The following is a 43,028-nucleotide window of genomic DNA, read 5'->3' as shown; positions in this document are numbered from 1 at the left end:
GAGTTCGCTCTACAGTGGACCACGACCCACCAACCCCAAGTCGCATAGCGACTGGACCACCAAACGGGTCCCCCTCATGGTCTTCAACTGCCGGTTCACTCCCCTGCCGCTGAAACAGCCCCTGGCCGATGACCAGGACGCGTGGCTCGGCCTGATCGACCCGGGATTCACAACGCTCGCCCGTCGTTGACTCAACGCCCCTCGATGAGGCCGATAACCGGACAGTTCCACCGATTCGCCCGCATCGACGTAGCCGATCACCTACGGCAGCAGACCAACTCCATATGCCCAGCGGATAAAGCTATCAACCTGCGGCAACCGCATCCCGGTGGCAACGAGGTCAGCGTAGATCTGTTCCGCCGCCTCGGAGTCGACATCATCGAGTCGCTTACGCGCCTGCGCAATGATCCACATCGAGTTCACGTGCCGCACACCGCGACTGACAGCCTGGCCGCGGCCGCCACCGTCATCGATCACCGCGACCATCTGTCGATGAATCGCGCAGGCCAGCACAGCGCACTCGCCAAGGTGTTTGCGCGCAGACTCGCCCACCTGCGACGGCATGTACACCTTGATGTCGAGCTGAGTGTCCTGCTCCTGCTCGGTCAACACACCGACCTCTACCCATTCGAGGTCACCAACAGCTGGGATGTCGTAATCGCGATCCCGACCGTCCAAGACCTCCGAGTACACCGTGTCCGGGATCAGGATCAGTCCTTGCGGGGCGAGCCTGCGCAAGATGTCCTGATGCCCGGCGCGACAGAAGTGAGTGAAGGTCGACGTGTCCATCACCCACCGCGGCGGGGCGCTCAACCCATTCGGGCGTAGTCGGCGGCAATCTCAGCGCGAGGCTGCGGCAAATCAGCGATGTCCAACTGGCCGCGCAACAACTCCACCGCCCGTGGCGCCGAGATCCGCAGATCGACGTACGCGTCGAGCACGGCAGCGGCCAGCCCCGGAGACACCGACGGCGGTCGAAGCTCGTCTGTATCCAGAATGATCTGCAGCTTCGTGAACTCACCGATCGCGGGTCGTGTCGGCTCCAACACTCGCCGCTGCTCGTCCGTGATCAGATGGAGCGTGTGCAGGTGCAGCACCGCCGCCGACCACGACAAACGATAGATGCCCGCCACGCGAACCACCGTGTCACGCAGCCGCTCGGAGCGGTACTGGTTCCACAACGCGGTCACGCCAGCGCGCGGCGCCAGGAAGAATGCGGCAAACGAGGTGATCAGCTGCTCGGTATCGGTCCCGGTATTGGAATCAAAAGCATCGCCGAACAGCCAATGACCGAGTTCATGGGCCAACGACATGCGTCTCCGGCCGACCCGGGCATCCCCGTCGATGACCGCCACTGCCGCACCGTCTGCCACCGCGACCAGCGCGCCGTCGGCACCCTGCTCGCCGAACCTGAGCGCGCAGGAATACAGGCCGAACCGTTCCGCGACGGCCGCGACATCGCCAAGCGGCTCATGGCCCAATCCGAGGTGTTCTCGCACCTGGCGCGCAACCATCTCTGCCGACGCGACTGACTGAGGAGTCCGCCAGGCCGGCCGGTCGGGCAAGGGCCGGATCACTCCGTCGGCCAGCAATTCGGCCACGTCGCCGGCGAACAGTTCCAGCGCCTGATCGAGCCTGGCGGTCACCTCGTGACTTGGACCCGCCTCGGCGCGGCGACTGATCACCGCGGCCAGGGGGTCGCGCACGAACCATGCCAGCGGGGTCGACAGGGCAGCTGCCAGGTCGACCAGTTCGATGGCCGACACTTTGCGCTTACCCTTCTCGATCAGGCCGAGCGCGCTGCGGTCGATTCCAATGGTGGCAGCAAGATGTTCCTGCGTCAGATCGCGGGCCTTTCTGGCCTCGACAATCCGCTCACCAAGGATCTTGCCGTCCATATGCGCGATTTTCACACATTCCGGCTTCTGGTGTCGACTAACAATTGCGCGACCAGATACGGGACGAGCCTCCGCGCCGCTGAGCGACGGAACTCACTTGGACTTCCGAACACGTTCCGAATAGCATGGCGGCATGGCCACAACCGCGCTCCGCACCACCACGCGCCGCTCCTCGGACCTGAGCAAGCGCTCAGCCGAGGTGTTCGCCGAGGCTGAGGATCACCCGGTGACGGTGACCCGCCGTGACGGCGAAGATCTTGTGCTCATGTCGCAGCGTGAGGCCGACAGCCGCAACCGTATGCTGCAGTTCGCCGCGCAGCTCATCGGCGCCGCGGTGAGTGACGACGGCCCTCTCGCCGACCGCATGTCCCGGGCTTTCCCGTGGATGCTCGCCTTGTCGCCGCAGGACCGTGCTACCTGCGCCCAGGATCTCGTCGACGCCGCGCGGGCCTCTTTCTCCACCGACCAGCCGCACCGGGTGCTCTCGGAGCTGACCTCGTGGCGGGAGACGGCGACCGCGATCGCCGCCGGACTCGGCCAGGCCGATCTCGAGTGGTTGGACGACGGCGATGACGACACCGTTGTGGAGCGTCCGTAGCGGTGGCAGGCAAGGGGGAGCTTGTCCCGCGGCCGCCGAAGAAGATCGAGTACGAGATCCGCTTTGCCACGACCAACGCCAAGAGGGGGTGGCAGGATCTCGCCGCGACGATCCGCAACCCTCTCGCCGACGCGTGGGACTTCCTGACGCGGACCCCGCTGGCGAACCTGCCGACGAACTACCCGCTGAAGGGCGAGTACGGGACGATCGACCGCGACGGCAAGGCGCACACGCGCTGGCAGCACAAGCCGACGCTCAAAGGCACCGCCCGCATCTGGTTCTACGTTGAGGGGCGGACGGTCTACTTGGAGCAGGTGCACACCAGTCACCCGAACGAGACGAAGTAGGCCACGCAAGATGCGCGACGTGTGCAACAACGTCCGCAACTTGCGGAAGAAGGTCTCCCCGGCTGCACCTGGCGCTTCTTACCCGAAGTTACCGGTCACGATGTGTCCCGGCTGCACCCACGGTCGCGTGGGCGGACCGCGGCACCCGCGCTTTCGATAACTGCTAATCGACCCCGCTGAGGTCTTCGGCGCTCCAGCGCACGGCGGTCACCGGTGCGGCGGTAATCACGGCGGCCAGTGCCGATTCCACCGCGCGGTCATTGCGCTCGGCTGCGACGACCATGGCCACGATCCTCACCTCGTTGTCGGCCACCAGGTCTTCGGCGGCTACGGAACGAATGGTGAAGTCGGGGCGGGCGATTGCGTCTGTCCGTTCTCGTTGAACTTGGCGGTTATCGCAATCGAGTTGGCGGTTGACGAATTGCGGCCGGCGTCCCGATTAAGCTCTGCGGCGCTGCCTACTTATTGCGGGTCAGCCCATCACGCTCATGCGAGCAGAACACACACGGCTGGCCGTCTTCACTGCCGTACTCGACGAACCTGGCCACCTCACCGACGAGCGCACGCGCCGTCTCCGTGTCCAATTCCGCTCCCTGCGAGCTCACCGGACTCAACGACCCGATACTCGCAATAAGCGGCACAACAGATTTCGGATCACCGGTCACATCAGCTGCGGCCCGATTGCCGACGAACACCGTGAACAGATCGTGCTCCGGGAAACCGACGTTGAACCTCAACACCCACCACACATCACCGACCTCGGCGGCGAACGGAAAGAAGCGATACCCCGTTCGCACCCACAGTGGGGCCATAGTCCAATCAATACCGACACCGCCACCTCTCATACCGTGAACCCTAGAACAGCACCTCTTCCTGCGACGCGGCGTGCTGGGCATGGCGATGCTCTGACAGCTCCCCTGACCAGCCACCACGGAATCGGTATGCGGAATTCCCGGGCGGTGTGCTGCCACGATCTGGATGAGTCAGCATTGCATTCCGGCCCTTCTGGGGTCGGACTACTCTTTCCACCGCAGTCGAGTGAAGCCGCCCTCGTCACCGAACCGCCAGATCTACTGAACGGCGGTATAGGCGAAGCGTCTCCGTCGAACTGGCGAACGCCAGGTATTCGCCGTCAGTTCGACTGAGACCGCACAGCGTCCATCACCAACGCGCGCACCTCGCTTTCGGCCTCTGCCCGGCAACGCACCTCGAAGCGATACTCCGTCTCGCCTGACTCGGTACCCAGCGGCACGGTTGCGGTCCAGGGCGCGGCTGAGCGGACGCAGCTGGGACATCGGCTGCGATCATCGCGAGCGTGCCGGCCAGCCGCGACCTTGTGGGCATCGGCGGCAGGTCTGGTCACTGGAAAACGCAGGAGCGCGTCTCATACCGCGGGGCACCAGTTAACAGATTCGGCCCCACCCGCACACGCTCCCCGGTTTGCGCTGCGCTGCCCGGCCATCACGTGCCGTGACACGGCTCACAGGATTTCGTAGACAGTTGTCGGACGCCAAACCGATGGCGCAGAACGCACGAATATTTTCGGTTGACGCACTTTTGACCAGCGGAAACTGTCAGCACGGCGTGCAATCACGGCGCTACCTGCAGTGCAGCATCCATGTCGCCAGAAGGGGGAGGGGGTCGTCAATCATGAAGAAATTCACTGAAACACTTTTCGCTACAAAAACGGTCTTATTGTCGGATGCGTAAAAGTAGAATTGCCTGATAGATACATATAACTAGATACACTAACTAAAAACATGAACGAGTAAAAGAAACTGTCACCATTCATCGCCCCGATAAACCGCTGTGAGCCACGTCACATGCGACCGTGTAAAGACGGTTACCGTCAGACCCCCTCCCCCCTCTGGCGACATCAATGCAACTGTCCAGCTCACGGCGAGATCACCGAAAACTCTGACACTTTCCGCAGGTCAACGGTGCGCCAACGGGAAAAGTTAGTGCGATCTACACCAGCGGAATGCGCAGGGGCACGAGACTGCGGAGCGCAGAGACGGCGAACGGACTCGGGTATGCACCGTTGGGCGCTAAGAGGCTGGTCAGACGTTATTTTCACAGGAACCACCGGCGCCCTAACCGCAGTTCACGGTGAACTCGCCGCCGATCGCGCCGCCACCGCGGCTAGCAAACTCACGCCGTGGCACCACTCGAATCCCGCCACAGACGGTGCGCATCGCGAATGTGGGTGCCGCGGTAGGCCCCGCGTGTCGGGCGCCTGCCTGTTGTCTCCTCATCGCACACGCCGAAGGCGGTCTCTCCGCGTGATCTTCGAATGCGTCGGAGACTGCCGCTAGTCTCCGTTTTAGAGATCTGTCGCCTCGAAGAGAAGAGAGCCCGCGTGAGCGTCACCATGTCGCCGTCGACCGAACAGCAGGCGATCATCGCCGCGTTCCTGGCCGGCGCCGACCTGGCTGTGCAGGCTGGCGCCGGTACCGGCAAGAGCACGACTCTGGCGTTCATCGCCGCGGCTGCGCAGATGTACCGGCCCACAACCACCGCCTGGTACATCACGTTCAACAAGCGCAACGCCGAAGAAGTCGGTGCCACCTTCGCCGATTTCGGCTTGACCAACGCGCGAGCCTCAACCGCACATGCACTGGCGTATCGCGGATGTCGGACGAATCCGGCGCTGACGCACATGGTCGATCACCTCAACCGTGACAGCATGCCGATCCGCGCCGAGATGAAGCACCTCGGTATCGCGAAAGCGTCACGATGTCTGCGGGCGACCGTGGAGTTCAACCCGAACACCAACGCCTACACCCGCATCGAGATCCCCAACTACAGCCTGCCGTTCGGGGCCCAGCGACGGTTCCTGACCCTTACCCGCGACACGGTAAAGCTGTTCTGCCAGTCCGCCTCCCCCACTATGACCGAGGATCATGTGCCTTATCTGGGTGAGCTGGAGCCGGCGCTACGACCACTGGTGCGCGCGGCCCTGCTGGAGAGTGCGCAGGCGTTGTGGGCGGAGCTGACCAGTCCGCACGGGCAGTTGAAGACGAGCCACGACCACTACCTCAAAGCTTGGGCACTCACGTCGCCACAGATTGGCTCCGACGGCGATGTAGTTCTCTACGACGAGGCGCAGGACGCAAACGGGGTCATGGCCGGTCTGGTGCTGGCCCAGCGCGGTCGTGTGCAGCTGGTCCTGTGCGGCGACCCGTTCCAGGAGCTGTACTCGTTCACCGGCAGCATCGATGCCATGCAGGGCTTCTCAGCACAGCAGGGTGTGGTCACACTTCCACTGCGCGAGTCGCGCCGGTTCGGCCCCGAGATCGCCGCACACGCCAACGGGATCCTCGAGCTGCTCGACCCGGGTCACGAAGTGCCGATGCGCCTGCTCGGGGTCGGCCCGGCAGACGGCCATCTGCGCGACGTGTTCGACGAGCACGAAGCGTTCGGTTGCGACGCGGTGGTGTGTGCCACCAACCGCCAGGTGGTCGATGCGATCGTGAGCCACACCCGTGCCGGCCGCCGCGTCTACTCGACGCTGGATCTGCAAGACCTGGTTTCGCTGGCACGTGACGTGGCGCTGGTCGAAAGCGGTAGGGCCGACGAGTGTGCCGAGCCGGTGCTGCGCCGGTTCACCGATCTGGTGAGCTGGCGTGAATGGCTGCGCTCGGTTCCGGGCGTCGAGGAGGAGTCACTGCACGCCACCGTGACGTTGGTGCGCACGCATGGCGCCGAGGCGCTGGAGCAGTTGGCGCGCACCGTGGTTGCGTCTCGGGATATGGCCGACGTGACCGTCTCGACGATCCACAAGGCCAAAGGGGGTACGTGGGAGCGCGTGCACGTGCTGATGGGCGAGGTCGACATCGAGGACACCGCCAAGTTGCGGATGCTCTACGTGGCGATGACCCGTGCAAGGACGCTGGTGCTGCGCGAGGTCAGCTTCGTGTCTTCTGAGGACGCCGGCCAGACAAAACCCGCGGCATAGGCCTGCGAACCTCGACGGCCATTGCGCCGTGGGCGTTGTCCTGACGCACAGTGGTGAGCGGGTGCGCGGCGGTGTCACGTCCACTCACCACAGTGTCGGCTGGTTTCCGAGTAGCGCGGCTTCCACCGCGCAGGCGTCCCACCCGCAGCGCACCGCTTCACGCAGCGCCACCGAGCGTTGCCGGCGCAGATCACGAAGAGCGCCGCGGATGACGCGACCGCTGCCGCCTCGGCGCATCGCCACCATGCGCGCCATGTTGTGGCGTTGATCGCCGCCGACGATGTGATGCGGGCCGACGCGGGTGCAGATCGGGTTGTCGCACTCATGCAGTGCAAGTATTCGGGGAGCCACGGCTCCCCCGCCGAACAGTGCCAGGGCATAGCGATTGGGGCGCACACAGAAACGGGCTCCACCGCGGTTGATGTGGAACCGTCCGTATCCGTCCGCACCGATGCCGCCGATCCAGATGTCGCAGTCGTGGTCCGCGGGTCCTTCTACGATGTAGCCCGTGAACCGGGCGATCTCCTCGGCGTGTACTCGTGGGTCGACCACCAGGCCAGCAGCGGTCCTCATGGCGCGACCTTATTGCGAAGGTCCGACGAATTCAGGCTGCTCGCGCCGCATGTGGTGCAGTTCCCGATGCCGATGCACCGTTGCGCTCGCACACGAAACGATTCACATATCGCGCACTCGCGGTGTGTCGCAGTAAAGCGCTAGGCACTGTCGGTCGCCGGTGTTAGCGTGCGGGGATGTCCACGTTGGCTCGCGACTATCGCATGACAGTCGGGATGCGCACTGCGTCCCCGGCTGCGTTGTCGTGCGTGGAAACGGTCGAGACCAATGTCATCGGAGCCTGGGCGCTCGCTGAGTCGCGCGACTTCGGTCAGCCCAGTTGCTTCCGGCTATTCCGTAGCCCTTCCACCCCGTTCGCGGGTGTGTGCCCCAGCCGGAAGCAAGGGCCAGAAGACAAATCTCATAAATCCCTCACCTTTTCGGTTGCCGCTGGCAGAAACGTCGCCTGACGTTTCTGCGTTTTGCCGCATCTAAAACGATTGCACAGCAACACTTTTCGAGAACAAACACGCTGGACACGGCGCCGCTTTCGGTGCACCATTCTCCTCGTCGGATACGAACCCGCTCAGCGGTTACGGCTCCGGCTCGCGGACTCGGTGACACCGGGCCCCCGCCCAGGAACTTGAGAACTCCATAGTGTGTGATGCGCTGTCCCTCACCGGGACAGGTGTATTCGCCGCCTCGGCGACCGCCGCTCCCCCGGGAGCCACTGCGCGGTCAGCCAGACGTGTGGGTGCACCCCGGACCGGTGATCGGGACAGCGGCTGGGCGCCGCCATGCGCCCAGCACCCCGCACAGGCGTGCCAGCTGGTGCGCTTGTGCGGGTTCGAGCAGGGCAGGCCGGACACAAACATGCCGGTCTGTCCTGCCGTTTGCGCCGCTAGCTCAGTCGGTAGAGCAGCTGACTCTTAATCAGCGGGCCGGGGGTTCGATCCCCTCGCGGCGCACCCCGTTTTGACACCCAGCCGACCAAGCCGGCTTGTTCCGGGTATGAGCGAATATGCACTGCCCTGCTTCGTCTGCGCCACATCTCTGCACAACGCCTTCGCCGATGTCGACAACCAGCCGTACGGCGGCACCGAGTTCCGCACCAGCGGGCACTACGGGTCGACGTTCTGGGACAGTTTCGACGGTGAGGAGTTGGTGCTCAACATCTGCGACGACTGCCTTCAGGCCGCAACGTCGAGACTTGGCCAGCACAAGCGGTTCCTGCCGGTCATCGCGGCGGGCGTGGGCACGGTTGGATCAGTGCCTGTGGATCGCCCGCTGGTCGGCTTCACCGGGCATCTCGATGACACCGCCGTGCGCGTCGAGCTTGGTGAGATCGGATCTGCTCTGCCGGGCGTGATCTGGTTTCAGAATGCCGATGAACTGCGGCGGCATGCGCTGCGCATACAGGACGCGTCGCCACACTGACACGGCTTTCTCGACTACGCCGATCGCGGGGCGCCCGCACGGCGGTAGCGCCCTAATGCCGTGCCACATCACACCGAGTGGCCCCGTCGGACACGGATCCGGGGCTTTGCGGATGTAGCTCAGCTGGTAGAGCGCGACCCTTCCAAGGTCGATGTCGCGGGTTCGATGCCCGTCATCCGCTCCACTGCGCGCGGCGCGCACTGCAGATCGTTTCCGTCGATCGCGCTCGACGAACAACGGCCCTCTGGCGTAACTGGCAGCCGCGCCGCGCTCAAACCGCGGTTCTCACACCGAGAGTGCGGGTTCGATTCCCGCGGGGGCCACGCATTGCCTCGTGGTGTAACTGGCAGCACCGGCGGTTTTGGTTCGCCCGGTTCAGGTTCGAACCCTGGCGAGGCAGCAAGTCCGCGGACTGTACACGCGCCCATTGCCCGGTGGTCTAACTGGCAGGACACCTGATTCTGGATCAGGCCGGTAGAGGTTCGAATCCTCTCTGGGCAGCCCGTTCACCGGACCCCGTCCGGCGTGTCGAACCTGCTCGGACTACTTGTCGGCAACGGCGTCTATTCTCTGTTTTAGGGAATTGATCGCCTCCAGGGAGTAAGGACACTCACCATGTCGATGAACTTGAAGCTGTGCGTCACGTTGCGCTACGGCACCTACCGCGGCGCAGACAGCCGCCCGACAGCCGAAGATCGCTCCCACCTCGAGTCCCTGTGCCGCGAGGTGGCCGCCGATATGGGTGATGACGTGCTGTTCGCGCGCACCGAGCCCACCGAGACGGTGTCCTGGCCGTCGAAGACGCTGGTCCTGTCGTACTCGCTGTTCCACCCTGAATCAGCGGCGCTCAGTTCACTGGCTCAGGTGTGGAAGTCCAAGCTGGAGACGGCCTATGACTGCACCGTCCACGTCAGCGCCAGTACCGATTAAGCTGCTGGCGATGGCGCGTGAAAAGTGGGTCTACCAGGGAGCCCGTATCGCCCTTGGGTATGGGGCTCAGATGGAAGGCCAGCGCCGTTACTGGTTCCGGCGCGAGGACATCGGCGCCGGCGGCACGACGTTGATCATCCCCGTCGACAAGTTCTGGCCGGCCGGCCAGCGGGTCGCACATGCCTGATGCCGCACCCACGACGGCACCGCCGCCGCCGAACGGCTGCCGTTGGTGCGGCCGCGAACAGCGCACCCATGCCCTCGAATGGGACGACTCAGCGGGGTACCACGGCTGGGTAGCGCCCACCGACGATCAGCGCGTCGAACGTATCCGCACCCGCCGCGAGGCGGGATAGCACGCCCCGGTAGCTCAGCCCGGCCAGAGCGGCCGCCTTGTAAGCGGTGTCCGCCGCCGGTTCGAATCCGGCTCGGGGCTCCCCCGCACCCATCGGTGCGTCGCCGCCGTAGCTCAGTGGCAGAGCGCCGCCTTGGTAAGGCGGAGGCCTCGGGTTCAACCCCCGACGGTGGCTCCACGGTTGTCGGTGACCATCCGCTGCGCGAGCGGGGCGTGGAACCGTCAGACCCGGCGTCGCCCTGCCCGCGCGGGGACCGTTGGCGGATGAGTGAATCTGTGCCGGGCAAGTCAGACTGCAGCTGGCCGAAAGTCGCGGGTCTACGTGGATGTGGCGCAGCCGGTAGCGCGTCTCGTTGCCAACGCGAAGGCCGCGGGCTCGATCCCCGCCGTCCGCACCATGCCCCTCTGGCCCAACTGGTAGAGGCGTCGGGTTTAGGTTCCGAAGGTTCCCGGTTCGAATCCGGGGAGGGGTACGCAGATCAAAACACATTGGCCCGTAGCTTAATTGGCAGAGCACGCGACTGTTAATCGCGCCGTTGAAGGTTCGAGTCCTTCCGGGCCAGCGCACCATCTCGGGGGCTTAGCTCAGTCGGTAGAGCGCCTGCTTTGCAAGCAGGATGTCGGGAGTTCGAATCTCCCAGTCTCCACTTCCGGCGCACCCGCGCCACCTTGGCCCGACCACGACACCGAAAGGAGGTGCGGCGCCATGACCACATTGCTGCCCGCACCTGCCGTGCAGGTGTTCAACGCCGACTACTCCGATCACGGCACCATCTCCTGGCAGGACGCCGTGAGCATGATCCTGCGTGAGGCGGCGTTCGTGCTGGAGACCCACGTTCCGCCGCGGCTGGTGCGGTCCCCCTCGGTCGCGATCGAGGTTCCGCGGTCGCTGATGCTGGCGCGATACGTGCACGTGCCGTACCGGCGCGACACCGAGCACGCCGCTCGCGCTGACATCCTGGCCCGCGACAAGCACACCTGCGCCTACTGCGGCAGTCGGGCTGACACCTACGATCACGTGCTGCCACGTTCCCGCGGTGGTGGTGACACCTGGTTCAACCTGGTGGCCGCCTGCGGGCCATGCAACTGGAGCAAGGCCGACCGGACGCCGGAGGAGGCGGGGATGCGGCTGCTTTGGCAGCCGTACCGACCCAAGGGTGTGTGACCTGGGGTTTGAGTGTTACCCGCAGTGGAGACTTGGCCCGCTGCGGGTCACACTCAAACCCCATCTTGGTCCGTTCGGTTAGTGGCAGGCCGCGGGTTTCTCAGACCCGTTGCGCGGGTTCGATTCCCGCACGGACTACGTTGAAGCCCGCCGAGGCGACAGCACTGAGAGGGTTGGCATAGACGGTCTGCCGGCTGGGACGCCAGCTGCACGCGGGTTCAACTCCCGCCCCTTTCACTCGACACCGCCCTGCTATTCTCTACTTTAGAGATTCGCACATGTGCTGCTTGAGGGAGGTTCGGTGGGACGGTGGAAAGTAGGCGCGCGAGTCACGATCGCCGACGCCGCCCACGTACCTGTCTCGCTGCGGCGGTACTTCGTCCCCGGCGAGACGGCCGGCACGGTGTCGCATCAGGTGCGCCACAACGGGATCAGCGGCTATGGATATTCCTGCGATGTGCGTTGGGACATCGCAGGACGGTGGGGCGACACAATCTCGAAGCGGCACGCTGAATCGGAACTCACCGCACTGGAATAGGGGCTGACACCGTGACAACGCCGATGTGGTTGCTCGACTTCGACGGCGTGATCAACGCGCTGTCCAAGCGCGGCGGGCGAAGCTTCTGGCCGGACTGGCGATCCGCGACCATCGACCACCCCGAAGGGGACCGTGACCGTCACGGCAAGCCGGTGAAGCTCCCACTGCTGTGGTCGGCGACGGTCGTCGAGACCGTTGCCGCGGCTGTCGACGCCGGTGTGGCGGTGCAGTGGTTATCGACGTGGCGTGAACACACCCGGCAGCTGCCGCCGATCCTGGACGGGCTGCCGGAGATCCCGTGGTTCGACGAGAACGTCCTCGCCGCCGATGCTGCAGACGGGCTGGATGCGCGTGAGCGGATGGTATCGGGCCCCTGGAAGGTTGCCGTCGCCAAGGCGGCGGTCCCCGGCGATGCAGCACTTCTGTGGACCGAGGACGCGCTGTCAGTCGACATGCTCTCGGAGAGCTGGCGCAAGTCGCGTACCGCGCCCACTACGTTCGTGCGTCCGCACCCGGCACAGGGGCTGATTCCCCGCGATGTGCGCGTGATCCGCGAATGGATCGCCCAGTACGCGCCACATCCGTAGCATCGATCCGACCCAGTTACAGTCCCACGGCATGGACGCCGTGTTTCTCGACATCGACGGCACGCTGAATGTCACCGACTCCGCACCGGGTTGGACACTGAGCACCCGCACAGTCGGGTATCCGATCCACGCGGTGACCGAGGTCGTCGACTGGCTGTGCACGCTGCATGATCGCGGCGTCGCGCTGGTGTGGAACACCACCTGGAACGACCAGGCCGACGACTACGCCGAGTGGTTCGGCCTCCCGCACGGGCTGCCATGGGTTCGCCACGACGAGAACCGGGTCAGCTTCGGGCACAGCCTGAAAGTGCGCGGCGCGCTGCGCTACCTGCAGGCGCATCCTCGGATCAAACGTGCCGTGGTACTCGACGATGTGGTCGGCGAGCATGACGCGTGCCTGCCAGCAGTTACGTCCGGCCGGGTACTGGTACCGGAACTGCACGAGCGCCACGGCGTGACCCGTGAGGTGATGGTCGCTGTCGATGCTCACCTGCGCCTGCACCCGCGTGTAAGGGTGTGAGATGGTCCCGAAGCTGACATGGTTCAAGCGCCCGGTTGAAGCCCAGGAGAAGTCGGTTCGATTCCGGCCGGGACCACACAACAGGGAGGTGAGGAGGTGATGCGGCGCCACAGCACCCGCGCGGTTGATGCGGAGTGGTTCCGCGCCCACGTCCGTCCTGCTCACGAGGAACGGTGGTCTGACACCGAGGCGATTCTGCTGGCGGACCCGCATGAGCGTCGCCGCATCGCCGAGCTGGCATCCGAGCTGGTTGATGGCTTCGAGCGCCCGATCATCGTCCGCCGCGATCGCTGGTGGAGCCGACGGCTGCGAGTCGCAGACGGAGTGCACCGCTCGATTGCCGCGATGCGTCACGGGATTCCGCTGCTCATCCGCAACGGGTACCCGCCCGAGAGCGATGACAGCGGCGGCGACATCTACACCGCGACTGTCAGTGGGTCTGATCCTGCGGAATTCCTTGATGCAGCGCTGAGTCTGTCGTCGTTCCGGTGCTCAGCTGGGCCATGGGTGCAGTGTGATGTCGCATCCGGTGCTCCGGACGGTGTTGTGCGGCTGCATCTGTCACGCCACGACGACCTGCAGGAGCTGATCTCCGCGGAGCTGCAGGAGCGGCTGCGCGAGTCCGGATGGTGGGCGCAGGTGAAGTTCATCGGCCCCGCCGAGGACTGAGTATCCGTACGCGCCGCGTGCCGACCGGGGACCGTTGCCCGCGCAGGGTGGCCGGCTATGAGCGGATCCGACTACAAGAAACGGCTCAAGGCGCTGATCTCGACAGCCGAGGAGCAACAATGGGACGTCTGTAAGACCAGCGGCGGGCATTGGCGGTTCGTTCCGCCGGACAAACAGCAGAACATCGTGATCGCGCCGGCCACTACTCGCGATCACCGTGCCGTGGCCAACTTGGAAGCCGACCTGCGCCGTTCCGGGTTGTCTGCGTGAAGTGCGTCGGTCCCGTTGCGGGGATCGTCACGCCGCGGTAGCTCAGTGGAGAGAGCGCCTGATTACGGATCAGGGGGTCGGGGGTTCGAATCCCTCTCGCGGTACGTCATCACGCGAATCGCTCAGCGGTGCGCGCGGATTCCTAGCTCAGTTGGTTAGAGCACCGTCCTGATAAGACGGAGGTGCCGGGTTCGATTCCCGGGGGATCCACAACGGTGGTGTGTCCAGGCGGGCACGCGGTTCGAGTCCGCAGCGTGTCGAATCGGGCGCGTCATGGGCCGTGTGTGGGTTTCGAGTCCCGCGCACACCACCTCATGGCTGTGTGGAGGAGCTGGAGTCCTCGCCGCCCTGTCACGGCGGAGATCGCGGGTTCAAGTCCCGTCACGGTCGCAACTCGCTGGCATCGCCGCTTTCCCTGTGCACGGGGGCCGGCGGTGTCCGGCGGCAACGGTCCTCTAGCTCAGCGGGAGAGCGCCGCGCCTACAACGCGGATGTCGGGGGTTCGAATCCCTCGGGGACTACAAGCGCGGTGTTGAGCAGGTGGTGGGCTCAGCGGCCTGTAAAGCCGTCTCTTCGGACGTGTCGGTTCAATTCCGGCCACCGCGACCAGGACCGCGCCGGCCTCAACGGCGCACACCGGGGTGTAGCTCAGCTTGGTTTAGAGCACCCGCTTTGGGAGCGGGAAGTCGCACGTTCGAATCGTGTCACCCCGACCGATCGCATGCCCGCGTAGCTCAGCGGATAGAGCACCTGCCTCCGGCGCAGGTTGTCCCGAGTTCGATTCTCGGCGTGGGCTCTTGGCCTCCATAGCTCAGTTGGCAGAGCTTCCGACTTTTAATCGGAATGTCGCAGGTTCGATCCCTGCTGGGGGCACGCACAGCGGAGGAAGTCAGGTCTGTCGGCAGTCGGCCGCCATCACCGCCCTGGCAGCCCGGATCGATTTTCCCCAGCGGTGGGTGACTTTGTCGAGATTCAGCGGTGGCTTCAGCACTGTGAGTACCGCGGTTTCGACCGCGTCGAGCGGCACCTCAGTTGCGGGGTGGACCCAATACGTTGCGCGCAGGTTGGCGCGCATCCACGTGCTGAGAAGTTCGTCGTGCTCGGCGGATAACCCGTAATTCGACGCATATTTCGGAATCGACGGATTACGGTAGCGGCCTCGCAAACCCAGCGTCGACCGCAGTTGTGCCGCCAAAGATCGGCGCAGTGTCGAGCTGCCGGTGATGCTGGTTGACCCGCCGGCGAAACCGAAGTGGGTGCCGACATCTCGGCTGGACAACGATCGCTCGGCTTTCCCGGCGTAGAGCGGACGCGCGTCTGGAGCTTCGCCGAGTCCCAGCGTGTGCCAGACGGTATCCGCACCGAACACCGCATACAGACCGGGACTTGCCGGCCACGAAAGCAGCGACGCCTCTGTGATGGCCTCCGGTGGGGCGTACAGCGCTGCCATGGCGGCACAAGACAGCTCGTCGACAGTGACCATGCGGCCCCACGTTAGCGGGCTACCGACGGTCCCCGGCGCACAGTCGTCCCTCACCTTTCCGACACCCACCCCGCTCGCGGGGCAAGCGTCCGTAGCTCAGCGGCAGAGCAACCGTCTCCAAAGCGGTTACGCGCAGGTTCGAGTCCTGCCGGGCGCGCAACACCTCGCTGGGTTGGCGGGGTTCCAGAGGTCGCGGCGACGGTCGTGGTCTCGTCCATGGCGCCGTGCTGTGATGGCTAGGCACCCGAGTTTTCACCTCGGGAGGCGCGGGTTCGATTCCCGTCGGCGCTACAAATTTCGATACCGCGCCGCGCACGGCTGAGGTGCCGACCACCGGCCTACGGTCACCGACATGTCCAGCGCCGTCGTCACTGCCACTCACCCGACGCACTGGGAGGTCACCTCGCACAGTGTGGCCGTCACGGTGCGCGATGTCCGCAAGATCGAATCGACCTACGACTGGCTGGTTTTCAACAGCCACGGCCAGTCTCTGCTGACCAGCAACCCGGTCGCTGCAGCCGCGATCGAGGCCGTGAAAGCCACCCCATAGCGGCGCATCCTCCGCGTGTCGCGCGCCGTCGGCGGGATCTTCGGTTCCATCGGTGAAGCTGTGCGCAGCGAGACCTCGTGTCAACACCGGCTTCGATGACCTTCACCGGTGAAGGCGTCTCCATGACGCTGGCCCCAGACGAGAGGCGACCTGCACGGGGTTTCGCTACTGCCCCTGCAGCTCAGCGGATCAGAGCACCGGGCGATCCGTTCGGGGCCAGCGGGTGTGGCCCCAACTGAAACGAGTGGCAACCGCACCAACCGTGTCGAGCAACGCGTCAGCCGCGAGGTGGCTACTCCATGCATGGTGGGTACTCGGCCGAAACGCCCAGCCGGATCGCCCGCCAGTGATATTCTCCGAAAGCGAGAATGCCACTATCAGTAATGGGAGCGGAGCAATGTCATCCGGTAGGGTGTTGGCGGTGGTCGCGTCCGCGATGCTCGTTGTGCTCGGCGGTGCCCCGCCCGCGCGCGCCGAACAGCTGTGGGGGATCAACGGAACGTTCCTCACATCGTCAAACGGTGACTGGGCCAAGATCAACCAGCGCTACGAGGATCAGCCACCCACCCGCAGCACCTGGACCATCTCAACGCAATGCGTCTCCCCGTCAGACTGCACCGGCACAGTGAACAGCGACGCCGGCTGGAGTGCGCCGATCTACACGACCAACGGTCTCTGGTACGTCAAACGCAAGGTGCCCAACTGGCGATACTGTGCCGACGGCGTCCCGGTCGAGGGCCTGCAGACCTACATGATCTACCCGGTCGGCGCTAACGGGCACTACGACGCGGATGCCCGGGAGTACACCGGGTTCGACAAGACGATCGGACCGAGCGGATCCTGCGGGCGCAACCAGTGGCCTGTCATCGAGATGCCGTTCTACATGAAGGTGGCATAGCGCGCCCACTTCGGCGCCCGCAGCGTCGCGTTTTGGAGAAGAAAACCACCCTAGTCGTCAGGGCCACCGACACGGTCAAGAGCCAGTAAGCCGCCGGGGATCAGAATGAGCAAATCGCCTGCACAACGTGTTCGGCGAACTATGCGTGCATCGCGACGGTAACTGCCCCACGCGGATCGATGAGTAGAAAAGCCGCGGATAAGGTCGAGCGCCTGGTCCCCGGCGCGTGTACGTCGCTTCCTCCGATCACCGCCGGTGCCGACACACACGATGTACGGCGGTTCCAGCAGCGCCATATTCTGCTCGCGCAGATTGTCGAAGTGCGGGTATGGCGGGCAGCGACCGTCCGGTGGGGGACGTGCAAGCGTAGACAAACCGCCGTGAAAATGCGGTGCACACCCGTCACCCGACCGGCGACGTTCGCAGCGCTACAACTGTTCTCACGTTCAATAGATCGCCCACTGGCACTGGCGACCGCGCGTGACGGAGGTCGCGCCGCACACATCGATGTTCTTTCACTGCGTGGTACAGACTGCCCACCCGCCCAGGCAAGGAAGTCACCCATGCAACGTTCGATCGGTTCGTACCTGCCCGCTGCGACTGCACTCACGGCAGCCGCGATCACCGCTGCTCCGCTGTTGGTCAGCCCAGCCGTGCTGCACTCGACCGCCGCCCCGACGTTGCCGTCGTTGTCGGCACCACGGATTCAGCTCGCGGCGCTGGTCAGCCCCCGAGACATTGATGACCTTGTCGAGCGGTTGAATTCGGCACTCGCGTCCGTGTCCTCTACGGTCACCTCCGTTGTCGCGATGCCGGGGAACAGCCTCAGCTCCGTGCTCGACTCCGCCGTGGCGGTGAACAACGACCTGTGGAACAACATGATCAGGTCCACCGATAACCGCGCGCTCGTCGATCTTCTGCGCGCACTGCGCGCGACCTCCTCGGGTGGCCTGACGCGCCTATCGGACACGGTGGCTGATGTCAGCGGCACCATCGTGCTCACCACCGGTGAGGTCACCACCCTCTTGGCATCGACATTGACAGGATCTTTGAGCACGGCGTTGCATGCCGTCGCGAGCATCATCAACAACCCGCTCTCGTTGTCCAGCTACACAGGTCTTCTCAACGTTCCGCTCGATGTCGCCGGCCTGGTCCTTCACGATGGGGCGGGTCTGGTCAACAGCGTCGGCCGCGGTGCACTTTCCACGGTGGGGACACTCGCCACGGGAGTCACCTCCCAGATCGACAACCTGCTGCGGGGCGTCAACGAGGCGCTCAGCGCCGCGAAGGGCCTCGTGCCGGGTGTGGCGCTGCTTGATGGTGTCCTGACAGCGATACAGGGAATCGTGACGGCCCCGGTCAGCGCTGCGCTCGCCGGCGTCAACGGGTTGACCGGAACGCTGGTCGACGCCGCGGGGCGGACGCTGGGCAACATCACCCATGGTGTGGGTGAGATCGCAGACGCGTGGCTCGGAGACGGTACCGGCGATGGCGCGTTGCAGCGCAGCATTCGCGCCATCGGCTCCGAACCGCTCAGCGTTGCGAGCTACACCCAGGCACTGGGAGCTGTTGTGGCCGCCGGCGTGCGCACCGTGGGGGCCATCACCGACATCGGTACCGGGCTCCTGTCGGTTCCGTTCACCGCTGGTGCCGACCTGTCTGTGACCGCCGCGGAGATGGTCGCGAAATTCAACGGTGGCGCGGCAACGTTGGCTTCTGGGCTGATGCGCGCCGCAGGGTTGCCGTCGCTGGTGGCGAACCTGCCGCACACGGTGGCCGGGGCAGTCAATATGGCGGTCCGCGCCGTGGGCGCAGCCGTTGCCGCCGGCTTCAATACGGTTGCCGCCGTGCTGGACCCGGGCTCGTTGACGCACCGATCGGCCGTCTCCGCTGCCGCACCGCAGCTGCGCCAGGCAGCTGCGTCCACGTTCGTCACCGCCGACGTTCAGCTGTCAGCTCCCATGTCTGTTAACCAGGCACGGGACGGTGTCGATGTGGCCGATGCGGGACCGCTCACTGCCAGCAATTCAGCCGCGTCCGCTGTCTCCGCACCGGCGGTGGTCGGATCCGCGGGCGACGTAACCGAAGCCGATCCGGTCGAGGACACCGCGGTTGTCGCGGAACCCCACGAAGACGACGTGCCAGTCACAGATGATGAAACCGGCGACGACGTGACCAAAGCTGAGCCCGAATCCGCGAACAGCACCGCAGCAGATCCCGAGACTTCGACCGGCGGCCTTGAGTCAACCGACGAAGCCGCCGATCCCGGTGACGAATCCACCGTCGCCGTCCCCGGACGCAAACGCTCGGCCACTGAATCTTCGCGCAGCAACGACACCCGGACGAGGCTCGACGTCACTGATTCCACCTCGTCCTCGACCGATACCGGCGAGGACGAATCTCGGCCGAAACCGCAGGGCCGGCACGCGTCCGGAAAGACCGCTGCGGATTCACCGGCAGTTGCGGGTGGGCGCCATCGCGGTGACTCTGCTGGTGCGAAAGGCACCGCCGGGTCGCCGGCCGGAGGTGGCGGAAGCGAATCACCGCGTGCCGGTGGATCAACTGGATCGGAGTAGCCACCGAGCGCGTACAACGCGCGCAAGCAACAGCTTCGCGGAGTAGAGCAGTTTGGTAGCTCGCTGGGCCCATAACCCAGAGGTCGCAGGTTCGAATCCTGTCTCCGCAACCACTTTCGGCCACTCTGCAGAGGGTGTCCGCAACGCTCCGTAGCTCAGTTGGCAGAGCCCCGCGCTCATAACGCGGAAGTCGCGGGTTCGAGTCCCGCCGGAGCAACGAGGATCGGTCCGCGGGGGCCGGTCACATTGGAGGGCCCACCCGACGGCTGGCGACGGGCGCTGTCTTGAAAACAGTTGGTGCATAGACATGTAGGGGTTCGATCCCCCTGCCCTCCGCGCATATCGCCACGGCTCACGGCCGCTGGCGGAACTGCTCAGCTGAGATGCTGGGTGCGGGTGGCTCCGCTCGCGCAGTCGCGGACAGGCGGCGCGCGTTCAGCGGACGGTCCCCCTGTTCGGGGACCGTCATGGCGGCGATAGCTCAGACGGCAGAGCACCCGGTTGTGGTCCGGGAGGTCGGTGGGTTCGATTCCCCCTCGTCGCCCCAACCCAGCTGCCGCGCCGCGCAACGGAAATCGGACCGGTCGTGGCCACTATCGGTGCCATGCCGACAACCGTCATTTCGCTCAACGCGCTGCGCGACCACCAAGCGATCGAGCAGATCATCACGACTCTGGACCCGCGTTCCCCGCTGTGCGGGCAGCTCGAGACGATGGTGTCTAGGGGACGTGACCCCCTGCGGGAGGCACAGTTGGTAGGCGTCGCCGAAGCCTGGGTGCTGCGTGTTCAGCCTGTGGGCGGGCATCCGGTGTATCACCGGTTCGACACCACCGGCAATGCGCACCGGATCATCGCCGAGAATGCCGCTTCCACTTTGGCCGGCGGTGCCCTGTGAACGAGTGGAAGCTGCAGCACACATCGGGCACTCAGACCACCTATGCCCGTGAGTTGTCCGGTCTCGACCGCATCTACGCCTACGTCGACTACGACCAGTGGGACGACGAGGAGCAGCCGACGCACTACCGCTGGTCGGTGCAGGACGGCTCGTGCGGCAAGGTGCTCGACAGCGGTTTCACCGATGAGGGTGGATTGACCGCTGCGCAGGCCGATGCCGATGCCGCCGCCGCGAAACTGTTCCCGGGACGCTGAGGCACGATGCACCAGAACTACCAAGCCCTATTCGCGGAGGCGGGAGCCGAGGTATTGCTCGGTGGGGTCGACGGGCTGCGGTCCGAGCTTGCGACCGCCTCTCGTCTCGGCGGAGAAGCCCGGGCTCGCGGGGCCAAAGTCGATCTCGACGAGGGCCAACCGTTCGACATCTACACCCTGTACGTGCAGGTAACCAACCGGGCATACGACCGCGCCAGGCATCTCGATGAGCTGTACATCCTGTTGCTCGCCCACGCCTACGAATTCGGCGCGGGAGTTCGCGAGGACCCCCTTCCGGATCTCTAGCACCGCGGGTTACGCTGTCCGGCTCGCCACCGCCGCCGCGCGGCTTCGCGCACACGCATGGAAGGACACGGTCATGGGTCTCCCGTTGTAGGTGCGGCTGCCTCCCCTGCGGCCGGACGGAGGTCGCCGGTAGCCCGCCGAAAGGCGGACAGATCCGTTGTCCAAGACCGACAAGACCCGTCCCTGGCGGGTCCAGATCAACGATGCCCCGGGCATGCGAGCGGCGCACATGTGTACCGGCATCCGGCGGCTGCACGTCACCGCTGCGTGTGACCTTCCTACTGACCCGTGGACATACGCGGACACCGTGTGCCGCTGGGAACCTGCGCGTGAGCCTGTTCCGCACTGGAAAATGTTCTCTGACACCGGCTATCGGCAGACTGCTCGCCGCGCCTGGTTCTCTGCCGAGCGGGCGGCGCAGCGGACCATCCTGCGCGACCTCACGCGCCAGGCCAACAGCCGCGGCGAGATCAACGAGGACCGCGTCGACAACCGCCAGACCCACCGCTACTGCGAGTACACCGGCGGGTGGTGGGACTGATGGCGCGCACCGACAAGACGCCCAGCGGGGGCCTCAAAACGGTCGCTCCCGAGCACCGTGCAGGGCCCGCTGGCGGACCGTCGGCGACCCCGGGGAACCCCCGACCTGCGTGCTCGACGCGATGTCGACTGGTGGTGGACGTGAGGCCGCTGCGGGTCGGCGCCGGCTTTCGTTCCGGGCACCGACCCACCGCGGGCGGTGTCACTCGACGGCCACTCCTGCCGATCCCACGATGCGTTCAGCCGCGCACACAATGTCGTCGCGTGTGAGTGTGAACAGTTCGCTGTCGGTCAGCTCAGACAGATCCGCTACTTGTCCGAACCGCTGTGCCGCGATTCCGGCGGCCGCATCGACCACACCGCGAGCGAAACGGATATTGCCGAGCCGGTCGATGTGGCGCACGCCGTAACCGTTGTCCTTGCCCAGCTCCTCGACAATGTGCTGGAACGCACCCTCGGTGGAGTTACTGAGAACGTGGCCGCCATCCTCGGCGAACTTCACCAGGTGCTTCCACAGCTCAGCCGGCGAAGGCGAGGTGAACGTGACATGGCGGCTGAACAGGCCGGCCAGGCTCTGTTCGCGTGCCAGGAAACGCCGCATCTCCTCGGGGTATCCGCACAGGACCACCACCGGGTCGTTCCCGCCGTCTCGCATCCGCTGACTGAGCGTGTCCACCGCCTCGCGCCCGAACGGGTCGCCGCTGCCGCCGCGGTCCTGGACCAGTTCGTAAGCGCTGTCGACGAAGAGAACACCCCCGCGCGCACTGTCGAACACCGCGGATGTTCTCGACGAAGTCTCACCCTCGAATCTGCCAACGAGCGTGTTGCGGTACGCGAACACCACCTTCGAGGTTTCTGTGACCCCGGCGGCGTGCAAGGTGTCTGCCAGGATTTCGGCAGCATGGGTCTTCCCCGTGCCGGGAGCGCCAGTGAAGACGAAGTTGGGGCGCACCGGTGAGACACGCAACCCGCGGCGGACGCGTTCCGCGGTTGCCGACGCATCGGTCAGGATGCCGTGCAGCTGCTCTTTGACCTCGTCCTGGCCGATCAGGGAGTCAATCTCGGCGCGGACGAAACCGATGCGTCCGCGTTGCGCGGCCTCGTCAGACAACGGGTACTGGTCCATCGCGCGGAAGTCACTGAGCGCGGACAGCCGTGAGGAAATCTGCGTGAGCATGCTGTTCGGCTGTCCGGTCCCGCCGGTCTCTGCATGTATGCGGTGTAGTGGTTCATCAAGCGGCAGCGTGATCCGAGTGCGCAGCTGTTCGGACAGTTCATCGCCCAGCCTCCTGTCAGACGGCTGGTCGCCGACCACCAGGTGCATCCCCAACGCCCGCCCGGTGCGCGCCAGGTGGCCAAGTGCTGACACCAAGCGCGGGTGGCTGCGCGCAGCTGCGTGCAACTCGTCGACCACGATGAACAAGTGCGGCAACCGCGGATACTCCGACCCCGCGCGCTGCATGGACCGTTCGGTGTAGCTGACAAAGTCCTCGCATTTTGAATGCGTGTAGATCAGCTGCGCCCGCCGATCCATCTCGCTCGCGATAAAGTCGATGAGGCGCTGGACACGCGGCGGGAAGTGCTCCAGGTGAGAAACCGCCGCAACCACGTGTGGCAGCTTGTCGAGCCCCTCGAATGTGCTGCCGCCCTTACCGTCGGCCAGGACGAAGCTCACGGTGTCGGGCGCATAGGTGGCGGCAAGGCCCAAAACGAGAGAGCTCAGAAAATGTGACTTCCCGCTTCCGGTGCGCCCCTCAATCGCGACGTGCGGACCGTTTCCGCCCAGACTCTCGTCGGTGAGATCGAGGTATTCCAGCTCGGCGTGCGTTGCGCCACTCTCGATGCGTCCTTGGAGCACGGGGTGCGGACCACTTCCGCCCAGACTCTCGTCGGTGAGATCGAGGTGTTCCAGCGCGGCGTTCATTGCGCCGCTTTCGAGCCGATAGCAGTAGGGCACCCGCAGCGAAGCGGTTGCCGTGTTGCGTGCCCACACCTCGGTGAAATCGTGGGTGGCGATGTCTTCGATGCCCAGAGCTTCGAAGAGGTCTACTGCGCACACGCCGACGAGGGACGGTTCCTGTGCTGGCCTGCCGCCGGAACCGTCCCCCGTCGGCGTGTGTGCAGTGACAGCACGCAACGCTGCCTGGTAGCTGACCCCGGGGTGCTGTTCCATGTACGCGCGAGCGTCGGCCTTGAGTCGGTGAGAAACCATGGTTGAAGAAACCTCTCCTGTGCAGTCCGCGGAGTGGATCCGGCGCCGCGACCACCAGCCACACCGCGGTGAACAGGGCGGGTTCGCCATGTGCCCCTGCGGGGGCTGACCTCCACGTTGCGGTGCGGGGTCGCGGCCCGTCTCGCTTCGAGGATCCCGCCCCACGGCCGGGGCGATTGCCGGGAAAGCTACACGGAACTCGGCACCGTGCAATGCGCGACACGAACGCACGGCATCGGGGTGTGCATCACTGGTCAGCGCACTGTCCGGCCTGGCGGCACATTCCGACCGCCTGATCCAGATACACACTCGCTGTGCGCCTCTGGTCAACATCAGCGTCCGCCGACAGTGTCACGTCCGCAGCGAGAGTTGCGGCATGGTGTGCGTGCTGGCGGCGGTAGTGGCGATCATCGGCGGCGGCTACTGCGGTGTGTAGCGAAGACCGTGCCTCGGCCAGTTTCTCGGTGGTGCTCTGCATCTTCGGTGTGACTCCTGCGCTGGGACCGGCCACCTGTTCGACCGCTGGTTACGCGCAGTGTGCAAGTTTCCGGCGCGTCACCAGCCCTACGACACGGGAACCCGAATCCGGCCCTTCCGCGTGTTGCGTGTCCGGCACGGTGAATTCAGGTCATGGGACGCATGCTCACCGATGCATGGACGACTGAGCGCGGTTGTCCCCGGCCAGAGCGGAGCTTTCCCCAGTGTCAGCAGAGAGCATCACCATCAGCCGCGGCGGCCAAACCGAAGATCTGCACGAGTCGTGTGGATCGCCGCGGTGCAGCGTAGCCATTCTGGAAGCCCTCGGCGTCAATGTCTCTGGCCGGCGTCCGGCTGACATTGACAGTGAGGATGTCGGTGGCGCTACGCGGATCTCGGTACTGCCGGCCGGTGAGACCGACTACGACGTGTGGTGTGCCGCCTGCGGTGAATTCCTGCATCACGGGCTGTCTTGCGACTGCTCCAGCTCCGCGGACCGCGCGCCGGCCAGCGGCCCATCCATCTCCCTGCGCGACGCCCCCAGCATCCGCGCACTCTGGAGCTAGCCAATGCAGCTCCTCCACGTCACCACCGCATCGGCAGCTGCGTCGATCCGGAGCCATGGTCTGCGCCCCTCGATCGGGCCCCGTTCCGCGCAACTGGGTGAAACAGTTCCCGCGATCTACTTCTTCACCAGCGAATCCGCGCTCAAAGCGGCCAGTGACAACTGGCTGTCCGAAGCGTTCGAAGACGTCGAGGAGTCCCTGGTGGTGCTCGTCGTCGATGTGTCCGCGCAGGTGGTACGCATCGACCCCACCGCCGCGTTCGAAGCTGTGGTCACGGTGCCAGTGGCGGCCGCTGCTGTCCTGCGGGCCTACGACATCGACACCGGTGCGGCCTTCCCCGCGTCGGCACCTTGAGACCGAGAGGACCACAGCCCGTGGCCGGTGAATCGCAGTGCCCACTATGCGGGTGCTTCTACTTCTGTAACGGCAACCCGAAAGACGAAAACTGCCGCGACCGCATTGCCAATGCAGCCGCGATGAACCGGGGAGGTTGACAGGTGGACGCTGTGTTCAAGAAGAACGACCTGGTGCGAATCGGCAAGAACCGCAAGGTGTATCGCGTGCAAGTGGCTCCGCGTCCCGGCGGCGACGGCATGCATTACCTGGAAGCTGACGCCGATCACCCTGACGCGGCCAAGCGCCAGCCCGATGCGTTCCGCTGGTACCGCGCAGATGAACTGACACCGGTGGAGAGATAGGGCGATGCCGGTCTACGTCGACGACATGCAACGTCCTGCTCAGGTGGGGCGGCTCAACGCGGTGTGGTCGCACCTGCTTGCCGACACCGATGAGGAGCTGCACGCCTTCGCTGCGCAGCTGGGTCTCCGACGCGCCTGGTTCCAAAAGCCCGGCACACCGATCGCGCACTACGACGTGACAGAGTCGAAACGGCAACTCGCGCTTCGGCTGGGAGCGATACCGATCGGGTACCTGAGCCGCGAGTCGATGGATCTGATTCGACGCCGCCGCACGGCACTGGGAACCCGCTAGGGATGTGCACATGGTCAGCCAAGACGACGGGCGATGATTGCGATGAGCGAAACGCCGTGAGTTGATGTCTCACGTGACGGAAGCGCAGGCCCGCGCTGCGAGCGAGATCGTGTACCGCTCGAGCAATGGGTTGCAGGCGTGGTGTCTGTGTCCGGATTGCACCGCACAACATGCGAGCAAGAACAAGTTCCGCACCGCCCACGATCGCTGGGCGATTGATGGGCAGGACTGGCGCATTCTCGAAGACGTGGCCCGGCGCGCGAACTGATCGCTCAGCCGCGCCGGCTCGGCGACGTCTGCCGCTAGGCGTCGACAGTAGCCCAGCGATCGTGAGCGGTACGGCGAACGTGTCTCCGTGGCCGAATGGCGAGGCAGCGGTCTGCAAAGCCGCGCACACCGGTTCGATTCCGGTCGGAGACTCCAACAACGCGTATCGGTACCGCGGTGACTCCGCGGGACGTGCGTTCAAACCTCGACGGTGTCACCGACTTTCGCGTCGTCCGGAAAATCGCTCGATGGCACCACGCTCACGGTCCCGGCACTAAGCTGGTCCGACAGCGCTTTAGCCGCTGTGTATTCGAGATGGTGACCGACCAGCACGTGGGTGTCGTACGGAGCGTGTGACTGGACCACGGAGTACAACCTGTTTTGTGCCATGCACGTAGACAAGCACCGGATCGTCGGCTGCTGCGTGCAAGGCGCGCATGCCCCCATAGCTCAGTCGGCCAGAGCGGCGCACTCGTAATGCGCAGGCGTCGGTTCAATTCCGGCTGGGGGCTCGCAATGGCGGCGGTGCAGCCAAATTGGAGACGTGGCAGAGTGGCGAATGCAGCGCCTTGCTAAGGCGTAGTCGGTGTAACCGGCCGCGGGTTCGAGTCCCGCCGTCTCCGCTGCGCATCACACACGATGGGTTCTCTACCTGGAGGATTCGCGGCGGTTCCGCGCCTGCGGGTGCCGCGACAGGTCGACCGGCGTGCCGGGGAACGCGCCGAGTGACACGTAGCTGCCGGCGCCGTATAGGCGGGTCTCAGACTCGTGCTGGTTCTGTCTATCCTGCGCGTCATCGTCAGTGCGTGGTGTGTAGACCGTGACCTGGATCTTGTCCCCCACGCGCATCACGTCGAGGATGCGCTGGGCATCGTCAGTGGACAGTCCCTCCACTAGTTCGGTGGCCGGCAACTCGTAGAAGACAGACATCGGCGAATCCTCCTGCGTGTGCTGGGAACACGGTGCACCCGGCTGTCTGGAGGGGATCACAGCGCCGTGGCCGAACTGCCACCGGGCGCGTCACCGCTGTGCGCCCGGGTCTGGGTCGTCGAGCAGCCGCAGCAGGTCATCGAGTAGGCGGCTGGCGCGGTCCTCAACATCGTCGAGCACATCGGTGACTCCGGCCAGATCCGTGGCCGCGCGGCGACGTGCGGCCAGGCCGCGGCCGAAGGTTTCCGGGTCCAGTGTCATGACGGTCTCCGGTACCGGCGCAGGCTCTGCTCGGGGCGCGGGACGTCTCGCGCGGTGCGCTTCGGGTGCCGGAAGCGGCGCATGTGGAAGAGCCGTGCCTTCCAGGTGCGGGGCGAGGATTGCCGAGACCGCGGCGGGTGTGAGCGCGGTCGGCGCTAGGCCGCAGTCGCCCCAGCGGTCGATCGGCGTGAACAGCGGTAGATGCACAGGCGCCGCAGCGGCGTTGCGCACCTGCTGCCCCCGAAGATGAGCCGCGACAATGCGTGGGCTCGGGAACTGGTGCTGGAGACCGCGGATCTCCCGCCATTCCTCCCACACACTGACCGGGGACGCGTCGATTGCGGGCGTTGTGGCGGTGTACGCCGTCCCGTCGGGGCAGGTCACCGACACGGTGTCACCGCGCTGGTCGCTGTCGATGTCGCCCAGGCGCAGCGACGCGATCCGGGTGTAGGGCACCGCGGCTGCGGCCAGCGTCAGCAGCATTGCGTCTCGGCGGGCGAACAGCGCTGTTGGCCAGCCGCGTCTGGGGAGCCTGGCCAGCGCAGCTGCTGCGGCATCAGCCCGGGCAGCGACGGTGCCGCGCCGGCGACTGTCGATGAGTTCGCGCACCGTCTCGACGTGCCCGGGCGGTCGGTGTCCGCGACGCCGGTGCACCGCGTTGACGACACCTACACGGCGGCGCTGGCTGGCCACCGTGGCGGGATTCTCGGCCAGGAACCGCGCCAGCGTCAGCGGCGCGGCCGGCAACGGCGGCTGCTCATGCGCCGCGCACCAGTCGGCGAACAAGCCCCACACCGCCTGCTCCCGACGGTTGACAGCCACGGTCAGAGCCCGAGTTGGGTGACCGCGTTGCCGACCAGGGGTGCTTTCTCTCGGGCGTAGCGCGCCACCATCGCCGGGGTCTGGTGGGCTGTCTGGCGCATGATCGCCACGGTGTCGGCGCCGTTGCGTATGGCCTGGGTGACGAATCCGGCTCTCAGGCTGTGCGCGCCGAGTCTGGCGACCTCGTCCTCGGAGAACCCGGCTCGCTCGGCACGCCGGCGCACCGCGGAGTGCACTGCGGCCCCGGACAGTGCATCAGTCGAGAGATTGCCGTTCTGTGCGATGGAGCGAAACACCGCCCGTCCCCCAGTGATCGCTGGGCGCATCCGCCGGCACAGGTGATCCTCGAAGTCATCGTCGACACCGCAAACCGCAGCGATGAGTGCGGCGCGACCGCCGCGGTCGAACGCGGAGACTGCGAGGGCCCAGCGGGTGTAGGCGCACGGCGGGCAACGGCGGGGGTCCTCAGTGCGCGGAAGTGCATGTACGCGGCCCTCGCCACCCTGGTCTGTCTTGGATCGGCGCACGTGAATATGCATCCCGTCGAGCGGGTGCAGTGCCAGATCAGCACCGGTGAGTGCGACCAGCTCGCTGCGGCGGAACGCTCCGGCGAATCCCATCAGCAACAGCGCCGTGTCACGCCTTTCACGGACCCCACTGGCCCACCCGGTCACCTGGGCGCGGGCCGTCTCGACCAGAGCCATGATGTCCTCGGTCAGCAGCGGGTCGCGCGGCGTTCGGGGACGGTCACCGGCGATCGCGTATTCGCGGCGCAGACCAGCGGCGGTTGCGCGCACCAGTGCATGCTGCGTGGGGTCGCTGTCGCAGCTCGCGCGGCGATGTCGGTCGCTGATCGCCGCGACCCACTTGGCCAGCGTCGCGGCGGCATAGGAACGGCGGCCGTCGCTGTCGACGGTCTCGGCGGCTTCGACGAGGTAGGCCGCGACGACATCTGGACGTGCCGGTAGCGGACGGTGCTGGTGGGTGGCACACCAGCGTTCGAATCGGGCCCAGGCGCTGTCGTAAGCGCGCCGGGTGCCCGGCGATTGGGCAGCCGCGGCAGCACGCAGGATCGCCTCCTGTGTGCGCCGGTCCAAGGCGGTGTCCGGACCGTCCGCTGGTACGGCGAGTGACGGCATGGTGGCAGCCTATCGCCGTCCAGGTACTTTCGATGCCGCTGATGTTTGCACGTGCATAAATGCGTGCATCGGCTGAGCTGGGACTGTCACGTCTTTTGGCTGCCGGAGCCGTGCGTGCTCACTGGTGTCATGTGCCTTGCGGGGGCTATGCCATCTGCCCAGTTCAGCGATCCGTCCGGTGGCTTTTCAATGCGGTTCCGGTCAACGATTCGGGTGTCGGCTACAGGTGTTTTGCCTGGTGGGCTCGACTAGTTCCGACCGGTGACAGGGCGATGAAAATTCCTAGTGCGCGGCAGCCTGAATGGCCCGTTTGCAGCCTTAATGTCGGCACATGGAGAACACGAGAGTCGATGAAGCCGCGGCCTATTTCGCAGACCGCCTACGGACACTGATGGGCGGCCACCTCGCGGTGCAGCCCCGTACCGGCCGGCAGCGGCGTGTGACGCCGCTGAGCGTCCACAGGATGCTGCAAGTCGAGCACCCTGACCTCAAGCTTTCACAGACGCAGTGGTACCGATACTGCAACGGGGTCGCGTCGCCGCGCCTCAACGAAGTGTGTGCAGTGGCCGACATCTTCGGTGTCACCCCGAGTTACTTCGTCAGGGATACACATCCGCACTGAGAAAACGCGCTCACCAGGCACTTCACTGGACCTGCTGCGGGAATGAGAATTCTCAGGGGTTAGCGCCGATAAATCGAGGGTGACCGTGCACTGCGCGGGAGGATGGCCAGAATCGGGGCCGAGAAAGACAGCTACCGGGACTGAACGGCGGCCTGTCACGTCCCCATTCTAGGCGGTCCAACAGCAACGATATACACAACTATCGCGATCCCGCTATAGTTGTGTATATGTCCGGCGTCCTTACCACCGCGCAGGTTGCGCACCGCCTCGGTGTGCACACCTCCCGGGTGCGCGCGCTGATCGCCGCAGGGCGTCTGACCGCCACACGCGCAGGCGACCAGTGGCTCATCGACGCCGACAGCGTCGACCGGCACGCCGACCTGATGACCGCGGGGGCCACAGGGCGGCCGTTCGCGGCCCGCACCGCCTGGGCCGCAGCTGCGATGTGCGACGGGCTTGCCAGCGGACTCAACGCCACCGAGCGCTATCGCCTGCGCAACCGACTCGCCCATGCCCGGGAGGCCTCCGCGCCCTGTGAGACGGTGCAACGCTGGCTGTCCCTGCGCATGCAGACGGTGCGCCGCTACCGGATCGGCGCGCGCGACGTACAAGACCTCCTGGGCACCGGCGACGTTCTCCCCACCGGGATCAGCGCGGCTGACGTCTACGGTCTCGGGCTGGCATCCGGCGGCGCGGCCGACGCGTACGTCAGCGCCGGGACCGCGCGCCGACTAGTCGCGGATTTCTTTCTGATCGACAGCCCACAGGGGAACCTCACACTGCGGGTGCTCGACCTCGACATGGTGGCGGCGACCGAGATCGTCGACAGCGGCGCACACGGTGACACCTTCGCAGTGCGCGCATCGCCGCGGTTGATTGTCGGTGCCGACCTGGCCGACGACACCGACGCACGGACGCGTTCCGCGGGCTGCACATTGATCAACGACGCGCTGCGCGCGACCAGGCGGACCTGAACGGTGGGCGCTCTTGAATGTCCCCATTCGGTGGCGCTGGAAGCGATCGCGGCGATCACGGGCCAGACCATCGACAGCGCCACCGAAATGTTTCTGGCAGGACGGCAGCCTGGTGCCTCGGCGATTGCCGACACCGCGGACCTCGCTGCGGCCGTGGACCGTCTCTGCACCCGGGTCGGGCTGGCACCGGCACTGACGCAGAACGAACGCGAGCGGCTGAACACCGATCTGCGCGCACTGGGACAGACGGCGCAGCAGGTCTCGCGCGCCGACCTGGATCGGTGGAATCAGATTCTGCGCACCACACCGGATTTCGTCCGGACCTTGGAACAGGATGCCGTCGTTCTGCCCGACATGCCCGAGCATCAGATGCGCATGTGGCACACACTGCTGGACTTCGAAGAGACTGATCCGCCGCCGTGGGTTCTGGTCGGCGGGCAGATGACCATGCTGCACCTGCTTGAGCATGGAGTCACCATTCACCGGCCCACCGACGACGGCGACATGGTCGTGGGTGTGTGGACCCGCCGCGACGCGCTGCGCGACACGACGCTCTACCTGACCGGCAACGGATTCACCGAGGTGAAAACCAGTGACGGGTTGGGGTATCGCTTCGCTCGCGGGAAGACGGTCATCGACGTGATGGTCCCCGAGGGGATGGAACGCCAGAGGCGACCCGCCAGGACCGGGTCGGGTAGGCCCGGACTCGGCGCTGAAGGTGGAAACCAGGCGCTGACGCGTGCGCAGCGCGTGCCGATTGAGTCCGACGGTCGGCGAGGATACGTTCGGCGACCCACGCTGCTGGGTGGCCTGGTCGCCAAGGCCCACGCATGGACCGTGGATAGCCGCGATCCGGAGCGCCATCTGCAAGACCTCATCTCGCTGGCCGGCCTGGCGCTAGGTGACCCACGCGCTGTGCTGAGCCAGCTTCGGCCCGACGACAGCCGCGCCATGCGGGTCGCACTGCGTCGCGTCGGCGCTGATCACCGAAGGATTCGCGCCGCTGACGACCCCGCCGGTGTGTACGCCTTCCTCACACGGATGGCGAATCCGGCTGGATGACGGGACTGGCATCGAGGCAGATCGAGTCGCGCCGCAGATCAGCGAGCCTGTCACGTCATTGACGGTGCGCCTGACACCGAGACCTCTGACACCAGCCGGGCGTAGCTGTCCCTGGCCGCCGGCGAACGCTCCCCGCGAATCGCCTCACCGACAGCCCTGATGTCGATGTCCCCGCGCCGCGCCGCTGCTGCGACCGCCTTCACCGACCCCAGACTGTGCGCGGCGATCGTTGATCGACTCACATTCGGCGGCAACATCATTGAGACCGGGACCGATTCTTACCGCCTGGCCCACGCCCGCGCTGCACGGGCCGCTACCTAATCAGCCACAACGCCTGTAAAGATGCCCATGCACCTTGCCGGACTCACCTCGCGGTCGCGAGGCGGCTTGCGGTAAGGGCGCTGCTAATGGATACCTCGGCGAGTAGGCCCGGTGCGGCGACCATGTCACCGACGAGGTAGCGGTCGTCGCCTCGGGTGATCGCGGGCCGATCTCGCCAGGTCTGGCCAGGTAGGTCCAGAGCCCCGGTGCGGTAGTTCGCCGACTGCTCGCGTCGCTACGTGACACGATCGCGCCAACCGGGGTAACTCACTCGGTCCAGAAGACCTCGAACATGTTGCTGCGGAGGCTCAGCATGCTGACCCAGTCGAGCAGCGTCCGCGAATAAACGACATTCGCGTCGATCAAGGACGCGCGACACAGGCATGCCGGCCACCGCAACGTCCTCGGAGTTCTTGAAGCCCTCGGCCCCTCACGTGGTACCGCGGCAATCAGATCGGTGACCATCCTCACCGGCCGCCGGATCTACTCCAGCAGTGCGGCCACTTCTGCATCCCTGCGGGCGTGCAGCCGCTCCATCACCTCCTCGGGTGGGCAGCGCAGCGCGCGGGCCATGCCGGCGAGCGGGTCCCGAACGCGGCGGCCCAGCAGGCCCGCGAGCCGTCGTGCTGGTGGCGCATCGGCGGGGATGCACGTCGACTGCACAGTCGAGTCCGTCTTGTCGAAAGCCAATACGAGGGTGTCGCCGTCGGCGCCGCCGACGGCGGCCGCGACCGCGCGCAGGAATCCGATGGTGGGTCCGCGGTTCGAGGACAGCCGCCACCGGATGGGCACCTGCCCGACGGTGGACGTGAACAGTCTGGTGATCCCTGGTGTTATGTCGAGCGCCGCTGCTGCCTGCGCCGGCAACGGCATCTCGGAACCGCGTAGCAGGTTCGCGTCGACGGAGATGGCGACACGGATCTGGCGGCCGTTGCGGTACACGCCACGGGCGGTTGCCGCAGATTCGGGTTTGGGCCAGGGATCGTCGCCGGTGCGCCGCCGGATGATCCCCTTTTCGATGATGTAGCCCGGTGTGCCCATGAACTTGCGCACCGAACTTTCGGTGATATCGGGTGCAGCTGCGGTCACCTCGGCCACCACCTGTGCGGTGCTGACTGCTCCGCCGGCGGCGTCGATGCGCGCGCCGATCTCGCCATAGATGCCGGCGTATTCGCGAAGACCCCACCGAGCCAGCCCCCAGGTTGTTCGCGTGGTCCGGATGAAGCGCGCGTCGCCGTTGAGAACTGCGCGCAGGTACACGCGCCGCTGGCCGGCAACAGGCAATCCGGCCGTCGCGGCGATCTGCTCCAGGTCGCAGGGACTACCGGCAAGGTGCAACGCCGCCTCGGCACGGTCTCCCACACCCGCGCCCCACCGCACCCACCGGTCGCCGACCCGGCGCAGGTCCGGCTGCTGCTCGATGAACGCCATCGCCGCCGACGCAGTGATGCCCACGCTCGCGAAGTAGTTCGTCAGCTGGGATCGGGTCGGGGCACGGCGCAATACGAGGGCACGATCCAGCGCGGCATCGGCTGCGGTCAGTGCGCCGGCGACCTCCAGCCACGGCCCGGTGCACTGGTAGGGGCCGGCCAGATACAACACGATCTGCCCGGCGTCGGAGCCCAGATCCAGTCCGAACTCCTGCAGCGCAGCCGCGGCGGTGGCCTCTCGGGTGAGCGCACCCAGACATGTGCGCAGCTGCTCTGCTGCGTGTGCGATGGGGCTGTGCCACGGCTCGGTGAGCAGATCCTGGAAGCGCAGGCGGCTACGCGGTTCGTTGCGATGCACGTTGACATTGGCGACTCCCAGATGGGTCGCGATCTCATCGATCGACCGCGGGCGCAGCGCCCATCCGCGCGCGGAGAGCACCGTGCGGTCATAGTCGTCGAAGCGCCCGATGAACCGGCGAAGCACCGCGGCCAGTGACGACGTGCTCATCTGCGCCTTGGTCGTCTTCGGCGCGGATAGGTGGCGCGCGACGGCATCGCACGCGGTGAGCAGAACCGCGCGCACGGTGGCCTCGCCCGCATAGGGGCGTCCCAGCAGAGTGGCGATCGTTTCGGCGCCCAGATCCGACCAGACCGTGAACTCAGCGGCGTAGGCGCTGTGGGCACGCACGGGGAGCCAGCCGTAGGGAATGCGTTGGTTGCTGATCTCGGCGAACCCGTCGACCAGCTCGTCGATCGGTGTTTCGGTCTGGTCTTTCGTCGCGGCCCACCACTGCCCGCCCCCGTCGGCCCCTGCGGTGGAGGCCGTCCGACGCTTCGGCCGCGGCGCGGTGCGCACGTCACCGGTCGCCGTATCTGTATCGACGCCACGCATTTCTCTAGGCTATCGGCCCGGGTGCGATCACCTATTTTGCGGCGGCTGCCGGTCGTCGGCGTGGCGGAAATAGCCCTCGCGGATCAGTGACGTGGCCGCGGCGTGCCAGCGCGCCAGCTGCGCCGGGGCGTCCAGCGGTTGTGGCAGATGACGCTCGATGTGGTGGCGGAACATGATCGTCCCCAGGCCCAGGATCAACGGGTTGAGCGCCGCCCACAGCGGGTCCGGGCCCGTAGCTGATGCGCTGGCCGCCGGCGCCTGGGCGGCGCTGACCTGCAGGATCCGGTCGAAGAGGGCCGCCCCGATCGGGTCGCCGTCGCACAAGGCGCGCGCCATGTAGGCCGTGGCCTCGGGGTTGCCGACCAACAGTTGCGCGAACCGGCGGTGCAGCTCTGCCGGCGTGGGTTGTGAACCCCCGTGGGCGGGGCGCGCGGTGAGGGTGTGGGAGACGATACCGAGAACGTGCTCGTCGACCGCAGCGATCAGCGCCGCCTTGGTGCCGAAGTAATGCTGCACCAAGCCCAGACTGACGCCGCACCCGGCAGCAACTGCTCTCAGTGTCATGCGCGAGGCGCCCCCGGCAGCGGCCAGTGTCAGCGCGGATCTGACGATCAGATCCCGCTTATCCGGTTCGACCATTGCGACGCCGCGCACTTCATCCCCGTTCTGACCCGTCCCCGTCACGGATTGAAGCAGATCCCGCGCCGCCGATCTAGGCCGCGTCGATGCGCTCCAGCGACACCTGGGCGACCTTCTCGGCAAGATCGTCTGGCACGGCGGGCCCGTCATCGCGGTAGTAGGTCACGCTGATATCGACGATGCAGTTGGCGGCCACCACTACTGCGCGCTTGATGGTGGCCTCACCGGCGAACGTACTGAACACCACCTCGGCGCTCAGCTGTGCCGGTTCGGTGTGCACGGCGCTCACCCGGTAGGCCAGATCGTGACCGGATCCCGCGGCGTCGGCGACACGCACGTCCGCATCCTGGCACTGCCGCCATTGGTCGCCGAACGCGGTCACCGCATCACGTGCTGCGGCCTCCGAGCGCAGCGCGATCGCCGCGACATCGACGAAAACGTGGGGCGGCATGAAACCTTCGCTGTCCCAGCTGTCCTCCGCCGCCGCCCAGATCGGCAGCGCCTTGTAGACACTGAATGTGGCCTCTTCGGCTACCCCGGCACAGGCAATGTCGCCGCTGTAGTCGGCCCCGACGCCCAGCACTCGTGCACCGCCGACTCTCGGAGGAAAGTCCTCGGCCTCGAAAGCGATATCGAGTGCGGCGGACAGTTCGTGGTGGGTGGGCAGCACGTCGGCGACGTTGCGTCCGATCCGCACATCCGGTGTGCCCTCGATCGCCGCCGATCCGCTCACCGCTACGGTGCATCCGCTGAGGATCCCAGCGGCCAGCGCGAATGCTGCTGCAGCGCAGCGTGTTTCCCGGCTCATCTTTCTCCGATTCCCGGGTAGGACAGGCAGTAGGTGCGCGGCACCGACCGGTAGACCATCGTGCGTGAAGGGGGCGCGTCTGTGCAAGCGTGCGCGTCGCTGACTTCGAACCGTTCCTCGATGCGGATGGTCGCGGCACCTGCGCTCGCGCAGGGCGTCTGTGCGTATATGCCGGTGGGGATTCCGAACGCATAGCACTGGCCTGTCATCAAGTTGGGGACCATGCACAGCCGCGCGGTGAGTCGGTCGGCGAACGGTTCGACGAACACGGTCGCGTCGGCGGGTGACGGGCAGTTACCTGCTACGTCGGTGTGCGCGGCCACAGTGTAGGTCATGCCGTCGCCGCAGCGCGCCACAGCGGCACTCAACGCGTCGTCGTGACCGTCGCCGTGCAACGCGGCGCACTCGCCCACCGGCACTGGTGTGCTGACCGTGGCGGGCCCGGTGTCGTGCTGCGCGGCCGGATCCGCCGTCGTGCACCCGGCGATCACCGCGGAGGCCATGATGGCTGCGGCGGTCGCGCGGCTGCGTTGACGTCGCAGCGTCGCCAGCCGCCGGGGCTCGGGTGTCATGTCCTCTATTCTCGCCGCTGTCCATGCAGTACCGCGCACCAGTTTCTGGGCGACCCGGAAGCGGGATTCTGGTGTGCGGTGGGGGTGCTGGCCCCACTTAGGCTCGGGGATATGCGATTGCGCGTGAAAGCCGGCATCCTGCTCGTTGCCGCCGCTGCGGTGGCGGGTTGCACCGGTGTACCGGACCGCGGGAGTGAAGCCCTCGACATCGAGCAACGGATCTCGGCGATGCCGGGGGTCAGCGATGTCGATCTCGTCTATGACAACGGGATTCTGGAGGGCACACGCTTTGAGCTGCGCATCGACATGGCGCAGGCCACCGATGAGCAGATCGGCGCCGTCGCAGCCGAGATCAACACCGCACGTGGCGACAGGTTCGAGGAGTTCGATCAGCGCATCGAGATCGATATCGCCGATTTCGTCACTCTGGGCGCCAGCGCATCGCTACCCGACGATTCCGCAGACGTGGCGACCCGGCTGCGGGACTTGGATGGGCGTGTCGCCGCGCAGACGATCGATATGCTCCGCACCTCCGCCGGCGCCACCAGGATCACGATCAACGGCGCCGAGGAAACGGCAACTGTGGTTGACACCGTCCTGCAGGTGTTCGCCAACCGCCCGTTCGACCAGGTCGAGGTCAATCCCCCGGCAGGGCCCGGCACCCAGGCCTCTTGGTGGATCCGCACACAGCTGGGCCCGGAGCAGAAACACCACATCGACATGCAGCTGGCGGCCGCCGCACCCGCGACCCCGCGGCTGCTGATCATCCGTGATGGCGAGGTCGAACGCCTCAACGTCGCCATCCCCAGCCCCGAGACCGCACACGCCGACATTGTGCGGGTCATCGCCGCGCTCGGCGCCGGCTCGCAGCACCCGCTGGAGCTGGGCTGGTCCTGGGCAGATGATCCGGCCCGCCACGGCGATCTGCGCTGGTCGGGCGGCGTCGACATCGGCAACTGCGCTGACCCCGACGCGAACACCGGCTCCGATCCCGACCTGGTGCCCGCCGCCCGCCAATTCCAGCAGCGGATCCGCGACGAGTACGGACCCTGCGTGAAGTAGGCGCGCCGGCTGCGCGGTTCGCCGAAGACGGACCTCCGGGGAGGCGCGCACCCACGGAAACCCGCCACAACAACGGATTCGGACAAGAAAGGGAGTCACACCATGCCGATAGATGATGCCGGATGGCATTTCGACACCTGCCGCGAACACGACCTGGACGAAACGTGCGCAGCGACCCACATCGGGATGTTCTTCGCCTGGTTGTCCCACCACGATCTGGTCAACGAAGACCGGGTCGACGTCGCATCGCTTCGGGATCGTTCGGCCAACCCGGGTGCGTTTGTATTCCAGCACTGTTGCGGCGAGATCCACGGTTCATGCTCACCCCGCGGGGCTGGGCATTCAGCAAGGCCGCCTACCGCGCATACCTTGGCATGTACGAGTACATCCCGGAGATTGCCCGCCACCCGGTGACCTACGCCGCGCCGGACACGTGGGCGACCTACGACGCGGTGGCCCCGGTCATTCAGGAGGCCTACGACGTGTTCTGCGCTCAGATCGAGTAGAAACGAGAGGCGACAGGATCCATACAGTGGCCGCCGGAGCGGGGCTCAGGTGATGGCTCACCCCGATTCGGTACCGGTCCTACCAGGAGGTCACTCGATGAAACGCGGATCGCCATGGGCAGCGCCCGCGGTGCCCGATATTCGTGCCGGGTTGCGCCGCGGGTTTGTCGAGCTGATCGAGCGCTTCTCCGTTGCTTTGACCGATGATCCCGACCTGAGAAGTGTGCGCGACCCAGCCGAGTTGCGGCGCCGCAACAATCGTGCTCGCGATCTGGGCGCGTCGCTGGACGAGATGCGCACCGAGGTGGCGGCACTGGACCGTGCCGGACTGTATTGGGTTCTCTCCGCATAAGTTCCGTGTCTTGTTTTGACGGTCTCCTTTACGCCTTGCGCGTGTCGGGACTCGTTGTCGGATTAATAGGACTTAGGTGTCGGTGTGGAGATGGTGGCGTTCACCGGGGACGGCTGGGAAACATGGGATGTCGAACGGCGCCCGGTGGCGCCGACGGGGATGCGCCGGGCCGTCCCCGTGCGTCTGTTGCGATGAACAGGTGGTTGAGAGAGCTACCTTCGAGCGGGGCGACCTCACCGGCCACGTGGCTTCGGTACGGACGGATTCTGCGAGACTGGGCGCGCTTCTTGACCGAGCACGGAATCGGTGTCTTCGATAACCGGGAGCGGTTGCGCACTGGGCTGAGTGGCTACGCTGCGTATCGAGCGGTGGGTCCTGTTAAAGCCCGCTTCGAGGCGACGACGTGGAATCAGCACGTGAGCGTGTTGGCGTCGTTCTATCGGTGGGCGACGGCGGAGGGCTACGCGGCTAGCGAACCGTTCTCCTACGGCGTGGCACTCAATTCGTATGCGGACAAATTGTTGTTGCGCCAGAAAAATTCTGCCACTCGGCGCGTCCCCAAACCGCACGTGTCGATCAAGTACTTGGCTGTGGATTTCGCTGACTTGCTCATCCGCGGATTGGCAGGACTTGACCGTGACGGCGGTCCGTCAAAATTTCGTGGCCACCATTTGGCCCGCAATGGTGCTGTTGGCCGACTTGCGTTGTCGACGGGGTTGCGGGCCGCCGAGTTCTCATCATTGCTGGTGTGGGAAATTCCCGCTCTACCGCAACGGCCACAACGGTTTCCGATTCCGTTCCCTGTTCCCGCGGGGGTGACCAAGGGCACCAAGTTCCGCACGACCTGGATCGAGTATGACGCGTTGGTGGAAGTGCATCGCTACATCGAGCTGGACCGGGCGGTCAACGTGGAGGGCTCGTTGTGGAAACCGGTGCATAAGCGAGCCGTTGATGGTGACCGAGCCGGATCACCGGGGCGGCCGCGTTAACGGCACCAGGGTCGCGTGGGCTTCGCTTCGTCCCGTTGAGCGGCGCCGGCTGGTCGCGCCGGGCGGTGGTTCGTGTCTGTTGTCGGTGTGTAGTGACGGACGACCGTTCACAGCGTGGTCGACAGTGTTCGCCCGCACTGCGGATCGCATCCGACAACAGTGGGAGCCGCGATTCCCGCATGTGTCTCCACACCGGCTGCGCCACACCTTCGCCATGAAAACGATGGAGCGTTTGGTAGGCGGCTACTACGCCCAGCTTGCCCAGGCGGTGAAGGACACCAACGCCGACAACGCGCTGGCGTTCTACCTGTCGAAAGCAGACCCGATGATGGTGCTGCGTGACCTATTGGGCCACTCGTCGGTACTGACCACGGAGAAATACTTGCGGCGTCTGGACACCACTCGAATCTTCCGAGAGTCCTACGCCGCGGCGGGATCCCATCACGGACTGATAGCCGATTCGGCTGCCGACGAGGCCGCCTCCGAGTTCGCCGAAGAGGCCGACTAATGCCAGCTGAGATGACGACGGACCCGTTGGGACTGGACTGCCTGTTCACCAATGGCCAGCGTTCCCGGATCGCGGTGCCAGCCGGCTTCCGCAACGAGACCTTGGCGACGAACCTGGTGACAGCGCTGATCGAACTGATTCACCCACGGGGCGGGGTTGATGCGGCTGGCACTGTCCGGCATCACATGCGCTCCATTGCCGGCATGGTGTCGTGGTTCGATGATCGGGGATTCACCGGTGGGGTGAAAGACCTGACCCGAAGCCAAGTGGCCGAGTTCCTGATGAGCCGCAAGACTGCCGTCGAACGCAATTGCCGGCAGCTGTTGACCGCATTCGGCAACGAGATCGAGCCCCTATCGCCCGGTGTCATGGAGTTCGTGACCGGCAAAACCTTTCACCCGAAACGCCGCCGCAACGAAAAGCCACTCGCCCCCTACTCCGAGGCAGAGTGGGGCCGTCTACAGCATGCATGCCTGGAGGTCATCAACGACTCCTACGCCGAGAATCGCCGCGCTGCGACCGCAGCGCAACGGGGCCAGCGGCCCTCGCTTGATAACTGGACCTATCAAGACGTCTGCTGGTTACTCGCCGACCTGGGGCCGACCATCACCAACGCATCGGTGAGCCGTCTCTATGGTGTGTGCGCGGCCACGATCGCGAGCCGAAGCGGCGGAGTGGTACCCGCTCGCAGAGCTCTCTTTCCTCAGACTTCGACAGTCATCGCTTACATGCTGCTGTTCGGCAGCTACACCGGAATCGTGCCAGATGGCATCGCTAACCTGGGCGTAAAGGACTTGGACTGGACCGGGGACAGCGAGGTCCTGCTGTCGTACTTCAAGGGTCGGACCGCCGCCGAAAGTCTGGTATTGAACAAGGACGCGGTGAAACTGCTCGAGCAGTGGTTGCGCCACTCGGCGTCGCTGCGGCAGTTCGCACCCGCCGACAAGCGCGGGGCCCTTTGGATTCGGTACCAGCAAGGACAATTCGGTCACCAGTTCCTCACCGGTGCAACTGATTACGCATCCCTGCGCAAGTGGGTGAAGAACCGTGGCCTGGTCGACGACAACGGCAGCCCGTTAAAGGTGCATCGCCACCGTATCCGCACCACGTTCGAGTCCACGCGGGACCGCCGCACCTGGTTCGGCAGCGCGAGGGCCACCATCGACCCCAACCACACACCGGCGGTTGAGGGTGATCACTACCTCAGTGTCACCACGCCCGGCCAGCAACGCGCCATCGAGGGTGTGATCGAGGAGGCTCAGGGCGACCTGGTGCGTCAGGCCTGCGTTCCGCAAGTGCTGCTTGGCGAGGCAGATGCCGCTGAGATCGCCGAACGCTTCCCGCAGCTGGTGGACACGCTGAACCTGGACGGGCCCGCGTTGGCCGAGCTGGTCGGCGGCGAACGCGACGTGTTCGTCGCCAGTTGCGCTGACCAATTAGCCGGCGTCCACGGCCCCGTGGGCAAACCGTGCCCGGCGCGGCCATGGGTATGTCTGTTGTGCCCGCTGGCATTATTCACCCCTCGCCATGCGACGAACCTCCTGCGACTCAAGGCGTACTTCGCCCGGCAATGGCTGCTCATGGCTGCACCGCAGTACATGGCCGTTTTCGGTCCATATTCAGCTCGCCTCGACGAAGTGTTGGCACTGTTTCCCCCTGACGTGCTCACTCGGTCCGCCACCCACGTCAGCGAAACCGACCAAGACATCCCGCTGCGGCCAGAGGAAGGCACTCAGTGAACCGACAAAGCTCGACCGCCGCCGACAGCACCGCGTTGCCGCGATCGGCCTTCGCAGGAATCGATGTCTGCAGAGCCGCCTCGCTTCCACTGACCGAGGGGGCCCGACGGCCGCTGTTTGATGACGACGTGTGGAATTTGGACGAGGTGGTCGGCACAGCCGTCGCACTCGCTAAATGTCAGCAGCAGTTGGACTTTCGGCCGCTAACCAATCCGCGCTGGCGCCAGGTCGCGAAGGAGTACGTGTTCGCCCTGCTGGTCCCCCATCATGAGCACGTACGCGTACTGCCGCACGCCTACCGCGTTGCATTCGGTCTGCAAACCTGCGCTATGCGGCTGGCGGAGCTGGCACGATTCTTCCGCTGGCTGACCGAGCAAGGAGTCGACGAACTGACCCAGCTCGATCAGGGCCTTTGCGACGGGTACTTGAATTGGCGCCGCGAGATACGGAGCGAGAAGGACGAGCCGATTCGTCAAGCGCTAATCGTTCACTATCAGGCTGCGATGGTCATGATCGACATCGCCGAGTACAGCGAATTATTCACCGCCGATCGATGCCGTACTGGATTTCGACCGTGGCCAGGCAAGTCCGCCGCCGAGGCTGCCGGGGTGAAGACCAACACCGGGGAGAACAAGACGCCTCCGCTGCCGATGGAGACGCTGCGGCCGCTGCTCTCGGCGGCCTTATACATCGTGGACACCCTCGGCCCGCACATCCTGGCGCTTCGTGACGAGCTAGTGGAGCGAACTGAACGGAAGGCAAACCTGCGCGGGATGCGCGCGTGCCCGACTGACAAGCTGCTTGCGGTGCTCGACCGGCAGTTGCGCGAGGGCGATCCCTTCTACGAGCGGCTCGGCTCGTTCAGCGCCGTCAAGAGCAGCGCCTATGGCGGACCTCTCGATGCCATCAACTTCACGCCACTGGCTCATGCGGTCGGCTCTCGCCAGTTCTACGGTCGTTGGCTTGACGAACAGCCAGCGCTGCGTAACACGATCGAGAACGTGCTCGCTGTCGTGGGGACCGAAAAACCGCTGTGCCGCAACGCTGCTCTAGTTCTCCGAGCTGATGACGACACCGAAGTGCCCTGGACAGAACCCCTGCACTACGCGGTCGCCGATGACCTGCCCAGCCTGCTGCGCACCGCGTGCCTATTGGTGGTGGCAATCCTGACCGGCATGCGGAGTGGTGAGCTGATGGAACTACAGCGGGGCTGCCTGACCGAAGAGGAAATCGCGCCGGGGCTCAAGCGTTATCGACTAAAGGGGAAAGTGATCAAGGGGCGTGCTCTGGGCGGCGAACCCGAAGAGTGGGTGGTCATCCCCGAGGCGCACCGCGCAGCGGCGGTCGCCGAGAAGCTCATCGGTTTCGACGTGCACGGGGTTCGCAGCGACCTCGATCACCTGTTCGGCCGGTTCAGTTACCAGGACCTCGTTAGACGACTCTGCTCCTGGGTCAACGGGCCAGCCGGCGCCAGGCTGGGCCTGCTGAGGTGAGCCCTTCGTAGTGGTCCAGTCGTTGTGCGACTCTGTTGCCCGGTCTGCGGGCAAGGAAGAATCAACAAC

50 protein-coding genes, 30 tRNA genes and 3 pseudogenes are annotated in these 43,028 nt (G+C 65.6%); 68 read left to right on the top strand and 15 right to left on the bottom strand.

What is annotated here, in order from left to right:
• Positions 1-190, top strand: a 190-nt coding sequence (locus AWB94_RS35460) for a hypothetical protein (RefSeq protein WP_207626210.1), incomplete at its 5' end; no start/stop codon positions are given.
• A gap of 71 nt (positions 191-261) precedes the next feature.
• Here AWB94_RS35460 and AWB94_RS01435 read toward each other — a convergent pair.
• Together AWB94_RS01435 and AWB94_RS01430 are read right to left on the bottom strand one after the other, a co-directional pair.
• The gene (locus tag AWB94_RS01435) at positions 262-789 is read right to left on the bottom strand and encodes a PIN domain-containing protein (protein ID WP_036376756.1); all 528 of its coding nucleotides are present in this window, start codon (positions 787-789) and stop codon (positions 262-264) included.
• 20 nt (positions 790-809) lie between these two features.
• Positions 810-1,898, bottom strand: a complete 1,089-nt coding sequence (locus AWB94_RS01430; RefSeq protein ID WP_036376753.1) for a helix-turn-helix domain-containing protein — start codon at positions 1,896-1,898, stop codon at positions 810-812.
• Positions 1,899-2,031: 133 nt separating this feature from the next.
• Here AWB94_RS01430 and AWB94_RS01425 point away from each other — a divergent pair, with 133 nt between their 5' ends.
• Both AWB94_RS01425 and AWB94_RS01420 read left to right on the top strand, forming a co-directional pair.
• Entirely contained in the window at positions 2,032-2,496 is a 465-nt protein-coding gene (locus tag AWB94_RS01425) for a prevent-host-death protein (protein WP_036376751.1), read from the top strand.
• A gap of 2 nt (positions 2,497-2,498) precedes the next feature.
• Positions 2,499-2,843: a hypothetical protein gene (locus tag AWB94_RS01420; RefSeq protein ID WP_036439618.1), complete on the top strand. Its 345-nt coding sequence runs from the start codon at positions 2,499-2,501 to the stop codon at positions 2,841-2,843.
• Between the two features lie 163 nt (positions 2,844-3,006).
• Here the strand turns inward: AWB94_RS01420 and AWB94_RS34905 are convergent, their stop codons facing one another.
• Both AWB94_RS34905 and AWB94_RS01415 read right to left on the bottom strand, forming a co-directional pair.
• Entirely contained in the window at positions 3,007-3,204 is a 198-nt protein-coding gene (locus AWB94_RS34905; RefSeq protein WP_337349805.1) for a hypothetical protein, read from the bottom strand.
• A gap of 97 nt (positions 3,205-3,301) precedes the next feature.
• Positions 3,302-3,655 carry a hypothetical protein gene (locus AWB94_RS01415; RefSeq protein WP_036376747.1) on the bottom strand — a complete coding sequence of 118 codons (354 nt, stop codon included), beginning with the start codon at positions 3,653-3,655 and terminating at the stop codon, positions 3,302-3,304.
• Positions 3,656-5,202: 1,547 nt separating this feature from the next.
• On the opposite strand from AWB94_RS01415, the gene AWB94_RS01410 reads away from it, so the two are divergent.
• Positions 5,203-6,801: an AAA family ATPase gene (locus tag AWB94_RS01410; RefSeq protein ID WP_036376726.1), complete on the top strand. Its 1,599-nt coding sequence runs from the start codon at positions 5,203-5,205 to the stop codon at positions 6,799-6,801.
• Positions 6,802-6,885: 84 nt separating this feature from the next.
• On the opposite strand, the gene AWB94_RS01405 is transcribed toward AWB94_RS01410, so the two are convergent.
• Complete coding sequence (locus AWB94_RS01405; protein WP_036439615.1) at positions 6,886-7,374, bottom strand: hypothetical protein; 489 nt, start codon at positions 7,372-7,374, stop codon at positions 6,886-6,888.
• An 874-nt stretch (positions 7,375-8,248) separates the two neighbouring features.
• On the opposite strand from AWB94_RS01405, the gene AWB94_RS01400 reads away from it, so the two are divergent.
• The 31 genes from AWB94_RS01400 to AWB94_RS01260 all read left to right on the top strand — a co-directional run bounded on the left by AWB94_RS01400 (position 8,249) and on the right by AWB94_RS01260 (position 14,697).
• A tRNA-Lys gene (locus AWB94_RS01400) sits at positions 8,249-8,321 on the top strand.
• Between the two features lie 43 nt (positions 8,322-8,364).
• On the top strand, positions 8,365-8,790 hold the full coding sequence (locus AWB94_RS01395) for a hypothetical protein (protein ID WP_036376718.1): 426 nt from the start codon (positions 8,365-8,367) through the stop codon (positions 8,788-8,790).
• 108 nt (positions 8,791-8,898) lie between these two features.
• Positions 8,899-8,974: transfer RNA gene (locus AWB94_RS01390), tRNA-Gly, on the top strand.
• A 54-nt stretch (positions 8,975-9,028) separates the two neighbouring features.
• Positions 9,029-9,113, top strand: a tRNA-Leu gene (locus AWB94_RS01385).
• A gap of 105 nt (positions 9,114-9,218) precedes the next feature.
• Positions 9,219-9,291 (top strand) — tRNA-Gln (locus AWB94_RS01375).
• A gap of 114 nt (positions 9,292-9,405) precedes the next feature.
• Positions 9,406-9,720 (top strand): hypothetical protein, encoded by a 315-nt coding sequence (locus AWB94_RS01370; RefSeq protein WP_036439613.1) that lies wholly within the window; start codon positions 9,406-9,408, stop codon positions 9,718-9,720.
• Positions 9,721-9,730: 10 nt separating this feature from the next.
• Positions 9,731-9,907, top strand: coding sequence for a hypothetical protein (locus AWB94_RS34900; RefSeq protein WP_163642404.1), 177 nt, complete (start codon positions 9,731-9,733; stop codon positions 9,905-9,907).
• Positions 9,900-10,076 carry a hypothetical protein gene (locus AWB94_RS35455; RefSeq protein ID WP_207626209.1) on the top strand — a complete coding sequence of 59 codons (177 nt, stop codon included), beginning with the start codon at positions 9,900-9,902 and terminating at the stop codon, positions 10,074-10,076. The genes AWB94_RS34900 and AWB94_RS35455 overlap by 8 nt, the downstream gene beginning before the upstream one ends.
• Before the next feature lie 3 nt (positions 10,077-10,079).
• Positions 10,080-10,156 (top strand) — tRNA-Thr (locus tag AWB94_RS01365).
• Between the two features lie 22 nt (positions 10,157-10,178).
• Positions 10,179-10,253, top strand: a tRNA-Thr gene (locus AWB94_RS01360).
• A gap of 144 nt (positions 10,254-10,397) precedes the next feature.
• Positions 10,398-10,473: transfer RNA gene (locus AWB94_RS01355), tRNA-Gly, on the top strand.
• 1 nt (position 10,474) lies between these two features.
• Positions 10,475-10,548: transfer RNA gene (locus AWB94_RS01350), tRNA-Leu, on the top strand.
• Positions 10,549-10,565: 17 nt separating this feature from the next.
• Positions 10,566-10,638: transfer RNA gene (locus AWB94_RS01345), tRNA-Asn, on the top strand.
• 11 nt (positions 10,639-10,649) lie between these two features.
• Positions 10,650-10,722: transfer RNA gene (locus AWB94_RS01340), tRNA-Ala, on the top strand.
• Positions 10,723-10,781: 59 nt separating this feature from the next.
• The gene (locus tag AWB94_RS01335) at positions 10,782-11,240 is read left to right on the top strand and encodes an HNH endonuclease (RefSeq protein ID WP_036376710.1); all 459 of its coding nucleotides are present in this window, start codon (positions 10,782-10,784) and stop codon (positions 11,238-11,240) included.
• Between the two features lie 67 nt (positions 11,241-11,307).
• Positions 11,308-11,378 (top strand) — tRNA-Glu (locus AWB94_RS01330).
• Positions 11,379-11,406: 28 nt separating this feature from the next.
• Positions 11,407-11,477: transfer RNA gene (locus AWB94_RS34895), tRNA-OTHER, on the top strand.
• Between the two features lie 64 nt (positions 11,478-11,541).
• Complete coding sequence (locus tag AWB94_RS01325; protein WP_131524825.1) at positions 11,542-11,778, top strand: hypothetical protein; 237 nt, start codon at positions 11,542-11,544, stop codon at positions 11,776-11,778.
• Between the two features lie 11 nt (positions 11,779-11,789).
• Positions 11,790-12,365 (top strand): hypothetical protein, encoded by a 576-nt coding sequence (locus AWB94_RS01320; protein ID WP_131524822.1) that lies wholly within the window; start codon positions 11,790-11,792, stop codon positions 12,363-12,365.
• 31 nt (positions 12,366-12,396) lie between these two features.
• On the top strand, positions 12,397-12,885 hold the full coding sequence (locus tag AWB94_RS01315) for an HAD domain-containing protein (RefSeq protein WP_036439609.1): 489 nt from the start codon (positions 12,397-12,399) through the stop codon (positions 12,883-12,885).
• 3 nt (positions 12,886-12,888) lie between these two features.
• A tRNA-Phe gene (locus tag AWB94_RS01310) sits at positions 12,889-12,961 on the top strand.
• A 23-nt stretch (positions 12,962-12,984) separates the two neighbouring features.
• Positions 12,985-13,554 carry a ParB N-terminal domain-containing protein gene (locus AWB94_RS01305; RefSeq protein ID WP_062654571.1) on the top strand — a complete coding sequence of 190 codons (570 nt, stop codon included), beginning with the start codon at positions 12,985-12,987 and terminating at the stop codon, positions 13,552-13,554.
• A 57-nt stretch (positions 13,555-13,611) separates the two neighbouring features.
• Positions 13,612-13,824 carry a hypothetical protein gene (locus tag AWB94_RS01300; RefSeq protein WP_036376698.1) on the top strand — a complete coding sequence of 71 codons (213 nt, stop codon included), beginning with the start codon at positions 13,612-13,614 and terminating at the stop codon, positions 13,822-13,824.
• A gap of 31 nt (positions 13,825-13,855) precedes the next feature.
• Positions 13,856-13,928: transfer RNA gene (locus AWB94_RS01295), tRNA-Arg, on the top strand.
• A gap of 32 nt (positions 13,929-13,960) precedes the next feature.
• Positions 13,961-14,034, top strand: a tRNA-Ile gene (locus AWB94_RS01290).
• 106 nt (positions 14,035-14,140) lie between these two features.
• A tRNA-Asp gene (locus tag AWB94_RS01285) sits at positions 14,141-14,214 on the top strand.
• A gap of 59 nt (positions 14,215-14,273) precedes the next feature.
• Positions 14,274-14,345 (top strand) — tRNA-Val (locus AWB94_RS01280).
• Positions 14,346-14,349: 4 nt separating this feature from the next.
• Positions 14,350-14,433, top strand: a tRNA-Tyr gene (locus AWB94_RS01275).
• Between the two features lie 28 nt (positions 14,434-14,461).
• A tRNA-Pro gene (locus AWB94_RS01270) sits at positions 14,462-14,537 on the top strand.
• A 10-nt stretch (positions 14,538-14,547) separates the two neighbouring features.
• Positions 14,548-14,620, top strand: a tRNA-Arg gene (locus tag AWB94_RS01265).
• Positions 14,621-14,624: 4 nt separating this feature from the next.
• Positions 14,625-14,697: transfer RNA gene (locus AWB94_RS01260), tRNA-Lys, on the top strand.
• Positions 14,698-14,713: 16 nt separating this feature from the next.
• Here AWB94_RS01260 and AWB94_RS01255 read toward each other — a convergent pair.
• On the bottom strand, positions 14,714-15,307 hold the full coding sequence (locus AWB94_RS01255) for a GIY-YIG nuclease family protein (protein WP_036439605.1): 594 nt from the start codon (positions 15,305-15,307) through the stop codon (positions 14,714-14,716).
• An 85-nt stretch (positions 15,308-15,392) separates the two neighbouring features.
• On the opposite strand from AWB94_RS01255, the gene AWB94_RS01250 reads away from it, so the two are divergent.
• From AWB94_RS01250 to AWB94_RS35450, 13 genes are all read left to right on the top strand, one after another.
• Positions 15,393-15,464 (top strand) — tRNA-Trp (locus tag AWB94_RS01250).
• 61 nt (positions 15,465-15,525) lie between these two features.
• Positions 15,526-15,598: transfer RNA gene (locus AWB94_RS01245), tRNA-Glu, on the top strand.
• A 61-nt stretch (positions 15,599-15,659) separates the two neighbouring features.
• Positions 15,660-15,857, top strand: a complete 198-nt coding sequence (locus AWB94_RS01240; RefSeq protein WP_036439603.1) for a hypothetical protein — start codon at positions 15,660-15,662, stop codon at positions 15,855-15,857.
• Positions 15,858-16,254: 397 nt separating this feature from the next.
• A complete protein-coding gene (locus AWB94_RS01235; RefSeq protein ID WP_036376689.1) occupies positions 16,255-16,755 on the top strand; it encodes an Rv2253/PknI dimerization domain-containing protein in 501 nt (166 codons plus the stop codon).
• 563 nt (positions 16,756-17,318) lie between these two features.
• On the top strand, positions 17,319-19,331 hold the full coding sequence (locus AWB94_RS01230; RefSeq protein ID WP_062654572.1) for a hypothetical protein: 2,013 nt from the start codon (positions 17,319-17,321) through the stop codon (positions 19,329-19,331).
• A gap of 36 nt (positions 19,332-19,367) precedes the next feature.
• A tRNA-Met gene (locus tag AWB94_RS01225) sits at positions 19,368-19,444 on the top strand.
• 31 nt (positions 19,445-19,475) lie between these two features.
• Positions 19,476-19,548: transfer RNA gene (locus AWB94_RS01220), tRNA-Ile, on the top strand.
• Positions 19,549-19,579: 31 nt separating this feature from the next.
• Positions 19,580-19,667 (top strand) — tRNA-Ser (locus tag AWB94_RS34890).
• Positions 19,668-19,801: 134 nt separating this feature from the next.
• Positions 19,802-19,878, top strand: a tRNA-His gene (locus AWB94_RS01215).
• Between the two features lie 57 nt (positions 19,879-19,935).
• Positions 19,936-20,226 carry a hypothetical protein gene (locus AWB94_RS01210; RefSeq protein WP_062654573.1) on the top strand — a complete coding sequence of 97 codons (291 nt, stop codon included), beginning with the start codon at positions 19,936-19,938 and terminating at the stop codon, positions 20,224-20,226.
• On the top strand, positions 20,223-20,480 hold the full coding sequence (locus tag AWB94_RS01205) for a hypothetical protein (protein ID WP_036376680.1): 258 nt from the start codon (positions 20,223-20,225) through the stop codon (positions 20,478-20,480). The genes AWB94_RS01210 and AWB94_RS01205 overlap by 4 nt, the downstream gene beginning before the upstream one ends.
• A gap of 6 nt (positions 20,481-20,486) precedes the next feature.
• The gene (locus AWB94_RS01200; RefSeq protein ID WP_036439597.1) at positions 20,487-20,786 is read left to right on the top strand and encodes a hypothetical protein; all 300 of its coding nucleotides are present in this window, start codon (positions 20,487-20,489) and stop codon (positions 20,784-20,786) included.
• Between the two features lie 157 nt (positions 20,787-20,943).
• A complete protein-coding gene (locus tag AWB94_RS35450) occupies positions 20,944-21,327 on the top strand; it encodes a hypothetical protein (protein WP_036439595.1) in 384 nt (127 codons plus the stop codon).
• Between the two features lie 201 nt (positions 21,328-21,528).
• Here the strand turns inward: AWB94_RS35450 and AWB94_RS01190 are convergent, their stop codons facing one another.
• Both AWB94_RS01190 and AWB94_RS34450 read right to left on the bottom strand, forming a co-directional pair.
• Entirely contained in the window at positions 21,529-23,250 is a 1,722-nt protein-coding gene (locus tag AWB94_RS01190; RefSeq protein ID WP_165766681.1) for an FtsK/SpoIIIE domain-containing protein, read from the bottom strand.
• A gap of 992 nt (positions 23,251-24,242) precedes the next feature.
• Positions 24,243-24,476: a hypothetical protein gene (locus tag AWB94_RS34450; protein ID WP_051579166.1), complete on the bottom strand. Its 234-nt coding sequence runs from the start codon at positions 24,474-24,476 to the stop codon at positions 24,243-24,245.
• A gap of 108 nt (positions 24,477-24,584) precedes the next feature.
• Between AWB94_RS34450 and AWB94_RS01180 the strand changes: the two genes are divergently transcribed.
• The 7 genes from AWB94_RS01180 (at position 24,585) to AWB94_RS01145 (ending at position 26,461) form a co-directional block, all read left to right on the top strand.
• On the top strand, positions 24,585-24,935 hold the full coding sequence (locus AWB94_RS01180) for a hypothetical protein (RefSeq protein WP_051579165.1): 351 nt from the start codon (positions 24,585-24,587) through the stop codon (positions 24,933-24,935).
• Positions 24,936-25,087: 152 nt separating this feature from the next.
• On the top strand, positions 25,088-25,279 hold the full coding sequence (locus tag AWB94_RS01175) for a hypothetical protein (protein WP_131805183.1): 192 nt from the start codon (positions 25,088-25,090) through the stop codon (positions 25,277-25,279).
• 4 nt (positions 25,280-25,283) lie between these two features.
• The gene (locus AWB94_RS01170) at positions 25,284-25,571 is read left to right on the top strand and encodes a DUF4031 domain-containing protein (RefSeq protein WP_036439591.1); all 288 of its coding nucleotides are present in this window, start codon (positions 25,284-25,286) and stop codon (positions 25,569-25,571) included.
• A 73-nt stretch (positions 25,572-25,644) separates the two neighbouring features.
• Positions 25,645-25,839: a hypothetical protein gene (locus tag AWB94_RS01165; RefSeq protein ID WP_036439589.1), complete on the top strand. Its 195-nt coding sequence runs from the start codon at positions 25,645-25,647 to the stop codon at positions 25,837-25,839.
• 81 nt (positions 25,840-25,920) lie between these two features.
• A tRNA-Cys gene (locus AWB94_RS01160) sits at positions 25,921-25,994 on the top strand.
• Between the two features lie 283 nt (positions 25,995-26,277).
• A tRNA-Thr gene (locus AWB94_RS01150) sits at positions 26,278-26,350 on the top strand.
• 26 nt (positions 26,351-26,376) lie between these two features.
• Positions 26,377-26,461 (top strand) — tRNA-Ser (locus AWB94_RS01145).
• Positions 26,462-26,486: 25 nt separating this feature from the next.
• On the opposite strand, the gene AWB94_RS01140 is transcribed toward AWB94_RS01145, so the two are convergent.
• From AWB94_RS01140 to AWB94_RS01130, 3 genes are all read right to left on the bottom strand, one after another.
• A complete protein-coding gene (locus AWB94_RS01140) occupies positions 26,487-26,768 on the bottom strand; it encodes a hypothetical protein (RefSeq protein WP_036439585.1) in 282 nt (93 codons plus the stop codon).
• 90 nt (positions 26,769-26,858) lie between these two features.
• Positions 26,859-27,851, bottom strand: coding sequence for a hypothetical protein (locus AWB94_RS01135; protein WP_051579164.1), 993 nt, complete (start codon positions 27,849-27,851; stop codon positions 26,859-26,861).
• A 2-nt stretch (positions 27,852-27,853) separates the two neighbouring features.
• Positions 27,854-28,990 carry a site-specific integrase gene (locus AWB94_RS01130; protein WP_036439581.1) on the bottom strand — a complete coding sequence of 379 codons (1,137 nt, stop codon included), beginning with the start codon at positions 28,988-28,990 and terminating at the stop codon, positions 27,854-27,856.
• 331 nt (positions 28,991-29,321) lie between these two features.
• Between AWB94_RS01130 and AWB94_RS01125 the strand changes: the two genes are divergently transcribed.
• The 4 genes and pseudogenes from AWB94_RS01125 to AWB94_RS01110 all read left to right on the top strand — a co-directional run.
• Positions 29,322-29,612, top strand: coding sequence for a helix-turn-helix transcriptional regulator (locus AWB94_RS01125; protein WP_036439579.1), 291 nt, complete (start codon positions 29,322-29,324; stop codon positions 29,610-29,612).
• Between the two features lie 227 nt (positions 29,613-29,839).
• Positions 29,840-30,586, top strand: coding sequence for a helix-turn-helix domain-containing protein (locus AWB94_RS01120; RefSeq protein ID WP_036439577.1), 747 nt, complete (start codon positions 29,840-29,842; stop codon positions 30,584-30,586).
• 30 nt (positions 30,587-30,616) lie between these two features.
• A complete protein-coding gene (locus tag AWB94_RS01115; RefSeq protein ID WP_036439575.1) occupies positions 30,617-31,648 on the top strand; it encodes a hypothetical protein in 1,032 nt (343 codons plus the stop codon).
• 198 nt (positions 31,649-31,846) lie between these two features.
• Positions 31,847-31,969: pseudogene (locus AWB94_RS01110) on the top strand (IS21-like element helper ATPase IstB); the annotation flags it as partial.
• A gap of 483 nt (positions 31,970-32,452) precedes the next feature.
• On the opposite strand, the gene AWB94_RS01100 reads toward AWB94_RS01110, so the two are convergent.
• The 4 genes from AWB94_RS01100 to AWB94_RS01085 form a co-directional block, all read right to left on the bottom strand.
• Positions 32,453-34,291, bottom strand: coding sequence for a hypothetical protein (locus AWB94_RS01100; RefSeq protein WP_081812779.1), 1,839 nt, complete (start codon positions 34,289-34,291; stop codon positions 32,453-32,455).
• Between the two features lie 27 nt (positions 34,292-34,318).
• Positions 34,319-34,930, bottom strand: a complete 612-nt coding sequence (locus tag AWB94_RS01095) for a TetR/AcrR family transcriptional regulator (protein WP_036439573.1) — start codon at positions 34,928-34,930, stop codon at positions 34,319-34,321.
• Between the two features lie 73 nt (positions 34,931-35,003).
• Positions 35,004-35,738: a sensor domain-containing protein gene (locus AWB94_RS01090; RefSeq protein WP_081812777.1), complete on the bottom strand. Its 735-nt coding sequence runs from the start codon at positions 35,736-35,738 to the stop codon at positions 35,004-35,006.
• Positions 35,735-36,310: a hypothetical protein gene (locus AWB94_RS01085; protein ID WP_051579163.1), complete on the bottom strand. Its 576-nt coding sequence runs from the start codon at positions 36,308-36,310 to the stop codon at positions 35,735-35,737. The genes AWB94_RS01090 and AWB94_RS01085 overlap by 4 nt, the downstream gene beginning before the upstream one ends.
• 111 nt (positions 36,311-36,421) lie before the next feature.
• Between AWB94_RS01085 and AWB94_RS01080 the strand changes: the two genes are divergently transcribed.
• The 9 genes and pseudogenes from AWB94_RS01080 to AWB94_RS01055 all read left to right on the top strand — a co-directional run bounded on the left by AWB94_RS01080 (position 36,422) and on the right by AWB94_RS01055 (position 42,959).
• Complete coding sequence (locus tag AWB94_RS01080) at positions 36,422-37,372, top strand: hypothetical protein (protein WP_036439569.1); 951 nt, start codon at positions 36,422-36,424, stop codon at positions 37,370-37,372.
• A 102-nt stretch (positions 37,373-37,474) separates the two neighbouring features.
• Positions 37,475-37,624 (top strand): annotated as a pseudogene (locus AWB94_RS36395) (DUF7832 domain-containing protein); the annotation flags it as partial.
• A 65-nt stretch (positions 37,625-37,689) separates the two neighbouring features.
• Complete coding sequence (locus AWB94_RS01075) at positions 37,690-37,878, top strand: hypothetical protein (RefSeq protein ID WP_036439567.1); 189 nt, start codon at positions 37,690-37,692, stop codon at positions 37,876-37,878.
• Between the two features lie 97 nt (positions 37,879-37,975).
• On the top strand, positions 37,976-38,230 hold the full coding sequence (locus AWB94_RS01070; protein WP_036439565.1) for a hypothetical protein: 255 nt from the start codon (positions 37,976-37,978) through the stop codon (positions 38,228-38,230).
• Between the two features lie 122 nt (positions 38,231-38,352).
• Positions 38,353-38,631: pseudogene (locus AWB94_RS35620) on the top strand (hypothetical protein); the annotation flags it as partial.
• A gap of 15 nt (positions 38,632-38,646) precedes the next feature.
• The gene (locus tag AWB94_RS35615) at positions 38,647-39,219 is read left to right on the top strand and encodes a hypothetical protein (RefSeq protein ID WP_234811565.1); all 573 of its coding nucleotides are present in this window, start codon (positions 38,647-38,649) and stop codon (positions 39,217-39,219) included.
• Between the two features lie 223 nt (positions 39,220-39,442).
• Complete coding sequence (locus AWB94_RS35610) at positions 39,443-39,727, top strand: hypothetical protein (protein WP_131805410.1); 285 nt, start codon at positions 39,443-39,445, stop codon at positions 39,725-39,727.
• Between the two features lie 11 nt (positions 39,728-39,738).
• Positions 39,739-41,466: a hypothetical protein gene (locus AWB94_RS01060; RefSeq protein WP_234713980.1), complete on the top strand. Its 1,728-nt coding sequence runs from the start codon at positions 39,739-39,741 to the stop codon at positions 41,464-41,466.
• Positions 41,463-42,959, top strand: coding sequence for a hypothetical protein (locus AWB94_RS01055; protein ID WP_051579162.1), 1,497 nt, complete (start codon positions 41,463-41,465; stop codon positions 42,957-42,959). The genes AWB94_RS01060 and AWB94_RS01055 overlap by 4 nt, the downstream gene beginning before the upstream one ends.
• Positions 42,960-43,028: the final 69 nt, after the last annotated feature.

The organism is Mycolicibacterium canariasense (assembly GCF_002101555.1).
GTDB classification, from domain to species: Bacteria; Actinomycetota; Actinomycetes; order Mycobacteriales; family Mycobacteriaceae; genus Mycobacterium; species Mycobacterium canariasense.
The sequence above is the reverse complement of the archived record's forward strand: the minus strand, read 5'-3'. Positions and strand labels throughout refer to the sequence as shown.

Coding starts and splice junctions, on each gene's coding strand:
- AWB94_RS01435 (WP_036376756.1), bottom strand. CDS start 789: ATGGACACGTCGACCTTCACTCACTTCTGTCGCGCCGGGCATCAGGAC.
- AWB94_RS01430 (WP_036376753.1), bottom strand. CDS start 1,898: ATGGACGGCAAGATCCTTGGTGAGCGGATTGTCGAGGCCAGAAAGGCC.
- AWB94_RS01425 (WP_036376751.1), top strand. CDS start 2,032: ATGGCCACAACCGCGCTCCGCACCACCACGCGCCGCTCCTCGGACCTG.
- AWB94_RS01415 (WP_036376747.1), bottom strand. CDS start 3,655: ATGGCCCCACTGTGGGTGCGAACGGGGTATCGCTTCTTTCCGTTCGCC.
- AWB94_RS01405 (WP_036439615.1), bottom strand. CDS start 7,374: ATGAGGACCGCTGCTGGCCTGGTGGTCGACCCACGAGTACACGCCGAG.
- AWB94_RS01395 (WP_036376718.1), top strand. CDS start 8,365: ATGAGCGAATATGCACTGCCCTGCTTCGTCTGCGCCACATCTCTGCAC.
- AWB94_RS01370 (WP_036439613.1), top strand. CDS start 9,406: ATGTCGATGAACTTGAAGCTGTGCGTCACGTTGCGCTACGGCACCTAC.
- AWB94_RS34900 (WP_163642404.1), top strand. CDS start 9,731: ATGGCGCGTGAAAAGTGGGTCTACCAGGGAGCCCGTATCGCCCTTGGG.
- AWB94_RS35455 (WP_207626209.1), top strand. CDS start 9,900: ATGCCTGATGCCGCACCCACGACGGCACCGCCGCCGCCGAACGGCTGC.
- AWB94_RS01335 (WP_036376710.1), top strand. CDS start 10,782: ATGACCACATTGCTGCCCGCACCTGCCGTGCAGGTGTTCAACGCCGAC.
- AWB94_RS01315 (WP_036439609.1), top strand. CDS start 12,397: ATGGACGCCGTGTTTCTCGACATCGACGGCACGCTGAATGTCACCGAC.
- AWB94_RS01305 (WP_062654571.1), top strand. CDS start 12,985: ATGCGGCGCCACAGCACCCGCGCGGTTGATGCGGAGTGGTTCCGCGCC.
- AWB94_RS01300 (WP_036376698.1), top strand. CDS start 13,612: ATGAGCGGATCCGACTACAAGAAACGGCTCAAGGCGCTGATCTCGACA.
- AWB94_RS01255 (WP_036439605.1), bottom strand. CDS start 15,307: ATGGTCACTGTCGACGAGCTGTCTTGTGCCGCCATGGCAGCGCTGTAC.
- AWB94_RS01240 (WP_036439603.1), top strand. CDS start 15,660: ATGTCCAGCGCCGTCGTCACTGCCACTCACCCGACGCACTGGGAGGTC.
- AWB94_RS01235 (WP_036376689.1), top strand. CDS start 16,255: ATGTCATCCGGTAGGGTGTTGGCGGTGGTCGCGTCCGCGATGCTCGTT.
- AWB94_RS01230 (WP_062654572.1), top strand. CDS start 17,319: ATGCAACGTTCGATCGGTTCGTACCTGCCCGCTGCGACTGCACTCACG.
- AWB94_RS01210 (WP_062654573.1), top strand. CDS start 19,936: ATGCCGACAACCGTCATTTCGCTCAACGCGCTGCGCGACCACCAAGCG.
- AWB94_RS01200 (WP_036439597.1), top strand. CDS start 20,487: ATGCACCAGAACTACCAAGCCCTATTCGCGGAGGCGGGAGCCGAGGTA.
- AWB94_RS01190 (WP_165766681.1), bottom strand. CDS start 23,250: ATGAACGCCGCGCTGGAACACCTCGATCTCACCGACGAGAGTCTGGGC.
- AWB94_RS34450 (WP_051579166.1), bottom strand. CDS start 24,476: ATGCAGGAATTCACCGCAGGCGGCACACCACACGTCGTAGTCGGTCTC.
- AWB94_RS01180 (WP_051579165.1), top strand. CDS start 24,585: ATGCAGCTCCTCCACGTCACCACCGCATCGGCAGCTGCGTCGATCCGG.
- AWB94_RS01170 (WP_036439591.1), top strand. CDS start 25,284: ATGCCGGTCTACGTCGACGACATGCAACGTCCTGCTCAGGTGGGGCGG.
- AWB94_RS01140 (WP_036439585.1), bottom strand. CDS start 26,768: ATGTCTGTCTTCTACGAGTTGCCGGCCACCGAACTAGTGGAGGGACTG.
- AWB94_RS01130 (WP_036439581.1), bottom strand. CDS start 28,990: ATGCCGTCACTCGCCGTACCAGCGGACGGTCCGGACACCGCCTTGGAC.
- AWB94_RS01125 (WP_036439579.1), top strand. CDS start 29,322: ATGGAGAACACGAGAGTCGATGAAGCCGCGGCCTATTTCGCAGACCGC.
- AWB94_RS01120 (WP_036439577.1), top strand. CDS start 29,840: ATGTCCGGCGTCCTTACCACCGCGCAGGTTGCGCACCGCCTCGGTGTG.
- AWB94_RS01100 (WP_081812779.1), bottom strand. CDS start 34,291: ATGCGTGGCGTCGATACAGATACGGCGACCGGTGACGTGCGCACCGCG.
- AWB94_RS01095 (WP_036439573.1), bottom strand. CDS start 34,930: ATGGTCGAACCGGATAAGCGGGATCTGATCGTCAGATCCGCGCTGACA.
- AWB94_RS01090 (WP_081812777.1), bottom strand. CDS start 35,738: ATGAGCCGGGAAACACGCTGCGCTGCAGCAGCATTCGCGCTGGCCGCT.
- AWB94_RS01085 (WP_051579163.1), bottom strand. CDS start 36,310: ATGACACCCGAGCCCCGGCGGCTGGCGACGCTGCGACGTCAACGCAGC.
- AWB94_RS01080 (WP_036439569.1), top strand. CDS start 36,422: ATGCGATTGCGCGTGAAAGCCGGCATCCTGCTCGTTGCCGCCGCTGCG.
- AWB94_RS01075 (WP_036439567.1), top strand. CDS start 37,690: ATGCTCACCCCGCGGGGCTGGGCATTCAGCAAGGCCGCCTACCGCGCA.
- AWB94_RS01070 (WP_036439565.1), top strand. CDS start 37,976: ATGAAACGCGGATCGCCATGGGCAGCGCCCGCGGTGCCCGATATTCGT.
- AWB94_RS35610 (WP_131805410.1), top strand. CDS start 39,443: ATGGAGCGTTTGGTAGGCGGCTACTACGCCCAGCTTGCCCAGGCGGTG.
- AWB94_RS01060 (WP_234713980.1), top strand. CDS start 39,739: ATGACGACGGACCCGTTGGGACTGGACTGCCTGTTCACCAATGGCCAG.